This is a genomic window from Streptococcus sp. AM43-2AT (assembly GCF_003603405.1).
Lineage (GTDB): Bacteria > Bacillota > Bacilli > Lactobacillales > Streptococcaceae > Streptococcus > Streptococcus ilei.
In genome coordinates this window covers 87,150-143,139 of the sequence record NZ_QTND01000003.1, presented here as the reverse complement: position 1 = coordinate 143,139, position 55,990 = coordinate 87,150, and the positions used below count along the sequence as shown (strand labels likewise).

The 55,990-nt window shown below is 40.5% G+C and carries 63 protein-coding genes, 2 tRNA genes, 3 rRNA genes and 2 pseudogenes (2 of these 70 only partly in view); 59 read left to right on the top strand and 11 right to left on the bottom strand.

What is annotated here, in order from left to right:
* From DW930_RS07730 to DW930_RS07710, 5 genes are all read left to right on the top strand, one after another.
* On the top strand, window positions 1-151 hold the 3' portion of the coding sequence (locus DW930_RS07730; protein ID WP_123159699.1) for a site-specific integrase. 1,121 nt of this gene lie to the left of the window's left edge; 151 of the gene's 1,272 nt are visible here — the last part of the coding sequence; the start codon falls outside the window, past its left edge; its stop codon occupies window positions 149-151.
* 321 nt (window positions 152-472) lie between these two features.
* Window positions 473-667: a helix-turn-helix transcriptional regulator gene (locus DW930_RS07725; protein ID WP_123159698.1), complete on the top strand. Its 195-nt coding sequence runs from the start codon at window positions 473-475 to the stop codon at window positions 665-667.
* 13 nt (window positions 668-680) lie between these two features.
* On the top strand, window positions 681-1,223 hold the full coding sequence (locus tag DW930_RS07720) for a DUF3278 domain-containing protein (RefSeq protein WP_123159697.1): 543 nt from the start codon (window positions 681-683) through the stop codon (window positions 1,221-1,223).
* A gap of 10 nt (window positions 1,224-1,233) precedes the next feature.
* Complete coding sequence (locus tag DW930_RS07715; protein ID WP_123159696.1) at window positions 1,234-1,560, top strand: hypothetical protein; 327 nt, start codon at window positions 1,234-1,236, stop codon at window positions 1,558-1,560.
* A gap of 25 nt (window positions 1,561-1,585) precedes the next feature.
* A complete protein-coding gene (locus DW930_RS07710) occupies window positions 1,586-2,125 on the top strand; it encodes a DUF3278 domain-containing protein (RefSeq protein ID WP_123159695.1) in 540 nt (179 codons plus the stop codon).
* 51 nt (window positions 2,126-2,176) lie between these two features.
* Here the strand turns inward: DW930_RS07710 and DW930_RS10615 are convergent.
* Window positions 2,177-2,325: pseudogene (locus DW930_RS10615) on the bottom strand (C4-dicarboxylate ABC transporter); the annotation flags it as partial.
* A 369-nt stretch (window positions 2,326-2,694) separates the two neighbouring features.
* Between DW930_RS10615 and DW930_RS07700 the strand changes: the two are divergent.
* Complete coding sequence (locus DW930_RS07700; RefSeq protein WP_165851217.1) at window positions 2,695-3,393, top strand: ADP-ribosyltransferase; 699 nt, start codon at window positions 2,695-2,697, stop codon at window positions 3,391-3,393.
* 843 nt (window positions 3,394-4,236) lie between these two features.
* Here DW930_RS07700 and DW930_RS07695 read toward each other — a convergent pair.
* From DW930_RS07695 to DW930_RS07660, 6 genes are all read right to left on the bottom strand, one after another.
* Window positions 4,237-5,022 carry an ABC-2 family transporter protein gene (locus tag DW930_RS07695; RefSeq protein ID WP_003013947.1) on the bottom strand — a complete coding sequence of 262 codons (786 nt, stop codon included), beginning with the start codon at window positions 5,020-5,022 and terminating at the stop codon, window positions 4,237-4,239.
* Window position 5,023: 1 nt separating this feature from the next.
* Window positions 5,024-5,818 (bottom strand): ABC-2 family transporter protein, encoded by a 795-nt coding sequence (locus DW930_RS07690; RefSeq protein WP_003013825.1) that lies wholly within the window; start codon window positions 5,816-5,818, stop codon window positions 5,024-5,026.
* Window positions 5,815-6,801, bottom strand: coding sequence for an ATP-binding cassette domain-containing protein (locus tag DW930_RS07685; protein ID WP_003010129.1), 987 nt, complete (start codon window positions 6,799-6,801; stop codon window positions 5,815-5,817). Before DW930_RS07685 ends, DW930_RS07690 begins: the two co-directional genes overlap by 4 nt.
* Window positions 6,794-6,997, bottom strand: coding sequence for a hypothetical protein (locus DW930_RS07680; protein WP_003010127.1), 204 nt, complete (start codon window positions 6,995-6,997; stop codon window positions 6,794-6,796). The genes DW930_RS07685 and DW930_RS07680 overlap by 8 nt, the downstream gene beginning before the upstream one ends.
* A gap of 645 nt (window positions 6,998-7,642) precedes the next feature.
* Window positions 7,643-8,014: a DUF2513 domain-containing protein gene (locus tag DW930_RS07670; protein WP_243635766.1), complete on the bottom strand. Its 372-nt coding sequence runs from the start codon at window positions 8,012-8,014 to the stop codon at window positions 7,643-7,645.
* Between the two features lie 579 nt (window positions 8,015-8,593).
* Window positions 8,594-9,547 (bottom strand): WYL domain-containing protein, encoded by a 954-nt coding sequence (locus tag DW930_RS07660; protein ID WP_123159691.1) that lies wholly within the window; start codon window positions 9,545-9,547, stop codon window positions 8,594-8,596.
* A 193-nt stretch (window positions 9,548-9,740) separates the two neighbouring features.
* Here DW930_RS07660 and DW930_RS07655 point away from each other — a divergent pair, with 193 nt between their 5' ends.
* The 3 genes from DW930_RS07655 to DW930_RS07645 all read left to right on the top strand — a co-directional run bounded on the left by DW930_RS07655 (window position 9,741) and on the right by DW930_RS07645 (window position 11,962).
* Window positions 9,741-10,361, top strand: coding sequence for an exonuclease domain-containing protein (locus tag DW930_RS07655; protein WP_123159690.1), 621 nt, complete (start codon window positions 9,741-9,743; stop codon window positions 10,359-10,361).
* 108 nt (window positions 10,362-10,469) lie between these two features.
* Window positions 10,470-11,159 carry a hypothetical protein gene (locus tag DW930_RS07650; RefSeq protein ID WP_243635765.1) on the top strand — a complete coding sequence of 230 codons (690 nt, stop codon included), beginning with the start codon at window positions 10,470-10,472 and terminating at the stop codon, window positions 11,157-11,159.
* The gene (locus DW930_RS07645; protein ID WP_123159689.1) at window positions 11,156-11,962 is read left to right on the top strand and encodes a hypothetical protein; all 807 of its coding nucleotides are present in this window, start codon (window positions 11,156-11,158) and stop codon (window positions 11,960-11,962) included. Before DW930_RS07650 ends, DW930_RS07645 begins: the two co-directional genes overlap by 4 nt.
* Window positions 11,963-12,243: 281 nt before the next feature.
* Here DW930_RS07645 and DW930_RS07640 read toward each other — a convergent pair whose 3' ends face one another.
* The 3 genes from DW930_RS07640 to DW930_RS07630 form a co-directional block, all read right to left on the bottom strand.
* Window positions 12,244-12,879: an SdpI family protein gene (locus DW930_RS07640; protein WP_123159688.1), complete on the bottom strand. Its 636-nt coding sequence runs from the start codon at window positions 12,877-12,879 to the stop codon at window positions 12,244-12,246.
* Window positions 12,866-13,147: an autorepressor SdpR family transcription factor gene (locus tag DW930_RS07635; protein ID WP_123159687.1), complete on the bottom strand. Its 282-nt coding sequence runs from the start codon at window positions 13,145-13,147 to the stop codon at window positions 12,866-12,868. Before DW930_RS07635 ends, DW930_RS07640 begins: the two co-directional genes overlap by 14 nt.
* A gap of 211 nt (window positions 13,148-13,358) precedes the next feature.
* The gene (locus DW930_RS07630) at window positions 13,359-15,044 is read right to left on the bottom strand and encodes an LPXTG cell wall anchor domain-containing protein (protein ID WP_123159686.1); all 1,686 of its coding nucleotides are present in this window, start codon (window positions 15,042-15,044) and stop codon (window positions 13,359-13,361) included.
* Window positions 15,045-15,448: 404 nt separating this feature from the next.
* Between DW930_RS07630 and asnA the strand changes: the two genes are divergently transcribed.
* From asnA to DW930_RS07555, 14 genes and pseudogenes are all read left to right on the top strand, one after another.
* Window positions 15,449-16,441 carry an aspartate--ammonia ligase gene (asnA, locus tag DW930_RS07625; protein ID WP_023024964.1) on the top strand — a complete coding sequence of 331 codons (993 nt, stop codon included), beginning with the start codon at window positions 15,449-15,451 and terminating at the stop codon, window positions 16,439-16,441.
* A 191-nt stretch (window positions 16,442-16,632) separates the two neighbouring features.
* A complete protein-coding gene (gene hisS, locus DW930_RS07620; protein ID WP_120701383.1) occupies window positions 16,633-17,907 on the top strand; it encodes a histidine--tRNA ligase in 1,275 nt (424 codons plus the stop codon).
* 343 nt (window positions 17,908-18,250) lie between these two features.
* Window positions 18,251-20,032 carry an MFS transporter gene (locus DW930_RS07615; RefSeq protein WP_123159685.1) on the top strand — a complete coding sequence of 594 codons (1,782 nt, stop codon included), beginning with the start codon at window positions 18,251-18,253 and terminating at the stop codon, window positions 20,030-20,032.
* A gap of 125 nt (window positions 20,033-20,157) precedes the next feature.
* Complete coding sequence (gene nrdD, locus DW930_RS07610; protein ID WP_023024970.1) at window positions 20,158-22,368, top strand: anaerobic ribonucleoside-triphosphate reductase; 2,211 nt, start codon at window positions 20,158-20,160, stop codon at window positions 22,366-22,368.
* 12 nt (window positions 22,369-22,380) lie between these two features.
* Window positions 22,381-22,521: a hypothetical protein gene (locus DW930_RS07605; RefSeq protein WP_006595204.1), complete on the top strand. Its 141-nt coding sequence runs from the start codon at window positions 22,381-22,383 to the stop codon at window positions 22,519-22,521.
* A gap of 43 nt (window positions 22,522-22,564) precedes the next feature.
* Window positions 22,565-23,065 (top strand): GNAT family N-acetyltransferase, encoded by a 501-nt coding sequence (locus DW930_RS07600; RefSeq protein WP_023024972.1) that lies wholly within the window; start codon window positions 22,565-22,567, stop codon window positions 23,063-23,065.
* Window positions 23,066-23,069: 4 nt separating this feature from the next.
* On the top strand, window positions 23,070-23,666 hold the full coding sequence (gene nrdG, locus DW930_RS07595) for an anaerobic ribonucleoside-triphosphate reductase activating protein (protein ID WP_023024974.1): 597 nt from the start codon (window positions 23,070-23,072) through the stop codon (window positions 23,664-23,666).
* Window positions 23,667-23,860: 194 nt separating this feature from the next.
* Entirely contained in the window at window positions 23,861-25,345 is a 1,485-nt protein-coding gene (thrC, locus tag DW930_RS07590) for a threonine synthase (RefSeq protein WP_023024976.1), read from the top strand.
* A gap of 60 nt (window positions 25,346-25,405) precedes the next feature.
* Window positions 25,406-26,689, top strand: coding sequence for an MATE family efflux transporter (locus tag DW930_RS07585; protein WP_123159684.1), 1,284 nt, complete (start codon window positions 25,406-25,408; stop codon window positions 26,687-26,689).
* A 5-nt stretch (window positions 26,690-26,694) separates the two neighbouring features.
* The gene (locus tag DW930_RS07580; RefSeq protein ID WP_123159683.1) at window positions 26,695-27,318 is read left to right on the top strand and encodes an HAD-IA family hydrolase; all 624 of its coding nucleotides are present in this window, start codon (window positions 26,695-26,697) and stop codon (window positions 27,316-27,318) included.
* A 348-nt stretch (window positions 27,319-27,666) separates the two neighbouring features.
* The gene (locus DW930_RS07570; protein ID WP_042507491.1) at window positions 27,667-28,092 is read left to right on the top strand and encodes a MarR family winged helix-turn-helix transcriptional regulator; all 426 of its coding nucleotides are present in this window, start codon (window positions 27,667-27,669) and stop codon (window positions 28,090-28,092) included.
* Between the two features lie 12 nt (window positions 28,093-28,104).
* A pseudogene (locus DW930_RS07565) lies at window positions 28,105-28,467 on the top strand (DUF1304 domain-containing protein).
* A gap of 384 nt (window positions 28,468-28,851) precedes the next feature.
* Window positions 28,852-31,497, top strand: coding sequence for a DNA polymerase I (gene polA, locus DW930_RS07560; protein WP_123159682.1), 2,646 nt, complete (start codon window positions 28,852-28,854; stop codon window positions 31,495-31,497).
* 73 nt (window positions 31,498-31,570) lie between these two features.
* Window positions 31,571-32,011 (top strand): CoA-binding protein, encoded by a 441-nt coding sequence (locus DW930_RS07555; protein WP_123159681.1) that lies wholly within the window; start codon window positions 31,571-31,573, stop codon window positions 32,009-32,011.
* Between the two features lie 158 nt (window positions 32,012-32,169).
* On the opposite strand, the gene DW930_RS07550 is transcribed toward DW930_RS07555, so the two are convergent.
* Window positions 32,170-33,057, bottom strand: coding sequence for a DUF975 family protein (locus DW930_RS07550; protein ID WP_243634265.1), 888 nt, complete (start codon window positions 33,055-33,057; stop codon window positions 32,170-32,172).
* Window positions 33,058-33,208: 151 nt separating this feature from the next.
* On the opposite strand from DW930_RS07550, the gene tgt reads away from it, so the two are divergent.
* The 36 genes from tgt to DW930_RS10535 form a co-directional block, all read left to right on the top strand.
* Entirely contained in the window at window positions 33,209-34,351 is a 1,143-nt protein-coding gene (gene tgt, locus DW930_RS07545; RefSeq protein WP_023024993.1) for a tRNA guanosine(34) transglycosylase Tgt, read from the top strand.
* Between the two features lie 441 nt (window positions 34,352-34,792).
* Window positions 34,793-35,101: a 30S ribosomal protein S10 gene (rpsJ, locus tag DW930_RS07540; protein WP_003009585.1), complete on the top strand. Its 309-nt coding sequence runs from the start codon at window positions 34,793-34,795 to the stop codon at window positions 35,099-35,101.
* 83 nt (window positions 35,102-35,184) lie between these two features.
* On the top strand, window positions 35,185-35,811 hold the full coding sequence (rplC, locus tag DW930_RS07535; protein ID WP_003010846.1) for a 50S ribosomal protein L3: 627 nt from the start codon (window positions 35,185-35,187) through the stop codon (window positions 35,809-35,811).
* Window positions 35,812-35,835: 24 nt separating this feature from the next.
* Complete coding sequence (gene rplD, locus DW930_RS07530) at window positions 35,836-36,459, top strand: 50S ribosomal protein L4 (protein ID WP_003009591.1); 624 nt, start codon at window positions 35,836-35,838, stop codon at window positions 36,457-36,459.
* Window positions 36,459-36,755: a 50S ribosomal protein L23 gene (locus DW930_RS07525; RefSeq protein WP_003009593.1), complete on the top strand. Its 297-nt coding sequence runs from the start codon at window positions 36,459-36,461 to the stop codon at window positions 36,753-36,755. Before rplD ends, DW930_RS07525 begins: the two co-directional genes overlap by 1 nt.
* Window positions 36,756-36,772: 17 nt before the next feature.
* Window positions 36,773-37,606 carry a 50S ribosomal protein L2 gene (gene rplB / locus DW930_RS07520; RefSeq protein WP_123159679.1) on the top strand — a complete coding sequence of 278 codons (834 nt, stop codon included), beginning with the start codon at window positions 36,773-36,775 and terminating at the stop codon, window positions 37,604-37,606.
* A gap of 102 nt (window positions 37,607-37,708) precedes the next feature.
* A complete protein-coding gene (gene rpsS / locus DW930_RS07515) occupies window positions 37,709-37,990 on the top strand; it encodes a 30S ribosomal protein S19 (protein ID WP_000533766.1) in 282 nt (93 codons plus the stop codon).
* Between the two features lie 11 nt (window positions 37,991-38,001).
* Complete coding sequence (gene rplV / locus DW930_RS07510; protein ID WP_006595188.1) at window positions 38,002-38,346, top strand: 50S ribosomal protein L22; 345 nt, start codon at window positions 38,002-38,004, stop codon at window positions 38,344-38,346.
* A gap of 12 nt (window positions 38,347-38,358) precedes the next feature.
* Complete coding sequence (gene rpsC / locus DW930_RS07505) at window positions 38,359-39,012, top strand: 30S ribosomal protein S3 (RefSeq protein ID WP_006595187.1); 654 nt, start codon at window positions 38,359-38,361, stop codon at window positions 39,010-39,012.
* A 3-nt stretch (window positions 39,013-39,015) separates the two neighbouring features.
* A complete protein-coding gene (gene rplP / locus DW930_RS07500) occupies window positions 39,016-39,429 on the top strand; it encodes a 50S ribosomal protein L16 (RefSeq protein WP_023024998.1) in 414 nt (137 codons plus the stop codon).
* A 9-nt stretch (window positions 39,430-39,438) separates the two neighbouring features.
* Entirely contained in the window at window positions 39,439-39,645 is a 207-nt protein-coding gene (gene rpmC / locus DW930_RS07495; RefSeq protein WP_003002350.1) for a 50S ribosomal protein L29, read from the top strand.
* 23 nt (window positions 39,646-39,668) lie between these two features.
* Window positions 39,669-39,929: a 30S ribosomal protein S17 gene (gene rpsQ, locus DW930_RS07490; protein ID WP_000440801.1), complete on the top strand. Its 261-nt coding sequence runs from the start codon at window positions 39,669-39,671 to the stop codon at window positions 39,927-39,929.
* 25 nt (window positions 39,930-39,954) lie between these two features.
* Window positions 39,955-40,323, top strand: coding sequence for a 50S ribosomal protein L14 (rplN, locus tag DW930_RS07485; protein WP_123159678.1), 369 nt, complete (start codon window positions 39,955-39,957; stop codon window positions 40,321-40,323).
* A 76-nt stretch (window positions 40,324-40,399) separates the two neighbouring features.
* Window positions 40,400-40,705 carry a 50S ribosomal protein L24 gene (gene rplX, locus DW930_RS07480; RefSeq protein WP_006595185.1) on the top strand — a complete coding sequence of 102 codons (306 nt, stop codon included), beginning with the start codon at window positions 40,400-40,402 and terminating at the stop codon, window positions 40,703-40,705.
* Between the two features lie 23 nt (window positions 40,706-40,728).
* Window positions 40,729-41,271: a 50S ribosomal protein L5 gene (gene rplE, locus DW930_RS07475; RefSeq protein ID WP_006595184.1), complete on the top strand. Its 543-nt coding sequence runs from the start codon at window positions 40,729-40,731 to the stop codon at window positions 41,269-41,271.
* Window positions 41,272-41,288: 17 nt separating this feature from the next.
* Complete coding sequence (locus DW930_RS07470) at window positions 41,289-41,474, top strand: type Z 30S ribosomal protein S14 (RefSeq protein WP_001085699.1); 186 nt, start codon at window positions 41,289-41,291, stop codon at window positions 41,472-41,474.
* Window positions 41,475-41,654: 180 nt separating this feature from the next.
* The gene (rpsH, locus tag DW930_RS07465) at window positions 41,655-42,053 is read left to right on the top strand and encodes a 30S ribosomal protein S8 (RefSeq protein WP_006595183.1); all 399 of its coding nucleotides are present in this window, start codon (window positions 41,655-41,657) and stop codon (window positions 42,051-42,053) included.
* 187 nt (window positions 42,054-42,240) lie between these two features.
* On the top strand, window positions 42,241-42,777 hold the full coding sequence (rplF, locus tag DW930_RS07460) for a 50S ribosomal protein L6 (protein WP_023025004.1): 537 nt from the start codon (window positions 42,241-42,243) through the stop codon (window positions 42,775-42,777).
* A gap of 83 nt (window positions 42,778-42,860) precedes the next feature.
* A complete protein-coding gene (gene rplR / locus DW930_RS07455; protein ID WP_003010871.1) occupies window positions 42,861-43,217 on the top strand; it encodes a 50S ribosomal protein L18 in 357 nt (118 codons plus the stop codon).
* 17 nt (window positions 43,218-43,234) lie between these two features.
* Window positions 43,235-43,729 (top strand): 30S ribosomal protein S5, encoded by a 495-nt coding sequence (gene rpsE / locus DW930_RS07450; protein WP_023025005.1) that lies wholly within the window; start codon window positions 43,235-43,237, stop codon window positions 43,727-43,729.
* A gap of 14 nt (window positions 43,730-43,743) precedes the next feature.
* Window positions 43,744-43,926, top strand: a complete 183-nt coding sequence (gene rpmD / locus DW930_RS07445; protein WP_002894509.1) for a 50S ribosomal protein L30 — start codon at window positions 43,744-43,746, stop codon at window positions 43,924-43,926.
* A 145-nt stretch (window positions 43,927-44,071) separates the two neighbouring features.
* Window positions 44,072-44,512, top strand: a complete 441-nt coding sequence (gene rplO / locus DW930_RS07440) for a 50S ribosomal protein L15 (protein ID WP_006595181.1) — start codon at window positions 44,072-44,074, stop codon at window positions 44,510-44,512.
* 12 nt (window positions 44,513-44,524) lie between these two features.
* Window positions 44,525-45,832, top strand: coding sequence for a preprotein translocase subunit SecY (gene secY / locus DW930_RS07435; RefSeq protein WP_023025007.1), 1,308 nt, complete (start codon window positions 44,525-44,527; stop codon window positions 45,830-45,832).
* 96 nt (window positions 45,833-45,928) lie between these two features.
* The gene (locus DW930_RS07430) at window positions 45,929-46,567 is read left to right on the top strand and encodes an adenylate kinase (RefSeq protein WP_006597039.1); all 639 of its coding nucleotides are present in this window, start codon (window positions 45,929-45,931) and stop codon (window positions 46,565-46,567) included.
* Window positions 46,568-46,683: 116 nt separating this feature from the next.
* Window positions 46,684-46,902 carry a translation initiation factor IF-1 gene (infA, locus tag DW930_RS07425; protein WP_001029883.1) on the top strand — a complete coding sequence of 73 codons (219 nt, stop codon included), beginning with the start codon at window positions 46,684-46,686 and terminating at the stop codon, window positions 46,900-46,902.
* A gap of 23 nt (window positions 46,903-46,925) precedes the next feature.
* Window positions 46,926-47,042 (top strand): 50S ribosomal protein L36, encoded by a 117-nt coding sequence (gene rpmJ, locus DW930_RS07420; RefSeq protein WP_001808836.1) that lies wholly within the window; start codon window positions 46,926-46,928, stop codon window positions 47,040-47,042.
* Between the two features lie 17 nt (window positions 47,043-47,059).
* Window positions 47,060-47,425: a 30S ribosomal protein S13 gene (rpsM, locus tag DW930_RS07415; protein WP_003009631.1), complete on the top strand. Its 366-nt coding sequence runs from the start codon at window positions 47,060-47,062 to the stop codon at window positions 47,423-47,425.
* Window positions 47,426-47,451: 26 nt separating this feature from the next.
* Entirely contained in the window at window positions 47,452-47,835 is a 384-nt protein-coding gene (rpsK, locus tag DW930_RS07410; RefSeq protein ID WP_001118385.1) for a 30S ribosomal protein S11, read from the top strand.
* 45 nt (window positions 47,836-47,880) lie between these two features.
* Window positions 47,881-48,819 (top strand): DNA-directed RNA polymerase subunit alpha, encoded by a 939-nt coding sequence (locus tag DW930_RS07405; protein WP_006595177.1) that lies wholly within the window; start codon window positions 47,881-47,883, stop codon window positions 48,817-48,819.
* Between the two features lie 11 nt (window positions 48,820-48,830).
* Entirely contained in the window at window positions 48,831-49,217 is a 387-nt protein-coding gene (gene rplQ, locus DW930_RS07400; protein WP_006595176.1) for a 50S ribosomal protein L17, read from the top strand.
* A gap of 197 nt (window positions 49,218-49,414) precedes the next feature.
* Window positions 49,415-50,716, top strand: a complete 1,302-nt coding sequence (locus tag DW930_RS07395) for a glutamate-cysteine ligase family protein (protein WP_123159677.1) — start codon at window positions 49,415-49,417, stop codon at window positions 50,714-50,716.
* A 247-nt stretch (window positions 50,717-50,963) separates the two neighbouring features.
* Window positions 50,964-52,512, top strand: a 16S ribosomal RNA gene (locus DW930_RS07390).
* Between the two features lie 53 nt (window positions 52,513-52,565).
* A tRNA-Ala gene (locus tag DW930_RS07385) sits at window positions 52,566-52,638 on the top strand.
* Window positions 52,639-52,767: 129 nt separating this feature from the next.
* Window positions 52,768-55,670 (top strand): 23S ribosomal RNA (locus DW930_RS07380).
* Window positions 55,671-55,750: 80 nt separating this feature from the next.
* Window positions 55,751-55,866 (top strand): 5S ribosomal RNA (rrf, locus tag DW930_RS07375).
* Together the 16S, 23S and 5S rRNA genes with 2 tRNA genes alongside form the textbook arrangement of a ribosomal RNA operon.
* A 43-nt stretch (window positions 55,867-55,909) precedes the next feature.
* Window positions 55,910-55,990: transfer RNA gene (locus DW930_RS10535), tRNA-Ser, on the top strand (it continues 58 nt past the right edge of the window).

Below are 55,990 nucleotides of genomic sequence, written 5' to 3'. Positions count from 1 at the left end.
TGGAGCAAATTGGAAAGAACTACAAGAACGTATGGGGCACAGATCTATTTCAACCACAATGGATATCTACGCAGAATTAGATCCTAACCGAAAGAATGAAGCAGTCGATATTTTAATGGAACGACTTTCACAAATAAAAGGTAAAAACTAACAGTCATTTAAAACTCTACCTTTTTTCATAAACAGTCATAAAGTCTGCTAAAATAAGCTTTTTAAATGTATAAGTTGATTTTTTCCGAAGTGAAATAGGGATTCAAAACGAATCAATACTTAAGAAAAACGCTGATTTTGTACTGATCCCAAAAAGTTAGACCGAAAAAATCTAACTCTTGGGCTTCAGTTCAATTATAGCTGAGGGATTTTTTGCTTTAGAAAGAAATATTTAAAATGATGTCAAAAATAGTTGACATTTCATTTTCGAAAGAATATACTATAGTCAAATATATGCGACATAAATTAAAAAGGAAGAAGCATGAATCGTGTAAAAGAATTCCGTAAGGAACTGGGAAAGTCCCAACTCGAACTCGCAAAGGATATCGGTGTCTCGAGGCAAACCATCAACATGATTGAAAACGACAAGTACAATCCTACCCTGGAACTCTGTCTCAATCTCGCTCGAAGCCTCCAGACTGACCTCAACAGTCTCTTTTGGGAAGATGAATTTTAAAAAAGGAGAAAAAATGAAAAAAGAAACCTTCACTGAAAAACTGATCAAACGCACATATGGTATTTCTGGACCTCTTGACGAACACAAACGACGTGAAGCTGATCGTATCGGTAATCAGGTCTTTATCGTCCTCTTTTACCTGATGATATTTGGCAATTTCATTCCACTTGTTCTTGCCAATAAATATCCAGAAATAGTTGCTATTGGTTATCCTCTGGTGATATTTGGGATTTCCATGATAACCGCTTTCTATGTGCTTTCTCAAATCAAGAAAACAGGTATCACAGCCATCGATCCTGATATGTTGAACAAAAAAGAAAAGAAACAGTTACGTTATCCTGGTCTGAAAGCAGGTCTAATATATGGGCTAATCATGTTGTTTGGAATCCCACTTCTTAATGTCTTGACGGATGATAGTAAGAGTTATCTTAGTTCTCTGTTAAATACAAGACATTTTGTGACAACTATCGTAGTAGCTTTATTCTTCGGAGTGACCATGCAGAGCGGTGTCGCTCTCCGCATTCAAAAAGCCAAAAAAGATCAAGATGACGATTAGGAGGAAGCTTATGAAATCGTTAGTAACTTTACTTACCTATCATCTTTTATTTGCTTCTCTACTCACCTACATTATTGTTTCAGGAAGCTTGCCAATCTACGATATAGTCCTCCTTCCAGTCTTTCTTCCGGCACTCAACAAAGGACTGACTTATCTAAAGATAGACTCCCAGAAAACTCGCATACTTAACTTAGCACTATGCTTTATGATTATATCCTTACCACAATTGACGGTCATTTCAAGCAATTGGAAATATTATTTACTATTAACTATTGCTAGCCTTTCTTCTATCATTTATCTTTATTATCTCTATCAATTCGTAAAAGAAACAAAGTAACATTGTCATTCAGGAGAAATTATCCATGAAAAAAGAAGACTTAACAACTCGCTTACTTCGAAATCTCTTTCATATACAAGGGCCCTTTGATGAATGCCGTCAAGAGGTTATCTACAAGGCTTGCGCCCGTTCCATGGTCCAAATCTTTTACTCTTCCTTCTTTCTCTTCCTATTCTATATTTTGTTCGGACGCTTTATAGAAATTGTTCGAACGGTTATGCCCCACCTCTATTTTGGGCTCATTCTTTTCATGACCATAAAAACCCAAAGAGCCGTCAAAGAACTTCATCTTGAAAAGGATGACAAATCAGAAATCATCTACAAAACCTACAGCAAACACCAAATAAAAGTTCGTAGTTGGTTGGTATTTATAAGTATTGAGATTGGCTTATTTGCTCTGTTGCTCTTTCATAAACTCTTCGTTCAGCAGATGCCCCTTTCAACTTTCTTGGAAAAAATCATCCAAACAGAGATAATGATTCCCTTACTGGTATTTGGTCTTAGTATTGGAGCCGTCTTTGGGACTATGACTTATTGTTTTTTATCCGAACATGAAGATCAGTAGGAGAGAGCAGAACAAATTGATTGTATATGTTATCGATAGAATCTCTCTGGCCTAGGGATTTAAATACCGCATATATTCTACTAATGCATAGAAAAGGATTGTTAAGCAAAGCAATGTCTTTAGCCAAATGAGAAGGTTTAAGACCGGAAACTGCAGATTGCCTTGGCTATTTTCAATGAAGTAGTTGTCATGATTGTTGGAAGTTTTGTCCTTGTTTTCTGAGTGCATGGATCTGAACCTTATCCTCCTCTGTTAATTTCATAACAAAAAAGCCCCAACAGTTAGATTTTTTCTGTCTAACTGTTGGGGTGCAGTTCATTTAAAGTGTTTTTTCTTTATTTAAATTTCAAAGTAGTGCAATAAAAATCAACCGAAGCATTTTAGGCTAGGAAGTTAAGTGATTCTGTGGGAAACTGAGTCATAAGAATAAATCTCTTTCTAGAAATGTTCAGCAACTCTATTATAACGGCTCTATTTCTTTTTTTATTGACACAACTTATTTTACGCTACCGTGAAATGATTATTAATATAATTATATAAAATTTAAAAATATGGTGAGGTATTATTGCATGAAAAAATATTTTAATAAAATTTGGAATTATTTTTGGATTCACTACATCTTAAATAAACCGATACAATACTCTGGTCTAAAAGGCAATAAGATGGATTATGAGTCATGGGATGAAATTGCACCATATAAGGGCAAAATTTCTAAAACCTCTTATGAAAATATGAGTGACAAAGAACGTGAGAAATATACTGAGAGAGTTAAAGAATTCGCTCATAGATATATAAATGTATCTCCAAAGAAGTATGTTCCAAATAGTAACAACAAATATACTCCAGAGTATTCAATCTGTCATTTCTCAGAAGCATTAAATAAAGATTTAAGAAAAGATTTACGAAATGAAGAAGCTTGTGAATATAGTAATGCAATTAAAAAATATAGTTTAATGAATGATATAGTTGTGTATAGAGGTATAGATGATTCAGTTCTGAATCAAACTAAAGAAGTAGCTCTGTTTATTAATGACGTTGATATGTATGAAAAGGGGTTTTTGCATACATCGCTCACAAAAGCAACCATTCAAAAAACGGAACGTATTTTGAGAATTTTATTGCCAAAGGGGACATGTGCCTTCTATGCTGGAAATGTGAATGGAGAGATTGAGTCTTTCCAGGAAGTAGTGGTTCAACGTGGAGCAAAGTTAAGAATTCTTGGAGAAGATGAGATTTATATTAATTGTCTTTTAATTGATACAGAATGATTATTTTAATTTGATCTAAAGAGATTTCAATAGTAGATTATTTTCACACTTACCGTTAGAAGCAATTCACCACTTTTTATGATGTCATCCGATTTTTTAGAGTTCTTAAGTTTAGGAAGTGTGTTTAGAGCTGTTTTAGTACAATTTAAAGACTTGCTAATATATTTATATTTTAAACTAAGTAATAAGAAAGATTGTAAAGGTTTATAGTCAGTTAAAATTTAAAAATAATTTCTGTACTAATAAATTTTAAGTAAAGCCTGAGTCTCTACCTTTTTCTCTACCTATTTTTCAAAAACAGTAAAGAATGCCGATATAATAAGCTTTATAAAGGGACTATTTAACTTTTACAGAGGTGAAATAGGGGTTCACTACACGTCAATAGATGTTAGAAACCTTGATTTTAAGCGATTCTTGAAATTCTAAATTTCACTACATTGCAATATAAATCAACCGAATCACTACCTTTTTCACTACCTTTTTTGAAATAAGAATAATGATTCGGATATATAAAAGAAGAGGAACTTTATTGTGAAGCTCCTCTTTTTGTTATGTGTTCTTTTTCTCACAGATCGTATGACCTGGTTTGACACAGTTGGATTTCAGGTACTTTCAGTTTAGCTTTATATCAACCATCATCAAAATCCAACTATTTTCTTATTTTAAAAAATATGAATAAGTTTGATTGAATGAGGGAATTTCTTTAAATTTTTTCTTAGCACCTATAAGTTAATAATACTATTCTTTAAATTATAGTTTATAATTATCTGATGTTTCAATGACCACAAAACAAAGTACAGCGAATCACTTCCTTTAGTCAAACATATAACTGAACAACATTGTTTATCTTCCTGCACTTTCATATTTTTTCAATCCTTTTCTAAAAATTGTACGACTGATAATAATCAAAAAAACTGTAAAAACTATTTGATAGAAAAATAGGTTCAATGTATCTTTCCCTAAAAATATTAATACTGCAGGATTGGCAATTAATAAATTGGGAACAAATAACATAGTGATCAATCTGTTAATACCTGTAAAAATATTATATGGATACTTAGAAATTCCAATATAATTCAAAAATACATCTACTTTTGAAAATTTAGTTGGGAACCAAAATGAACTAATCGTTATTAGAAACCAAATTGAATAATATATAATACAACCACACATTAAAGAAAGGATATAAAATAATATTTTTAATGAATTTAAATGTACATTTAAATTTCCATAACTTATAAAAATGATCGCAAGACCAAAAAAAGTATTCACGAATTGAACTAAATTAAATGATCTAAAAATATAGAACAACTGAGTATCAAACGGCCTCAATAAAATTTGATCCAAGTTACCACTCAAAATATCTGATTCTAAAATTCCCATACTTCTAATTAACAATCCCATCATAACTCCATCTACAATAGTGTAGGAACCTACCAAAAATAAAATTTGATAATAGTCCCAACCATTAAAAGAGTCTATGTTTAAGAAAATCAATCTAAAAAATACAATAGGTAAACCAATCCACAGTATCGACGAAAATAGACCACAAAAGAAGTCAAAATGAAAATTCATATCAGATTTAAAACCAAAATGAAGTAGCCTAAAAATTACTTTTATTCTAAACATTTTATCCTCCCACATTTGAGAAGTGCTCCACTCCTTTTCTCAATATGAATCTTGATATAATATAAAAAATGATGCACCAAATCAATTGAATACAAATAATTCTCAAATAGTCTATTAATTTATATGTATCATTACTAAACATCTGAAGCGGTTCATATACTAAGTATTTAAAAGGTAATACATCTAAAAACAGACGAAAATTATTTGAAAAAAAACTTAAAGGCAATAATATTCCTGATAAAAACTGAATTACTATTTCTTTAACAGTAAGGACAAAAAATATATTTTCTAACCAAAAAGAAAGCATACCTACACAACATGATATTAAAAACCATAGAACCATAGATAGAATAATTGCAATACTTCCTAAAATAAGAATTTCAATGGTTAATAACTCATTCTTGTAATAAACACTGGAGAATAAAATGACAGGAATGATGATAAATAATAAATGAGCAAGCCTATCTCCAAGCATTTTACAAAAATAATACTTATAAAAAGTAACAGGTTTTATTAATATGCTAAAAAAATTTCCTGAATGAACATCGTCATTGATTTCCCAATCAACTGGATAAAAAACAAAATATGAAAAAATTATAGTCCCCAAATAGTATTGAACCATTGAGGTAAAATCATATCCTGCTATATTTATCTGGTTACTCTGATATATATACGTCCATAAAAATACTGATATCATAATTTGTATACTTGCCTGTAACATTAACAATAGTACACTTGATTTATAGTTCAAAATAGATCGAAATGATATCAGAATAATAGACATTTCTTTTTTCAATTGTGCTCCTTTTTTGTAAAATAGTTTTGTAAAATAATTTCTTCTAAAGAAAGATTTGATATTTCAAAATCTTCTATATCTACAAGCTTATTGATTGATTCTAATGTCTCAAAGACAAAATCTCTAGGTATTTTTAGTATACATTCCGATTTTGTTTGAGAAATGACTACTACTCCTTTAACAGAGCATAACTCTGGTACCAAATCTAATGTCATTTTTATCTTTAAATATTTAAAATCAGAAAATTTAGATAAAATAACATCCATTGACTCCTGCAAAATAATTTTTCCTTTGTCAATGACGATTAATTCGTCACAAACAGACGAAATATCATCCATATCATGACTCGTTAAAATAATAGTAGTATGACATTCTTCATTCATTTTCTTTAAAAATGTTCTGATATCTTTTTTAGACTGTATATCTAACCCTATAGTAGGCTCGTCTAAAAATAATATTTCCGGACTTGTTAAAGATGCCGCGATAAACTCCATTTTCATTTTTTGTCCAAGAGAGAGGGTCCGGACCTGCTGGTAAAGCTGATCTTTTACATTCAACAAATTGCTTAATTCCTGAATTCGTTCTTGTAAAATCGCCGGTTCTACCTCATATAAAGTACCAATCAATTGAAAATAATCCATAGCCGAAACATCTTGAAATAACTGTAATTTATTTCCTACTACTATTGAAATTTTTTTTCTAAAATTTATACTTCTTTTAAATGGAATTTCTCCATTCACTTCTAATTTTCCGGAACTAGGATAAAGAGTCCCAGTCAACATTTTAATCGTTGTGGATTTACCAGCTCCATTACTCCCAATAAAGCCAACTATACTCCCTCTCTTAATCGTAAAACTAATATCTTGAACAGCTCGAATCGTTATTTGATTACGTTTCAAAAATCTCTTGATAAATGGGAGTCTTGAATCAAAATTATAAAAATTTTTAGATAAATTCTGAGCATTAATAACTATTTCACTCATATATCTCTCCTTTCGATAAAATATATTTACTTGTACTTTTTCCATACTTTACCAAAATGCTAAAGATTGAGCTAAAATCTTCGGGATGGGTAAAATAATATTTGTCTTTAAAAAGTTTCTCAAAACCTTCAAGGCGATTATTGAAATCATTAAATTTTGTATTGTCTAGCTGGTTGAATGTCTCTTTAATATCCATAAACTTTCTCCGTGATTCTTTATTTCACTTTATAAATAGAAGAGTGTCTATATATTTATAGATCCTCAAGAACTTGCATTTTATCAAGTATAAGTAGAATAGTATGTAAGGGTTTACATATTCATATTATATGATTATGTAAGGAATCCGTCAATTTTCCACATTATTATATGACAAAATGTATTTTTTAAAAATGCAAAAATCTATGAGCAAGATATTTGACTTCCTTTTTTAAAGTATATATACTTATATTAACCTTAGAAAAGAAAAAATGTTTGAACAGATATTCAATAATAATTACTTTTTTTAAAATTAAAATTCGAACTTTAAATTTTTATCTTTTTTATATTATTGAGTAACCTAAATTGCCCAATTTGTAAAATTTAGCTAGACAAAAAAAGACATCCAAGAGAAATTTCTTAAATGTCTGTAAACGTTGATATAAGCGTGTTGATTAACGTTTTGATAATTGTGATGCTTTACGAGCTTTCTTAAAACCTGGTTTGGAAAGTATGGGTTTCAGTTGGACTAAAAACAGCGTAATTCCAAGGCTTTTCAGGACAATATCTATTGATTAATTTCAAAAAATTTATATAAATTTTATTGAATGAGGGGAAATACAATGATATTACTTAAAAAGTTGACCTAAGAAAACATATTTTTGATTTGATCGTTAATTAAGTTAGTTGCTACACTTTTGATTATCTCTAAAGTCATAGGTAGAGCATTTTCTTTGATCTTATTTTTTGTCCGATTCCACATAGTATTTTCTCTTATTTTATCCAGAAAATCATGTCCCGCCCAAGTCAATGAACCTACACTAAAAGTATAAATTCTATCATCTCCATATGTAGGTGCAAAGCTATCTAAGAGGCCTGCATCAGCCAGTATTTTACAATGATAGGCAACTGTATCAAGATCAAATCCATCAATATTTAGATTATATAGCGACGTTAATCTATACTCTGCCTCAATCTTAAATAAAATCAATCGACATAAATCCATATTTCTTTCCATGGTGCTACCTCAACGCTGTACTTTTTCATATTTACAGTATATTATAGAAAGAAATAAAGATCCATCCTTAAAATACAATGTAAGAAAAAATTTTCCGAAAAATTCGTATTTTTCCGAAAGTTGAGAATTTGAAATGATGAATAGGAAGTTAAGTAATTCTGTAGTAAATTGAGTCATAGGAATACATCTCTTTCTAGTAATATTTCGCAACTCTACTATAACGGATTTATTACTTTTTGTGTTTACACAACTTATCTTACACTAACACATGATTCTTTAATGAAAACAAACAAATACTATGAAGAGCTATACACTATGCAAACCTCCTTATATTACAAAGAATTAAACTAACTTTGAATGGCTATCAATATAAGATCGTATGTTTAGCTACAATCTGATCTATTTTCATGAGAACAAGCAAAAACAACCGGAAAAGAAACAGTTCCCAACTACTTCTTCCCTGGTTGTTTTTTTAATCATACTAACATCACAAAATTCAGACTAAATATAAGATAAACTTTTCTAAAAACAGAACCGGTTAACTCTTTTAAAAAAATATAATATATATTAATCATTAATTCACTTTCCATACTGATCTAACATGTTGTTGATTGTTTGCCTTAAATCATCTACTAATTTTTGAGGTTTAGTGATCACCAAACTATCTCCCTGACTTAGTAGCCACCTTTTCAGACCTGGAGTATATTGGGTTTCAACCTCCATAAATGTCTGATTTTCTTCTTGACTTAAAATTTTTGTATTAGGAAATTGATCCAGAACAATAGAGGGATCATTATTAAACTTGAGCCTGATTTTTATGAGAGGCCCTGAGAATGCATCAACTTTCACGTTTCTTACATCTCCATCACGAAATTTATTGCGATGGGGTATATTTGGTTTTTTGCTATCGTATAATTTCCATGTTTTGATGCGATCAATTTTAAACGTTGTATATGTTTCATGCTTAAGGTGATATGCAACTAAATAGAAATAGTGAAAATCATAATACATTGAGACTGGGAATACGACGTGCTTTTTTACAACATCCGTATAGGGATTTTTATATTCTAATTCAATTACTTGTTCATAAACAATCTGTTCTGAGAGCTCCCATGTTTTAACTATACGATCTTGCTTGTCAGAGATCGGTTCGTAATTTAATTTTTCGCTAGCTATAACTGATTCGACTAATTTTTTATCATCTATTGAGAGTGTGTTTAATAAACTATTTATCACTCTATTAAATTCATTTTTATTTAAGGCTCTGTTTTCTAACAATATTTTAGATAAAAACAGTACTTCTTGCTTTTCTATAGTTGATGGTCGATCTATTGAATATTTTTTTATATCTCTATTGTAAGCAAGATTACCTAAGATACTTGAATGAACAGACACAAAATATCTCAAAAATGATAAATCTCTTTGTATTGTCCGTTCATTAACTTCAAATTCATCTGCTAGTGATTTCTTTTGTAATTTCTCTCCAAAAAATAAACGTAAAAATATATTAAGAATTCTTTCTTGATCATTCATATTAATTACCCCGCATATCAAGAAAATTATAACATATTAACAAACTAAATGAAACTTGTTATTTACAATGTTCACAATTAAAAATGACAAATACTGTCTATCTATTCTGATATAATTAATACATAGTAAGTTTTATGTCTATCATTTTTTGAAAATCAATTAATATTTTACCTTTATTTGAGGAGTTTATATCATGGAAGAAATGCAAATTGTTTATCAAGAACAACATCAATCTTTTGAATCTGTATCTTATATTGTATTCGATATAGCAACAACTGGATTAAACGTTACTAAAGATGAACTTATTCAAATTAGCGCCGTAAAAATTGACAAGGGAGAGAAAATTGATAGTTTCAATGAGTATATTGCTCCTTTGCAGCCTCTCAGTGATTTTATAAAAGAAATTACTAATATTACAGATGAAGACATAATGAATGCAAAATCATTACCAGAAGTACTACAAAACTTTCTAGATTTCATTCAAGACAGTGTACTTATTGCTCACAATATAATGTTTGAAATGAAGTTTCTTCAAGCAAATCTTGAAAAGTATCATTTTCCACCATTAAAAAACACTTATATCGATTCTCTGGAACTTGCTCGCCGTATCTATCCAGATAGAAAAAAGTATGGACTTGTGGCACTGATTAAAGATTTTTTGAACAGTGAAGACTATAGTGGCCAAGGTTGTTTGGCAGATGTAAACGCGCTTTGCGAACTATTTCCTATTATGTTAAGAGAAACTCTTACCAAATATAATGTTAAAGAAATTGGCCAACTAAATGATTTACCCGTAAAAAATCTATCTATATAAGAGAGATAATTTAAGAGCCTTTTGTCTGATGGTTTTGGTACACATTATACAATATCAATACCTGTACTGGGTAAATAATATATTTTCTTTAGAAGGGAATATACTACTATGAAAAAACAAACCATTATTTATTGTTATAGGATGACCCATGATTACGGTATAAATCCTTGTGTTTTTACTGAAAATTATGATGAAACTCCTCGGCTTCTAACTGAGGGTGGTTGTATGCTTCAATTAAGGAGAAACATTAAGAAGAACTGGGCTGATAAAATTAATAATAAGGAAGTGGATGCATACATAATGGCAATAGCTGGCCATTCGAGAGATGGTCAACAGTGGAAAGATGACCAAGGCACCTTTATTACCCCCAAATACAATCATTTAATTTTTGTGGCTAAAATTAGTGAAATTATGACTATGGGAGAATATTTAAGATCTCCAAATTCAGAAAATCGAAGAGATTCTTATACTTATCAATGGATGATTGAACATGATGGATTGCATAATACTCGTTTTATGAATGAGGCGGTTATTCTCGCAGACCGTTTTAGATATTTTGGAAAATCTCCTCTGGAAATACCGAAGGAAATTCTTTCCTTTTTTCCTATGGGAAGCCGAGCTAGACTAACTGGCAAACCATTTCCACGATGGAATGCAAAAAATGGTTTTTATAACTCAAATGATCGGTATACAGATACACTAGAGCTTGCAAATTTCGCTGAGAATTTACTAGGATCACAAAATAAAATTATTGATTTACCATACCATCCATTCTACATAAAAGGAAAAAAACCATGAAAATTATTTTATCTAGAAAAGGGTTTGATTCGTCTAATGGAGGGATTCCAAGCCCAATCTTACCTGACGGAACCTTATTATCATTACCAATACCTGGGAAGTTTGATAACTTATCTTTTGATGATTTAAACTATAACGGAGTTAGTTTCTCAAATATTTTAAGACAATTGAGAGGAAAAGAAGATAAGACTAATCATTATAACTGCCATCTTGACCCTGATATAAGAGAAGGTCTGAGAAATGTGCCTGTCTCTGACTGGAAACCTGCATTTGGGCAGATTAATAGTTCGCAAGGTTTACTACGAAACCAAAATGTTGCGGTTGGGGATCTCTTTCTATATTTTGGCTGGTTTAGACAAACTGAAGGAGATATTCAGAACGGAACACTGCATTTTAAAAAAGGTTCACCTGATTTAAATATTATTTATGGTTATTTGCAAATTGGTGATCTAACAAATAATCAAGAAATATTGAAAGAAAGTTATTCCTTTCATCCTCACTCTAACAATCATCTAATCAATGCTCAATCAAATATGTTATATATACCAAGTGATAAATTAGCATTTTCGTCTAATTATAAAGGTTATGGAACATTTGATTTTGATGAGAAACGAGTGTTAACAATGAGAGGAAAAAGCCGAAGTGTTTGGAAAGAAATTCCTGCATTAATGCCTGAAAATTTATGTGGCAATCATAAAAATTCTGCTAAAAACGAGGGAATACAATATTCTGGAATATGGCAGGAAAAAGTATTAGTGGAGAATAAAATCTCAACTGATTGGGCAAAAAGTCTATTTTCGTAATCGGAAGGTAAATTAAAGCATATTATAGGCATTCCTAATATACCAACGCTAGTATAATCATTACATATATTAGATGACAAAGAATCATCCAATTTAACACTCCAGCAAGAGGAAACACCTACCAAACTGTTGACTCGAATTGCTGCTAATATTTTTAACGTTCAATAAAACTTTTTAAGAGCGTATTTTTAGCCGCAATTTGATCTATTTTCATGAGAACAAGCAAAAACAACCGGAAAAGAAACAGTTCCAACTCCTTCTTCTCTAGTTGTTTTTTTACACTAACGATTTTTCCGACTTAGTTGATAAGAGTACATCACAGGGATAAAAACAATGGTGAGGATGACAATCCCCATTACATAAGGGACAGCGAACTGCAGGCCAGCTTCAAGTAGAAGGATCAATCCTCCAATCACCCACAGTTTTCCTGCCAAGCGATGGGTTTTGTACCAATTTTCTTCGCTCTGTAAGGTCCAAGGGAGGCGGATTCCAACCGTATGATTCACTTTTAGCTTAGGCATATAATTGCCCATTATGACAAAGATGAGCCCTAGTAAAGCAGAAACAAAAATAGAAGGATTGGTCGTAGAGCCTAGCGCCTTACTATAGATGAGATAGGAGATACTTAAGGAGACGATTGGAGTCAACCAGTAGATCACTTTTCCCATTTTCTCATTCATAGTTTGATTCTTAGGATCGCGTGCAGTCACGAAAATCACAAATAGATGCACCAAGAGAAGGAAAAGAGGAAGACCAAAAACGACCAGTGGTTTTGATTGAAAGTTATCGGCCTGATCAACAACATTAAAGTGAATGGGGATTTGGTTAGGTAATTGTGACCAAATCATTACCCCCAAAAGTATGGGGAAAAGGATCACAATAGAAGTTAATAGTAATAGTTTTTTATTCATTTTCATCAGTAGAATCTCCTTTCAAATCAACGAGCCAGACCATTAAATCCTCCAAGACAGAAGTATTGAGTTCATAGTAGATAAAATTTTTCTCTTTTTCCTCTCGAATCAAATCAGCCTGCTTGAGGATGCTTAAATGATGGGAAATGGTCGCTCCTGCTACATCAAAGTGGCCAGCGATATCACCAGCAGATAATTTCCCTTCTTTTAGCAACTCCAAAATACTTCTTCTTATCGGATTTGATAAAGCTTTAAATGTTTGCGCAAAATTCATTCTTTATCTCCTTCAATCTATTTAGATATCTTTCGAAATAGATTATATAACTTCACTATCATTTTGTCAACTCTATTTAGAAAAAAATCTAAATAGCTCTAAATCTAATTTCCTTACGATCTGCTAGGCAGATGCTGTTTCCAGTAGGAATGTCGTTTTAGAAGACAAGAAAACCTCTAGCCATTAGCTAGAGGTTGCGATTTCGTCAGGTTTATTGATTTGAAAGTTTACGTTTCAATAAGATAGCACCTGATAGAACAACTGCTCCTAGGACAATGAATCCAGTAGCTGCGACGTCACCTGTACTTGGGAGAACTTTCTTACGACCTTTACCTTTGCCATCACCGGGACCTTCAGTTGTTGAAGATGACGGAGTTGGAGGTGGAGTAGGAGTAGTCGTTGAAGTTGTAGTCGGTTCTTCGCTTGTAGTCGTTGTAGTGGTTGTTTCACCTGTTGTGGTTGTAGTGGTTGTAGCTTCTTTGGTTGTGGTCGTAGTTGAAGTTGTAGTCGGTTCTTCAGTTGTAGTCGTAGTTGAAGATGTAGTCGGCTCTTCAGTCGTCGTAGTCGTTGTAGTCGTAGTCGTGGTCGTAGTAGTGGTTGTGGTTGTTTCTTCCTTCGGATTGACGATTGTCTTGGTTACTGAGTGATCGGCTCCGAAATCTTCAGCATTGACTTCTGTATCCGCAGATTTGATGCTGTACCCTGCCGGTGCTTCTGTTTCAGTTAAGATATATTTATCTTTTAACAAGGCGTTGACTGTAATGTTCCCGTTTTCGTCGGTTACATACTCACCGATGACTTGGTTGTTTGCCTGGCGTACGACCTTAAATTTTGCTCCTTGGAGGGGTTGGTTGGCATCATCTACTTTGTGGATATTGATGGTAAATACATAACCGACGCCAGAGCCACCAGCGATTTGCACAGCTGCAGCATTGGTTACTTGTTTCACCTCTGTATTTTTACCTTTTAAGATCGCATCGTTTTTTAGGAGTTCACCATCTACAGGCTCGTAGTTGAGCTTAACATCATAAGCAATACGGTATTGGTCGTTTTCAGTGATGTCGCCTAAGTCAATTACAAAGGATTGACCGTCTTCACTGATAGTCACCTTGTGTTGGTCAGTGACATCTGTTCGGTTGCTAAATTGCCACTCACCTTCAACAAAGGCAAAGGTCCCTTTCAGCACCTTGATGCTACCTGGTACATAAGAAGCGTTAGTAAATTTCATATGGTCTTCGATGGTAACGCTATTAATATTTTCTTTGGTTCGGTTGACAGAAATGGTATAAGATACCGTTTTGTGATCTTCGGAATTGACCCAGCTCGTCTTTGTCAAGACTTTGGGATTCCCGTCTCCAACTCCTTTGAAGGTCACCTTTCCGCCGATTTTTAGTTCGTTGTTAATGGTGATTTCAATCGGGATTTCTCCTTTTTCAGGGTGCTTCTTGAAATCAATCCGTGCATAGAAGAAGAAGGAGCCGTTTGTGTCAGAGTGTTTTTCAACATAATCTGTGTAGGTGAGGGAAATCGATTTTTTTGCAGCATCTACGGTTGCATGAGCGATGATCTCGTTGGTATTAACATCTCGAATCTCGAAGTTATCCGAAGTAATCATTAAAGCATCTGGAACCGTCACGACCGTAGTATCCCCTGCCTTGACATTTTTTCCGGCCAAATCGTAGGTGGCATTAATTCGGAAAGTTGCCCATTGTTCTAACTCCCAAGTGAGATCTCCGCCCTCGTTATTGGTGACGTTGACACTGGTAATCGTGTCCGCAAATTTTCCTGTTATCGAGACGGTTGGTGTTTCAGCAGATGATTTATTCAAACCTAAAGTGAATAGGGTGGCTAGTAGACAAAGAACGAATGGAAAAATCCAAAATTTCTTTTTATCCATAATTTTCTTCCTTTTTCATAAAATGGGTGTTTAATAAACAATCCTACTCTTAGTTCAAATAAGACTATCAGTAGGTTTCCAAAAGATGGAGTCGATATTAAACTACACGGTGTTGCGACAGGTTACTAGGTTGTTCGTTACGAAGTTGTTAAGAATAAAGCCCTCCCTTTGTTAAAAAAATCACAAGATTATCTTCTTAGGTAAATTGTAGCACAAAAAGCACCTTATTTCAACAGTATAACTTTGATTGTTAAAATAAAAATGAGTATAAAATAGATGGGTTAATTAGCTGAAAGGAGACAATCTTTAGAACGGCTGGCAAACAGCTCTTTTCGAAGCGGTAACTATTGATTTTTCTCTAAAAAAGGGTATAATCAAAATCAAACTATTTAAAGGGAGTCTCTATGAAGAAGAGTTTTATTCACCAGCAAGAAGAAATTTCATTCGTAAAAACTACGTTTACCCAGTATTTGAAAGACAAGCTAGAAGTTGTCGAAGTCCAAGGACCTATCTTGAGTAAGGTGGGAGACGGGATGCAGGATAACCTATCTGGAGTGGAAAACCCTGTCTCTGTAAAGGTCTTGCAAATTCCCAACGAGACCTATGAAGTGGTTCATTCCCTTGCGAAATGGAAACGCCATACCTTAGCGCGGTTTGGATTCGGGGAAGGGGAAGGTCTCTTTGTCCATATGAAGGCCCTTCGTCCGGATGAAGATTCCTTGGATGCGACCCACTCAGTTTATGTCGACCAATGGGACTGGGAGAAGGTTATTCCAAATGGTAACCGCAACCTCGCTTACTTGAAAGAAACAGTTGAAAAGATCTACAAGGCCATTCGTTTGACGGAGTTGGCTGTTGAAGCTCGCTATGATATTGAGTCTATCTTACCTAAACAAATCACCTTTATCCATACAGAAGAGTTGGTAGAGCGTTACCCTGAACTGACACCAAAAGAACGGGAAAATGCCATCACCAAAGAATATGGAGCAGTCTTTTTGATTGGGATTGGTGGCGTCTTGTCAGATGGCAAACCACACGATGGACGGGCGCCGGACTATGACGACTGGACAACGGAGACCGAAAATGGCTACAAGGGCTTAAATGGGGATATCCTTGTTTGGAATGATAACCTTGGTGCGGCTTTCGAATTGTCTTCTATGGGGATCCGGGTTGATGAGGACACCCTCAAACGCCAGGTTGCTATTACAGGAGATCAAGATCGTTTGGAACTGGAGTGGCATCGTGCGCTTTTGAATGGCCTGTTTCCACTAACTATCGGAGGCGGGATTGGTCAATCGCGGATGGCTATGTTCTTGCTTCGTAAGAAACATATCGGAGAAGTCCAAACCAGCGTCTGGCCACAGGAAGTTCGCGAACAATATGAAAATATCTTATAAGATAGTTGCAAGTAAAGCAACGAAAGAAATAGAGCCTTGCATTTGATGCGGGCTCTATTTTTATGGGACTGGAGAAGCTAGGTTTTTCTCTTCCTAATGGGCTTGTGGGATGATTTTATCGCTTGAGCACTGTCACGAACTAGAAATTATGATAGAATAAATAGTACAAAGCAAGCAAAGGAGTGGTGTCTATGAAATTACAAAAACCAAAAGGAACCCAAGATATCCTGCCACAGGAGTCCGCTAAGTGGCAATATGTAGAAGGATTTGCTCGCGAAACCTTTAAAAAATACAATTATGCTGAGATCCGTACACCGATATTTGAGCATTACGAGGTAATTAGTCGTTCTGTTGGGGATACAACGGATATCGTGACCAAGGAGATGTACGACTTCTATGATAAGGGAGATCGTCACATTACTTTGCGTCCAGAAGGGACAGCACCGGTGGTCCGCTCCTATGTTGAAAATAAACTATTTGCACCAGAGGTTCAAAAGCCAAGCAAGGTCTATTATATCGGTCCCATGTTCCGCTATGAGCGCCCTCAAGCTGGCCGTTTGCGTCAATTCCACCAGATTGGAGTAGAGTGTTTTGGATCTAGCAATCCTGCAACGGATGTCGAGACAATTGCCATGGCTGACCAATTCTTCAAAGAGATTGGCATTGAAAATGTCGTCCTCCACTTGAATACCCTTGGTAGCACAGCCAGTCGGACGGCTTATCGTCAAGCTTTGATCGACTACCTCCTTCCGATGAAGGACCAACTTTCAAAGGATAGCCAACGCCGTTTAGAGGAAAATCCGCTCCGCGTTTTGGATTCAAAAGAAAAAGAAGATAAACAAGCGGTTGAGAATGCTCCATCTATCCTAGACTACTTGGACGAAGAAAGCCAGGCACACTTTGATGCCGTGCGGGCTATGCTAGATGGACTAGGAATTGACTATGTCATCGATACCAATATGGTTCGTGGCCTAGACTACTACAACCACACCATTTTCGAATTCGTGACAGAAGTAGATGGAAATGAATTGACCGTTTGTGCGGGAGGTCGTTACGATGGCTTGGTAGAATATTTTGGTGGACCAGCCACTCCAGGATTCGGTTTCGGGATGGGACTTGAACGTCTGTTGTTGGTTCTTGATAAACAAGGAGTTGAACTTCCTGTAGAGGCATCGTTAGATGTCTATGTAGCTGTCCTGGGTTCAGAAGCAGAAGTGGCCAGCTTGGAATTGGTTCAGGCTCTTCGTCGTCAAGGCTTTATCGCAGAACGTGATTACCTAGGACGTAAGTTGAAGGCTCAGTTCAAGTCAGCTGACGTCTTTGGGGCAAAAACCATCATTGCCTTAGGTGGTAGCGAGGTTGAAAGTGGCCAAATCACCGTCAAAAATAACCAGACTCGTCAGGAAGTGACCACTTCCATCGAAGAAGTAAAAAACGATTTTCAGACTATCTTGAATCAACTTTAAAAAGAAAAGACGGATGCCGAGAAGGTATCGGTCTCAGATTGAAGAAAAAGAATTCTTAGAATCTTTCCTTAGGTTCAAAACTCCCGAATGCTTGAGACACCACTGTTTCAAGCATTTTTCTCACGGCGGAAAGTTTCAGAGATTCTTAGATGACTCAAAGTAATAGGAGTCATTTTTTTGAACAATTATCTAGCTATTTTAAGTGAAAAAAAGTCTGTCTTTTTGTGTGTCATCTATTTTCTCTTTGTGGAGAAAGCTGACAGCTGGGTCCATTTTTGATATACTAGTAGGGCATGCATGTGCCCTTTAGCACTTGCAATTCTAGTAAAGGAAAAAACAAGGTATGAGTGAAAAAGAAAAAGAATCGCATAAACTTGGCTTAAGTGTCGGGTCCAATTTTCAAGATACTCAAGAGCTACGAAAGGTATTGGAGCAATCGATTAGCCGGGAAGAAGAAGTTTTGACTGCTAGTCAACCGGTGGAATCAGATCAGAACCAGGAAGAGAGACAGGTTAATGGAGAAGGGGTCGAAACAGAAGCTTCGACCGAAACTCTAAGTCGTTTATCACGATCTGGTCATAGTCGTAAAGAGAAGCTTGAAGCGAGGTCAAGAGACCAAGAGGATGTAGAAGAGTCGTTAGAAAACCAAGAAGATGAAAAGCCCTTGGGGCGCTATGCCATTAAGCGACCAGTTCCCTTGTCACTACCAATTGCTTTAAGTGTCCTACTTGGGATGGTCCATGTAGCTCTTCCTTTTATCAACTTAGTTGCGACTAACCAACAAACCCAGGACTTATATGCCGGTTGGGCGATTTCTCAAGGTCAAGTTCCTTATGGTCATTTCTTTGGGGTCAATGGTTTGCTCTACTATGGGCTCAGTGGTTTAGGAAGTTTGGTAGGAGGTCAAGTTCTCTTGGTGGCCTTCCAGATTTTAGCCTACTTTTTTGCTGGGACGAGCCTGTATCGGATGGTCAGAAGCTTGGTTGCAAGTGAAAAAATTGCAGGACAAGTTCAGCTACTCTTCTACCTTCTTGCTGGAGTGCTTGGCTTTGGTGGGAACTATGCTGTCTTTTATGCCCTTCCCTTCTTGTTTGGCTCTATGAATTTCATCCTTGCTTATCTAGAAGGTGAGAAAACGGACGAATCCTTTGTCGCCTATGGTGCAGGAGCCTGTTTGGCCTTTATGATTGTGCCATGGCTGAGTGTGATTTTTTATCTGCTTGCTTTTCTCGGATTGACAGCCTATCATGTGAAGCAAAAGAAATTAGCCCACGGCTTCTATCAATTCCTTGCTGCCCTCTTGGGATTCTCTCTTGTTTTCTATCCCTTGGGCTACATTACTGTGTGGAACGGCTCATTTGGGTATGCGATCCATCAGACCTTGTATAGTCTCCGCTCCCTCCAGTTTGATGCCGGGCATCTATTTGCCAACCTAGTTTATTACTGTTTATTGCTGTTGACGCTTGGTTTCGCTTCAGCTTTCGTCATGTCCTTCCGAAAAGTGTCGACAAGTGGTCAACGTGTGATTCGGTTTATGAGTTGGTTCGGTCTTCTGCTAGTTGTTGCAGTTGTGGTTGGGACACCAGAGCAAGGGGCCTATCAGTTCCTTAGCCTGTTACCTTTTGGTCTCCCCTTGTTAGCCCTTTGGTTTGCCGGGGATGAGTCTACTTACCAGCGCCGGAAGATGAAGAATAATTCTATCTGGGACCTTTATTTCTCCAGTCAAGCCTTCCTACCGATTTTGGCAATGGCTTATTTAGTGGGCTATCCAGTTGTGAATCAATTGGTTCTCCAAAGCAATCTAGCTAGTGACCGAAGTGCAATCGCTCAGTATATCAAGAGTCATAGCGATTCTAAAGATACGATCTATGCTTGGGATCAGACGGCTCATCTCTATCAAGAAAGTGGCCGTTTAGCAGCTTCAGCCCTCCTAACCCCAACTGCCTATATGGGGCCGAAGGAAAATCGAACCAATCTAATCAATCAGATTAAGCAAGCTAAGCCGAAGTTTATTGTGGTCAATAAAGACCTAGATGTAACGTCTGCTCTGCAAAAAGTTCTAACCAAAAATTACGAAAAAGTGAACCAGAAGGGTTCGCAGTACACCTTGTACCGATATAAATAGACTATCAATATCTTGTGGTTTTGAAATGAAATAACATTTTTTGCCACAAGATATTGATTTTTTATTTTTGAGTGATATAATATGGGGTGAATTCTATTTGTATTAAAAAGAAAGTGGGCGAGAGTATGATAACGTTACGAGAAGAGCATATCCAAAGTCTCCCCCAACTCTTTGTGGAAAAGAGAGATGGGCGGAAGGTCAAGTTTGATGTCGATAAAATTTACCGTGCTTTGGTCAAGGCGACAGAAGAAGTGACAGGCCTCACTCCGGCCCTGGAAGCGAAATTAGAAACCGTAACAGACCGGATCGTGGCTGAAGTTTTGGAACGCTTCCCTCGTGGCGTGAAAATTTACGAGATTCAAAATGTCGTCGAGCACGAGTTATTACAAGCCAATGAGTATGCGATTGCTGAGAGCTATATTACTTATCGGACCCAGCGGGATTTTGAGCGCTCAAAAGCGACGGATATCAATTTTACCATCGGCAAACTCCTCAATAAGGACCAAGCAGTGGTGAATGAAAACGCCAATAAGGACAGCGATGTTTTCAACACCCAGCGTGATCTGACTGCGGGGATTGTCGGAAAATCTATTGGTCTCAAAATGTTACCCAAGCACGTGGCCAATGCCCACCAAAAAGGGGATATCCACTACCATGATTTGGATTATAGCCCTTATACTCCAATGACTAACTGTTGCTTGATCGATTTTGAAGGTATGTTAAAGAATGGCTTTAAGATTGGGAATGCAGAAGTAGAAAGTCCTAAATCCATCCAAACTGCAACGGCTCAAATCTCGCAAATTATTGCCAATGTGGCCTCTAGCCAGTATGGTGGTTGCTCGGCAGACCGGATCGATGAAGTTTTGGCCCCTTATGCAGAAAAGAATTATAAGAAGCACTTGAAGGATGCTGAGGAGTGGGTTCTCCCTGAAAAACGCGAGGACTATGCTTGGCAAAAAACGAAAAAAGATATCTATGATGCCATGCAATCGCTGGAATACGAGATCAATACCCTCTTTACCTCCAATGGACAAACTCCCTTCACCTCGCTAGGCTTCGGTCTCGGAACCAATCGTTTCGAACGGGAAATTCAAAAGGCCATTCTGGAAATTCGAATTAAGGGACTCGGTTCAGAACACCGGACCGCTATTTTTCCGAAGTTGATTTTCACCTTGAAGAGAGGCCTCAACTTAGAGCCGGGGAGTCCCAATTATGACATCAAACAGTTGGCCTTGGAATGTGCAACCAAACGCATGTATCCGGATGTCCTCTCATATGATAAGATTGTCGAATTGACGGGCTCCTTCAAGGTACCCATGGGCTGTCGTTCTTTCCTTCAAGGGTGGAAGGATGAAAATGGTGTCGAAGTCAATTCTGGCCGGATGAATCTGGGAGTTGTGACGGTTAATTTGCCCCGGATTGCCTTGGAATCTGGCGGAGACAAGGAAAAGTTCTGGGAAATCTTTAATGAGCGGATGAACATCGCGGAAGATGCTTTGGTCTATCGGGTAGAGCGGACCAAGGAAGCAACCCCAGCTAATGCACCGATTCTTTATCAATATGGCGCTTTTGGGAAACGCTTGGGCAAATACGACCAGGTAGACCAACTTTTCCGCAACCGTAGAGCGACGATTTCACTCGGCTATATTGGATTGTATGAAGTGGCGACGGTCTTTTATGGGCCTAATTGGGAAGAAAATCCAGAAGCCAAACAATTTACAATCGAGATTATTAAGGATATGAAGAAACGGGTCGAAGAATGGTCCGATCAGTATGACTACCACTTCTCCATCTATTCGACACCGTCAGAAAGCTTGACAGACCGCTTCTGTCGCTTGGACACGGAGAAATTTGGGAAGGTTCCGGATATCACAGACAAGGAATATTACACCAATAGTTTCCACTACGATGTCCGCAAGAACCCAACCCCGTTTGAGAAATTGGACTTTGAAAAAGTCTATCCAGAAGCTGGAGCGACGGGTGGCTTTATCCACTATTGTGAGTACCCAGTTCTCCAACAAAATCCAAAAGCCCTTGAAGCGGTTTGGGATTATGCCTATGACAGGGTCGGTTATCTCGGAACCAATACGCCAATCGACCGTTGCTACAAGTGTGATTTCGAAGGGGACTTCGCGCCAACCGAACGTGGTTTTACTTGCCCAAACTGTGGCAATAGTGACCCCAAGACAGTGGATGTCGTCAAACGGACCTGTGGCTATCTAGGAAATCCTCAAGCTCGCCCCATGGTCAATGGCCGCCATAAGGAAATCGCTGCGCGGGTTAAACACATGAACGGGTCTACTATCAAATCAGCTGGACACCAAGTGAAAGATTAGAAAAGGAAGATTATGGGAAAATACCAATTAGACGATAAGGGCAAGGCTCAGGTACAACGATTCCACGAAAAACATTCGACAGGCGGAATCAATAAAAAAGACCGGGTAGCCAGCCTGAGAGAGCAATTTTTAAAGAAAGCTAAGAAAAAATAAAAGTGAGAGTTTGCTCTCGCTTTTCTCGTATGGGGAGGTAAAGATGGAATTACGCAGACCAACTCTAGCAGATAAAGAAACTGTATTAGACATGATGACAGAGTTTGAAGAGACCCAATCAGCCCATGACGGTGGATTTTGGGATGCTGAAGCTTTTGTTTATGAAGACTGGTTGAAAAGCAACCGTGATATGGAAATGGGGCTAGGGATCCCTGATGGTTGGGTGCCTGCTGTTCAGTTAGTCGCTTTTGCTAGAGACGGTCAAGCGGTTGGCTTTCTCAACCTCCGATTGCGTCTGAGTGACTATCTCCTAGAGGAGGGTGGGCATATTGGTTATTCCATCCGTCCCTCTGAACAGGGCAAGGGCTATGCCAAGGAAGCTCTCCGTCAAGGTCTTCAAGTAGCTAAGGAGAAGAACATCCATCTTGCTCTGGTGACCTGCAGTATTGACAATCCGGCTAGTCGAGCTGTTATCTTAGCTAACGGTGGCCAGTTGGAGGATGTTCGAAATGGAACGGAGCGTTATTGGATAGAGGTGGAGTAGAAGGATGACATGGAATACACCAAAACCAGGCGAATGGAAAAGCGAGGAACTGAGTCAAGGTCGGATTATCGATTACAAGGCCTTTAACTTTGTCGATGGCGAAGGCGTGCGCAACTCCATTTATGTGGCAGGATGCATGTTTCACTGCGAGGGCTGTTACAATGTAGCCACCTGGTCTTTCAATGCAGGAATTCCCTACACCAAAGAGTTGGAAGAGCAGATCATGGAGGATTTGGCCCAACCCTATGTTCAGGGCTTGACCCTGCTTGGGGGTGAACCTTTTCTCAACACTGGCATCCTGCTGCCCTTGGTCAAGCGGGTGAAAAGAGAACTCCCTGACAAAGATATCTGGTCTTGGACCGGTTACACCTGGGAAGAAATGATGCTGGAGACACCGGACAAACTGGAGCTACTTTCTCTGATTGATATTCTGGTGGATGGTCGCTATGATAAGAGCAAGCGCAACCTGATGTTGCAGTTCCGAGGCTCTTCTAACCAGCGGATCATCGATGTCCAACAGTCCCTCAAAGAAGGAAAAGTCGTCATCTGGGACAAGCTCAATGATGGCAAGGAATCCTATGAACAAGTGAAAAGAGAGTAGCGAGAGTCGGGGGGCAGATAAATCGATGAAGAGAGGTTTTCGTTGATTTTCAGTTTGCAAGAAGGGAGCTCTTTTTCAGACAATTTCATTCTCACTGATAAAATTCAGAAGAATTCATGGTATAATGGAATAGATTGTACAAAAGCTAGAACAGTCTAGCCCGTACAGTGAAGGAACAGAATGAGGAAATTTACATGACATTAGTTTATCAATCAACGCGTGATGCGAAAAATACTGTTACAGCCAGCCAGGCGATTTTGCAAGGTTTGGCTACTGATGGTGGCTTGTTCACTCCAGTGAGCTATCCAAAGGTGGACTTGGACTTTGACATATTAAAAGACGCTTCTTACCAAGAAGTTGCGAAACTGGTCTTGTCAGCCTTCTTGGATGACTTTACAGCAGAAGAGTTAGACTACTGTATCACCAATGCCTATGACAGCAAGTTTGATACACCAGCTATTGCCCCTCTTGTTAAGCTGGATGGCCAGTACAACTTGGAATTGTTCCACGGTTCAACCATCGCCTTTAAAGATATGGCCTTGTCTATCTTGCCATACTTTATGACAACTGCTGCCAAGAAGCACGGCTTGGAAAACAAGATTGTCATCTTGACAGCGACATCTGGAGATACTGGAAAAGCTGCTATGGCAGGTTTTGCGGATGTTCCAGGTACTGAGATTATCGTCTTTTATCCAAAGGACGGTGTCAGCAAGGTACAAGAGTTGCAAATGACCACACAAACTGGGGACAATACCCATGTGATCGCTATTGATGGAAACTTTGACGATGCCCAGACCAATGTGAAACACATGTTCAATGATGTAGCCCTTCGTGAGAAATTGGCAGCTAACAAGCTTCAGTTCTCATCAGCTAACTCTATGAATATCGGTCGTTTGGTCCCACAGATTGTCTATTATGTTTATGCCTACGCTCAGCTTGTTAAAACTGGTGAGATTAAGGCTGGTGACAAGGTTAACTTCACCGTACCGACAGGAAACTTCGGTAATATCTTGGCTGCCTTTTATGCTAAACAAATCGGCCTACCAGTTGGCAAGTTGATCTGTGCTTCAAATGATAACAATGTCTTGACAGACTTCTTTAAAACTCGTGTCTATGACAAGAAGCGTGAGTTTAAGGTAACTACCAGCCCATCTATGGATATCTTAGTCTCTTCAAACTTGGAGCGCTTGATTTTCCATCTTTTGGGGAATGATGCAGTTAAGACAGCTGAACTTATGAGTGCCTTGAACACCCAAGGTCAGTATGAGTTGACTGATTTTGATGCAGAAATTTTTGATCTCTTTGCAGCTGAATATGCGACTGAAGCAGAAACAGCTGCAGAAATCAAACGTGTTTACGAATCAGATTCTTATATTGAGGATCCTCATACAGCAGTTGCCTCAGCCGTATTTAAAAAATACCAAGAAGCGACAGGCGATGCGGCTAAGACCGTGATTGCATCAACTGCTAGTCCGTACAAGTTCCCAGTAGTTGCAGTAGAAGCTGTAACTGGAAAATCAGGACTTAGCGACTTTGAAGCCTTGGCACAGTTGCATGAGATTTCAGGTGTTGCCTTGCCACCAGCAGTGGATGGTCTTGAAACAGCTCCAGTTCGTCACAAGACAACGGTTGCAGCAGCAGAGATGCAGTCTGCAGTAGAAACTTATCTAGGACTTTAAAAGAGAGGAAGTAAACTCGGTTGGGAAACTAACTGAGTTTCTTTTCATCAGGAGGAAAGTGTGTCTCGTCAACAACAAGTAGATCGACAAGTTTTAAGGATTGCCCTTCCAGCCATCGGAGAAAATTTTCTCCAAATGCTCATGGGGATGGTAGATAGCTACTTGGTCGCTCAGTTGGGTTTAGTAGCCGTATCGGGTGTATCCGTTGCAGGTAATATCATCACGATTTACCAAGCTATTTTTATCGCCCTTGGAGCAGCGGTCGTGAGCCTCTTGTCCAAAAGTATGGGGCAAAAAGATCAGAAGGCCATAGCTCATCAAGCTACTGAATCTATCAAAGTAACAGTCTTATTAAGTCTTGTTTTAGGGGCTTTATCCCTCTGCTTTGGCAAGGAATTGATTGCCCTCTTGGGGGTTGAAACAGCGGTTGCAGCAGCTGGGGGCCTCTATCTAGCCCTAGTTGGAGGGAGCATCCTGTTTTTGGGCCTCATGACAACTTTTGGAGCCCTAGTCCGTGTGGCCCACAACCCGCGGACACCTATGTATGTCAGTTTGTTGACCAATGTGCTGAATGCTTTGTTATCTGGCATCTTGATGTTTGTTTTTAGGCTGGGCATCACTGGGGCTGCCTTAGGAACGGTTCTCTCTCGCCTGTTAGGGAGCTACTTGCTCTGGCGTCAAGTTCAACTTCCCTTGGCTCCTTTTCGTTGGGGCTTGGATCGAGACTTGCTCTCCCTTGCCTTGCCTGCTGCTGGTGAACGCCTCATGATGCGAGCAGGGGATATTGTTATTATTGCCATGGTGGCTGTTTTTGGGACCAGAGCGGTAGCTGGGAATGCCATTGGGGAAGTCTTAACCCAGTTCAACTATATGCCGGCTTTTGGGATTGCGACAGCGACAGTCATGTTGGTCGCCAAAAGTTTGGGACAGAATGATTGGCAAGGTATCAAGCAAATCACCAATCGCAGTTTCTGGCTCTCCTTTCTCTCCATGTTTCCTCTCGCCCTGACTATCTTCTTATTTGGAAGTCCTTTAACAGCCCTTTACACCATGGATCCAGGGGCCCTTGCTGCCTCCTTGTCTGTCATTTTGTTTTCCTTACTCGGGACACCTTTGACAGCTGGGACCGTCATCTATACGGCAGTTTGGCAAGGTCTGGGGAATGCCCGCCTTCCTTTTTATGCAACCACGATCGGTATGTGGGTGATACGGATTGGCTCTGGTTATCTGATGGGGGTTGTCCTTGGATGGGGCTTACCAGGTATTTGGGCAGGTACCCTCTTGGACAATGGATTTCGCTGGTTTTTCTTAAAAACACTCTATCATCGAAAATGGAAGGAATAAGACCTATGACACGAGCTTTTATTTGGGATTTGGATGGGACGCTTTTAGACTCTTATGAAGCTATTTTGGATGGAATTGCTGAAACTTATGCCCATTACTCTATAGACTTTGACCGGGAAGCGGTCTATGCCTTTATTCTCAATCAGTCTGTCCAAGCTCTTCTTGAAGAAGTGGCTAGAGAACATGACTTGGATGCAGAAGAGATGAATCGCTATCGCGCTTCTAGTCTGCGTGAGAAAAATGCCCAGGTCCATCTAATGCCAGGAGCTAGAGACATTTTAGCTTGGGCGAAAGAGGAAGGGATTGTTCAATTCGTCTATACCCACAAGGGGAAGAACGCCTACCCAATTCTGGAAGATTTAGGGATTCTATCCTATTTCCAAGAGGTCGTTACAACAGACAATGGCTTTAGGAGAAAGCCAGATCCAGAAGGAGTCGATTACCTAGTGGACAAGTACCAGCTGGATCGGAATGAAACGTATTATATTGGTGATCGAACCTTGGATGTTGATTTGGCAGACAATGCAGGAATCGGGAGTATTAATTTTTTGGATTACAAACCGGATGTGAATCATACGATTCATCGTTTGGATGAGATTCGTCTCTATTTTAAACAAGAAAAAAGTTAACTTATTTAACAAAGCAAGACATCTTTGTTGCTGAAATAGCGCTATGAAAAGAATCCGTAAACAATTTGTTTTGAAAATGAAACAATTCCTTAAGAAATCTTTAAGATAAATCCGATATAATAAAACCATAAACAAAGACCTCCTAACTTTGTTTATGAAATCCTAAAACTTTTCTTTTTCATAATAATCTCCCTAAAAGGCCACCAAATCCGGTGGTCTTTTACTTTGTTCTTATTAGGAAGAGATAATTTCGTTTGAGGGGAGCAAATTTCTTGCCTCGACTTTTTTTAAATGATATACTTGACAAGTCAATTATTGATAAATCAACAAATAGATCGGAGAGAAGGAATGGCAGAAATGCATGATTTGCTTTATCGGTTGAAGCTAGCTGATCAGTCTTCGACCCAATTATTTGAAAAGCAATTGGGAATTAGTCTGACCCGTTATCAGATGCTTCAGTTCTTATTAGCAGAAGCTCCGTGTAGCCAAGCGGCCCTTCAGGAGAAACTAGCGATTGACCCTGCAGCCTTAACCCGCCACTTCAAGGTCTTAGAGGCTGGGGGCTATGTTACTCGTAGTCGCAATCCAGAAAATCAACGAGAGGTTGTGGTGGAACTGAAGGAGCTTGCCAGAGATCGGTTGTTGGTCCATCCTCCAGCGCATCATCTACAGGTAAAAACCCAGATGGATCAGATTCTCTCTGAACAAGAGCGGAATCAGTTGAATGACTTACTCGAAAAGTTGGTATCTGGCCTCGAACAAATGACACTTTAAAAGGAGAATGATATGTCTGTTTTAACCATTGTTTTTGCAAGCTTTGCTGCTTTCGAACATTTTTATATTTTTTATCTAGAGAGTGTGGCAACCCACTCGGCATCGACTAGCCGTGTCTTTAATATGGATTAGGAAGAATTGACTCGTCCATCTGTGACGGTCCTCTTCAAAAACCAAGGCATTTATAATGCTCTGATTGGTGTCTTTCTCCTCTATGGCCTCTTTATAGCTAAAAATAGTGAAATTGTCGCGATCTTTCTGTTCTTTATTATTGGTGTAGCAGCTTATGGTGCTGTGACTTCTAATAAAAAAATTATCTTGACTCAGGGTGGGCCAGCGATAGTCGCCTTAGCCAGCTTTCTTCTGCTTGGTTAACTGTCAACTTTTTCGGAAGTGAGAGAGTTTTTTCATTCCTTCTCTTGGGTCTACGATGATAAAGACTTCATCTTCAGCTACCGGTCTGCAGGAAACACCAACCACGCCTTCCGCACTCAACTTTTAGTTTTCTTGAAGCTTTCTATAAGAAATCGTTTAGGTTTCTCTTGTATACTGTACTCATCCAATAAGAAATGAGGTACAGAAAATGAAAATCTCAGTAAATTATCCAAAACGTTTTAAGAAAATGCCACAACAAGGTTCTTGTTACGGTGAGTAGACGCTTCTCCTCATTTTTCATAAGAAACTCCTAAAGAAGACTCTACCCGAAAGGGTAGAGTTTTTATGTACCAGAGACCTTGTGATTCGTGGTATAATAGGCCTATGGAAAAAAAGAATAAATTACTACTCATCGACGGCTCTTCCGTCGCTTTTCGTGCCTTTTTCGCACTTTATAATCAAATCGATCGCTTTAAAAATGCCAATGGGTTGCATACCAATGCGGTCTATGGCTTTAATCTCATGTTGAGCCATCTCTTGGAGCGCATCCAACCAACCCATGTTCTCGTCGCCTTTGATGCAGGAAAGACCACCTTCCGGACGGAGATGTATGCCGACTACAAGGGCGGGCGGGCAAAGACACCAGATGAATTCCGCGAGCAGTTCCCTTTCATTCGCGAGCAATTAGACCATCTGGGAATTCGCCATTATGAGCTGGCCCAGTATGAAGCGGATGACATTATTGGAACGCTAGATAAGATGGCAGAAGCTACCTCGGTACCCTTTGAAGTCACTATTGTCTCTGGGGACAAGGACTTGATCCAGCTAACGGATGACAATACGGTCGTTGAAATCTCTAAAAAAGGAGTGGCAGAGTTTGAAGAATTCACTCCAGCCTATCTGAAAGAAAAGATGGGATTGACACCAGAGCAATTTATCGACCTCAAGGCCTTGATGGGAGATAAGTCGGATAATATCCCAGGTGTTACCAAGATTGGAGAAAAGACCGGGATCAAACTACTCCTAGAGTACGGGTCTCTTGATGGCATTTACGAGCATATTGACGAGATGAAGCCTTCTAAAATGAAGGAAAATCTCATCAACGACAAGGAGCAGGCTTACCTGTCCAAGACCCTTGCGACCATCGATACCAATGCACCTATTGAGATTGGCCTGGACGATATCACCTATACAGGTCCCCATCTTGAAAATCTGGCTAAGTTTTATGAGGAGATGGGCTTCAAGCAACTTCGTCAGGCCTTGGATTTAGGCGGAGAAGAAGCTGCTCCCGTAGCCATTAACTACACGGAGGTGGAGCAGGTCACCTCGGATATGCTCACAGAAGATAGTTTCTTCCATTTTGAGATCTTTGGAGACAATTACCATACAGAACCCATCATTGGTTTTGCATGGGGGACAAAAGGTCAGCTCTACGCTAGCACAGACAGTAGTCTTTTACAAACACCAATTTTTAAAGAATTTCTTGAAAAAACGCCTCTTAAGGTCTATGACTTCAAGCGGGCCAAGGTCTTGCTCAGCCACTTGGGCATTACCCTGCAAAAGCCGGCTTTTGATAGTCGGTTGGCCAAGTATCTCTTATCGACCGTAGAGGACAATGAAATTTCAACGATTGCGAGCCTCTATAGCCAGATTGCGCTACCGATCGACGAAGTTGTTTATGGCAAGGGGGCCAAAAAAGCCATTCCAGAAAAGGCGGTCTTATTAGAGCATTTGGCACGAAAAGTCGCTGTTCTACTAGATACGGAAGAGCCCATGATGGAGCAGTTGCAAGCCCATGACCAACTAGATTTGCTCTATGATATGGAGCAACCACTAGCAGCTGTTTTGGCCAAGATGGAAATCGCGGGGATCAAGGTAGAACGCCAAACCCTCCAAAACATGCAGGTGGAAAACGAAGCAGTCTTGGAGCGCTTGACCCAAGAAATCTACGAGTTAGCAGGAGAAGAGTTCAATATCAATTCTCCAAAACAATTGGGGGTCATCCTCTTTGAAAAATTAGAACTCCCTCTTGAATATACCAAAAAGACCAAAACTGGTTATTCGACTGCTGTTGATGTCTTGGAACGCCTGGCTCCAATTGCACCGATTGTGTCTAAGATTCTCGAATACCGCCAGATTGCTAAGATTCAGTCGACCTATGTCATCGGGCTTCAAGACTGGATTTTGGAAGATGGGAAAATCCACACCCGCTATGTACAGGATTTGACGCAGACAGGCCGTTTGTCTAGTGTGGATCCCAACCTGCAAAACATCCCTGTCCGTTTGGAACAAGGTCGTCTTATTCGTAAGGCTTTTGTTCCAGAAGACGAAAACAGTGTCTTGCTCAGCTCGGACTATTCACAAATCGAATTGCGCGTCTTGGCCCATATTTCAGGAGATGAGCATTTGATTGATGCCTTTCAGCATGGGGCAGATATCCATACATCAACCGCTATGCGGGTCTTCAATATTGAAAAACCAGAAGATGTGACAGCAAATGACCGTCGCAATGCCAAGGCAGTAAACTTTGGCGTGGTTTATGGAATTTCCGATTTTGGACTGTCTAACAACCTAGGGATCAGTCGAAAAGAAGCTAAAGCTTACATTGAGACCTACTTTGAACGCTATCCTGGCATCAAGGATTATATGGAAAGAGTGGTGCGGGAAGCGCGTGATAAGGGCTATGTAGAAACCCTCTTCAAGCGTCGTCGGGAAATTCCAGATATCAACTCTCGCAACTTCAATATTCGAGGATTTGCGGAAAGGACAGCCATCAACTCACCAATCCAAGGATCGGCAGCAGACATCTTGAAAATTGCTATGATCCACTTGGATGAAGCGCTAGAAGCAGGGGCCTACAAGACCAAGATGCTTCTTCAGGTCCACGATGAAATCGTTCTGCAAGTACCAAGTAATGAACTTGCAGCGATCAAAGAACTCGTCAAAGAGACCATGGAATCCGCTATTGAGCTTGCGGTACCACTGGAAGCCGATGAGAATGCAGGCAAAACATGGTATGAGGCCAAATAAGATTGAGGTTGGAAAAGCACGTCTAGTGCTATCCAAATTGTTATAGCAAGAAATAGATAAAAAGGAGATTCATATGGCTTATTCTTTTCGCAATCCTAGTGATGGCGTTATCAAACATTACCTAGAAACCAGCAAGATTATCGCCGTAGTCGGACTATCTGACCGTGAGGATACGACCAGCCATCGTGTCAGCAAGGAGATGCAAGAGCGGGGCTATCGGATTATTCCCATCAATCCTCGTGCTGCAGGAGGCCAGATCCTTGGAGAAACGGTGTATGCTAGCTTGCAGGAAATTCCTTTCCCAGTAGATATTGTAGATATATACCGTCGCAGTGAATTTTTACCAGATGTTGCGCGTGATTTTATTGAGACGGATGCCAAGATCTTCTGGGCCCAATTGGAGCTGGAAAATCAAGAAGCAGAAGAAATCCTTCGTGGAGCTGGACGAGAAGATATTGTCATGAACCGCTGTATCAAACGTGAGCATACTCGTTTGGTCTTGGGAGAAGAATAGTCTTTGATTCATCTCAGAACCTCGTCTATTTCATCCAGTGATGAAGATGACACAAGGGGTAAAATAAATGAGGAATGATTTCCTTTTAGAGAATAAAGAACCCACCTAGTGCTTTGGAGAATGGCTCCAATCGAAGGTGGGTTCTCTTGTTTTCTTTGTTAATCGAGTGGGTTAGACTTAGGTAGATCCGGCGCCTTTTGCTGAAAGCGACTGTCCGCCTGCATCCGTTTTTGAAGGAGGGTATGGTAAAAGACAATTTGGCAACTGGTTGCATAAGGTTTGACATAAAAATTAGCAATTCCCAAAGTGAAAAAAGATAGAAGTTGCCAACCGATCAGACTCAAATCAAGAACAAGGCGGTGGCTCTTAAAACCTTTCATCTCTTCCTTGCTTTGACGGAGGATAGACATGGGACCGTCATAGGTTCCTGTCATCAGTCGACTATACAGGATCAACTCGACCAAACTATACTGATAATAAAAAGGGAGGAAGAGCAGGAGGCCAACCAGAGCCATTAAGAGCCCAGTTGTCATTGTTGGCGCTAACTTGAGAATCGCTTGAACTTCTGGAGTATCCGCTCTAAGGGGAGAGGTAGAGGAGAGGGATTCATTGATAGTGAGAACTTGATAGCTGACCACTGTTAAGAGGAGCTGACTCCCATAGAGGAGACTCCCCCACAAAGATAGGATAACTTGCTTAATGAATAGCGTCAAAAATGCTGGTGTAAAATATTGGCTCTGAAAGATGGTGAAGAGAGCAAAGTTCTTTTCTCCCTTGCTAGAGGCAGACATTAAAAAGCGAAAGGTGGCTCCTAAATAGAGGAAAGAAAGGATAAATCCAATGATGGCAGGGAAAATCTGTCGGCTTAGAAGAAAGAGCATCCCTTCTCTGAGTTCCATGTGAGCAAGTGTTTCAGTGATGTCTGTCCCTGTCAAAATGTAACTTGCAAGAATTGTCAGGAAAGTTGGCAAGGCGAAGTAGGAGAAGACCATAGGGTGTTGCAATTGCAGTTGCCGGGCTTGAGCGCGAACCAATTTGATATTCATAATGTCCTCTTTCATGGTAGTAGTACCCTTTATTATAACACAAGTCCGTGACAGAGCTGGTAAAATTTGGTACAATCGTACAGGTGCTCACAGGAGAACCTGTGACAGGAATAAGAAGGCTGGGACTGTCTTTCCCAGTACGGAGGTAACCATGACAGATTCACCGATTCAATATCGCTTGATCAAAAAAGAAAAGCATACAGGTGCCCGCTTGGGAGAAATTATTACCCCTCACGGGACCTTTCCAACCCCAATGTTTATGCCTGTAGGGACTCAGGCAACCGTTAAGACCCAATCGCCAGAAGAGCTCAAGGAAATGGGTTCAGGAATTATCTTGGCCAACACCTACCATCTCTGGCTTCGTCCAGGGGATGACTTGGTCGCAAAAGCAGGAGGGCTGCATCAATTCATGAACTGGGACCAGCCAATTTTGACAGACAGTGGAGGTTTCCAGGTTTATTCACTAGCGGATACCCGCAATATTACTGAAGAAGGGGTAACCTTTAAAAACCACCTCAACGGCTCGAAAATGTTCCTCTCTCCAGAAAAGGCCATCTCCATCCAAAATAATCTAGGGAGTGACATCATGATGTCCTTTGATGAATGTCCTCAGTTCTATCAACCCTATGATTATGTGAAAAAATCAATCGAACGGACCAGCCGTTGGGCAGAGCGTGGTCTTAAGGCTCACCGTCGCCCTCACGATCAAGGACTTTTCGGGATTGTACAAGGGGCTGGCTTTGAAGATTTGCGCCGTCAGTCTGCCCGTGATCTGGTCAGCATGGACTTCCCAGGATATTCTATCGGTGGGTTAGCTGTTGGAGAAAGCCATGAAGAAATGAATGCGGTGCTTGATTTTACAACTCCCCTCTTGCCGGAGAACAAGCCTCGCTACCTCATGGGAGTGGGAGCTCCAGACAGTCTAATCGATGGGGTAATTCGTGGAGTGGATATGTTTGACTGTGTCTTGCCAACGCGGATTGCGCGAAATGGTACCTGCATGACCAGTCAAGGACGCCTGGTGGTGAAAAATGCGCAATTTGCTGAAGACTTTACGCCGCTAGATCACGAATGTGATTGCTACACTTGTAAGAATTACACCCGGGCCTATCTCCGCCACCTCCTCAAGGCGGATGAGACCTTTGGAATCCGCTTGACTAGCTACCACAATCTCTATTTCTTGATCAACCTCATGAAGCAGGTCCGTCAAGCGATCATGGATGACAATCTCTTAGAGTTCCGTGAGCATTTCGTCGAAAAATATGGCTATAACAAATCAGGTCGGAATTTCTAGGAAGAGCTACATATAAAGAACAAAGGCTGGAGAAAAGACTACAGCCATCTGAGAATAATAGAAACAACTGCTAGACGCAGTGGTTGATTGCTATCCTTGGAGCTTATGAAGCTCCGAAGATAACCCAATCAACTGTGAGGGAGCGAGACAGAACAAATTTGGATATAAATTTGTTCCATCTTGCTCCTTTTTTCTATATAATAGCAACTTTTTTAGTACTCTATTTCTTTCGAAAACACTTTCATTAAAAAAACGAAAAAAATCTGTTCAAATCCCTTGCATTGAGCCTTTCATTGTGTTAAACTACTATGGTGCTGTGAAAAACAGCTATTAGCTTTGATGCAAGAGGTTGCGACACGCTCGGTTGCATTGCCACGCAACGCGCGTCGGTTTTCTTGTGGAGCTAGCCTATTATCTTAAATAGACGAAAAGGAGAAAAAGATGGCAAACAAAAAAATCCGCATCCGTTTGAAAGCGTACGAACACCGTACACTTGACACAGCGGCTGCAAAAATCGTAGAATCAGCTACTCGTACAGGTGCACAAGTTGCGGGTCCAATCCCACTTCCAACTGAGCGTAGCCTCTACACAATTATTCGTGCGACTCACAAATACAAAGATTCTCGCGAACAATTCGAAATGCGTACACACAAACGTTTGATCGATATCATCAACCCAACTCAAAAAACAGTTGACGCTTTGATGAAATTGGATCTTCCAAGTGGTGTAAACGTAGAAATCAAACTTTAATCTAAAGCTTGATACCTTGAGCATAAAAAACGCTCGTTAAAAACTTTTTGAATAAAAAACTATAGAAAAGGAACTATTTTCTCATGACAAAAGGAATCTTAGGGAAAAAAGTGGGAATGACTCAAATCTTCACTGAAGCTGGCGAATTGATCCCTGTAACAGTTATTGAAGCAACTCCAAACGTTGTTCTTCAAGTTAAAACTGTTGAAACAGATGGTTACAACGCTATCCAAGTTGGTTTCGATGACAAACGCGAAGTATTGAGCAACAAACCTGCTAAAGGACATGTAGCAAAAGCTAACACGGCTCCTAAGCGCTTCATTCGTGAATTCAAAAACGTTGAAGGCTTGGAAGTTGGTGCTGAAATCACAGTTGATACTTTCGAAGCTGGAGACATTGTTGATGTAACTGGTACTTCTAAAGGTAAAGGTTTCCAAGGTGTTATCAAACGCCACGGACAATCACGTGGACCTATGGCTCACGGTTCTCGTTACCACCGTCGTCCAGGTTCTATGGGACCTGTTGCACCTAACCGCGTATTCAAAGGTAAAAACCTTGCAGGACGTATGGGTGGCGACCGCGTAACTATTCAAAACCTTGAAGTTGTACAAGTTGTTCCAGAAAAGAACGTTATCCTTATTAAAGGTAACGTACCAGGTGCTAAGAAATCTCTTATCACTATCAAGTCAGCAGTTAAAGCTGGTAAATAATAAGGAAAGGGGAATACAGTCAAAATGGCAAATGTAACATTATTCGACCAAACTGGTAAACAAGCGGGCGAAGTTGTTCTTAACGATGCGATCTTTGGCATCGAACCAAACCAAGCAGTTGTATTTGATGTAATCATCAGCCAACGTGCTAGCCTTCGTCAAGGAACTCACGCAGTTAAAAACCGCTCTGCCGTTTCAGGTGGTGGACGCAAACCATGGCGTCAAAAAGGAACTGGACGTGCTCGTCAAGGTTCTATCCGGTCTCCACAATGGCGTGGTGGTGGAATCGTCTTCGGACCAACTCCACGTAGCTATGCGTACAAACTTCCTCAAAAAGTTCGTCGCCTTGCGCTTAAATCTGTTTACTCAGAAAAAGTTGCTGAAAACAAATTTGTAGCCGTTGATTCTCTTGAATTTACAGCTCCAAAAACTGCTGAATTTGCAAAAGTTCTTGCAGCTTTGAGCATCGATTCTAAAGTCCTTGTTATTCTTGAAGAAGGAAACGAATTCGCAGCTCTTTCAGCTCGTAACCTTCCAAACGTGAAAGTTGCGACTGCTACAACTGCAAGTGTTCTTGACATCGCAAATAGTGACAAACTTCTTGTTACTCAAGCAGCTATCTCTAAAATCGAGGAGGTTCTTGCATAATGAATTTGTATGATGTTATCAAAAAACCTGTTATCACTGAAAAGTCAATGGCTCAACTTGAAGCAGGCAAATATGTATTCGAAGTTGACACTCGCGCTCACAAACTTTTAATCAAACAAGCTGTTGAAGCTGCCTTTGAAGGTGTGAAAGTTGCGAATGTGAACACTGTAAACGTAAAACCTAAAGCAAAACGCGTTGGACGTTACACTGGTTTTACTTCAAAAACTAAAAAAGCTATCATCACGCTTGCAGCTGATTCAAAAGCAATCGAGTTGTTCGCTACTGAAGCTGAATAATCTAAGGAGGAAATATCGTGGGAATTCGTGTTTATAAACCAACAACAAACGGTCGCCGTAATATGACTTCTTTGGATTTCGCTGAAATCACAACAAGCACACCAGAGAAATCTTTGCTCGTTTCATTGAAGAGCAAAGCAGGTCGTAACAACAACGGACGTATCACAGTTCGTCACCAAGGTGGTGGACACAAACGTCATTACCGTTTGATCGACTTCAAACGTAACAAAGATAACGTTGAAGCAGTTGTAAAAACAATTGAGTACGATCCAAACCGTTCTGCAAACATCGCTTTGGTACACTACACTGATGGTGTGAAAGTTTACATCATCGCTCCAAAAGGTCTTGAAGTTGGTCAACGTATCGTTTCAGGTCCAGAAGCAGATATCAAAGTCGGAAACGCTCTTCCACTTGCTAACATCCCAGTTGGTACTTTGATCCACAACATCGAATTGAAACCAGGTCGTGGTGGAGAATTGGTACGTGCTGCTGGAGCTTCTGCTCAAGTATTGGGTGCTGAAGGTAAATATGTTCTTGTTCGTCTTCAATCAGGCGAAGTTCGTATGATCCTTGGTACTTGCCGTGCTACAGTTGGTGTTGTCGGAAATGAACAACATGGACTTGTAAACCTTGGTAAAGCTGGTCGTAGCCGTTGGAAAGGTATCCGTCCAACAGTTCGTGGTTCTGTAATGAACCCGAATGATCACCCACACGGTGGTGGTGAAGGTAAAGCACCAGTTGGTCGTAAAGCGCCATCTACTCCATGGGGCAAACCTGCTCTTGGTCTTAAAACTCGTAACAAGAAAGCGAAATCTGACAAACTTATCGTACGTCGTCGCGGTGAAAAATAATTTAGAACTAGTCGCTTAAGCGCTAGATGATCCGCCAGCTCGGTAGCGCTCCTTGTGAGCGCAAGCCGCTGTGGTACTATATTTAAAGGAGAAAATATTAAAATGGGACGCAGTCTTAAAAAAGGACCTTTCGTCGATGAGCATTTGATGAAAAAAGTTGAAGCTCAAGCTAACGATGAAAAGAAAAAAGTTATCAAAACTTGGTCACGTCGTTCAACGATCTTCCCAAGTTTCATTGGTTACACTATCGCAGTTTATGATGGACGTAAACACGTACCTGTTTACATCCAAGAAGACATGGTAGGTCACAAGCTTGGTGAATTTGCACCAACTCGTACTTACAAAGGTCACGCTGCAGATGACAAGAAGACACGTAGAAAATAAGGAGAACATAAATGGCAGAAATTACTTCAGCTAAAGCAATGGCTCGTACAGTGCGTGTTTCACCTCGTAAATCACGTCTTGTTCTTGACAACATCCGTGGTAAAAGCGTAGCCGATGCAGTAGCAATCTTAAAATTCACTCCAAACAAAGCAGCTGAAATCATCTTGAAAGTGTTGAACTCAGCAGTAGCAAACGCTGAAAACAACTTTGGTTTGGAAAAAGCAAACTTGGTAGTATCTGAAGCATTCGCAAACGAAGGACCAACGATGAAACGTTTCCGTCCACGTGCGAAAGGTTCAGCTTCACCGATCAACAAACGCACAAGCCACATCACAGTGGTTGTGACAGAAAAATAAGGAGGTAACATCGTGGGTCAAAAAGTACATCCAATTGGAATGCGTGTCGGCATCATCCGTGATTGGGATGCCAAATGGTATGCTGAAAAAGAATACGCGGATTACCTTCATGAAGATCTTGCAATCCGCAAATTTATTCAAAAAGAATTGGCTGACGCAGCGGTTTCTACTATTGAAATCGAACGCGCAGTAAACAAAGTTAACGTTTCACTTCACACTGCTAAACCAGGTATGGTTATCGGTAAAGGTGGAGCAAACGTCGATGCACTTCGTGCAGCTCTTAACAAATTGACAGGTAAACAAGTTCACATCAACATCATCGAGATCAAACGTCCTGACTTGGATGCTCACCTTGTTGGTGAAGGAATTGCTCGTCAATTGGAACAACGTGTGGCTTTCCGTCGTGCTCAAAAACAAGCGATCCAACGTACTATGCGCGCTGGAGCTAAAGGAATCAAAACTCAAGTATCAGGTCGTTTGAACGGTGCAGATATCGCCCGTGCTGAAGGATACTCTGAAGGTACAGTTCCACTCCACACACTTCGCGCAGACATCGATTACGCTTGGGAAGAAGCAGATACAACTTACGGTAAACTTGGTGTTAAAGTATGGATCTACCGTGGTGAAGTTCTTCCAGCTCGTAAAGACGCTAAAGGAGGTAAATAACCAATGTTAGTACCTAAACGTGTAAAACACCGTCGCGAATTCCGTGGTAAAATGCGCGGTGAAGCAAAAGGTGGAAAAGAAGTATCATTCGGTGAATACGGTCTTCAAGCTACAACTAGCCACTGGATCACTAACCGCCAAATCGAAGCTGCTCGTATTGCCATGACTCGTTACATGAAACGTGGTGGTAAGGTTTGGATCAAGATCTTCCCACACAAATCATACACCGCTAAAGCTATCGGGGTACGTATGGGATCTGGTAAAGGGGCACCTGAAGGTTGGGTAGCACCAGTTAAACGTGGTAAAGTAATGTTTGAAGTTGCTGGTGTATCTGAAGAGATTGCTCGCGAAGCGCTTCGTCTTGCAAGCCACAAATTGCCAGTTAAATGTAAATTCGTAAAACGTGAAGCAAAATAAGGAGAGGTCATGAAACTTACAGAAGTAAAAGAATTTGTTAAAGAACTTCGTGGTCTTTCTCAAGAAGAACTCGCGAAGCGTGAAAATGAATTGAAGAAAGAATTGTTTGAACTTCGTTTCCAAGCGGCTGCTGGTCAATTGGAACAAACTGGACGTTTGAAAGAAGTGAAAAAACAAATCGCTCGTATCAAAACTGTTCAATCAGAAGCTAAATAATAGACTAGGGAAGGAGAATTTCAATGGAACGCAATAATCGTAAAGTTCTTGTTGGACGTGTTGTGTCTGACAAAATGGACAAAACAATCACAGTTGTAGTTGAAACTAAACGTAACCACCCAGTCTATGGTAAACGTATTAACTACTCTAAGAAATACAAAGCTCATGATGAAAACAATGTTGCCAAAGAAGGCGATATCGTTCGTATCATGGAAACTCGTCCGCTTTCAGCTACAAAACGCTTCCGTCTTGTAGAAGTTGTTGAAGAAGCGGTCATCATCTAATCAAACCTGAAAGGAGAAAACTGAAATGATTCAAACAGAAACTCGTTTGAAAGTCGCAGACAACAGCGGTGCTCGCGAAATCTTGACTATCAAAGTTCTTGGTGGTTCAGGACGTAAATTTGCAAACATCGGTGATGTTATTGTGGCATCTGTAAAACAAGCTACTCCTGGTGGTGCGGTTAAAAAAGGTGACGTTGTAAAAGCTGTTATCGTTCGTACTAAATCAGGTGCTCGTCGTAAAGATGGTTCATACATCAAGTTCGACGAAAATGCTGCAGTGATCATCCGTGACGACAAAACTCCTCGCGGAACTCGTATCTTCGGCCCAGTTGCTCGTGAATTGCGTGACGGTGGTTTCATGAAGATCGTATCACTTGCTCCAGAAGTACTTTAATTTAAAAATCACAAACACAGTCCCCTGGCTCAACGGCCAGGGTGCCCATTGGGCGTAAGAATAAAAGGAGAATAAAATGTTTGTAAAAACTGGCGACAAAGTTCGTGTAATTGCTGGTAAAGACAAAGGTGTTGAAGCTAAAGTCGTTGCTGCTCTTCCAAAAGTAAATAAAGTTGTTGTTGAAGGTGTAAACCTTGTTAAGAAACACCAACGTCCAAATAACGAAAACCCTCAAGGTGCTATCATTGAAAAAGAAGCTCCAATCCATGTATCAAACGTTCAAGTTTTGGACAAGAACGGAGTTGCTGGACGTGTTGGCTACAAATTCGTAGATGGCAAAAAAGTTCGTTATAACAAAAAATCAGGCGAAGTGCTTGACTAATCACGAAGGAAAGGAGAAGTATAATGGCTAATCGTTTAAAAGAAAAATACCTTAATGAAGTAGTTCCAGCTTTGACTGAACAATTTAACTACTCATCAGTTATGGCAGTGCCAAAAGTTGATAAGATCGTTTTGAACATGGGTGTTGGAGATGCTGTTTCTAACGCTAAAAACCTTGAGAAAGCTGCTGAAGAATTGGCATTGATCTCAGGTCAAAAACCACTTATCACAAAAGCTAAAAAATCAATCGCCGGCTTCCGTCTTCGTGAAGGTGTAGCGATCGGTGCGAAAGTAACTCTTCGTGGCGAACGTATGTACGAATTCTTGGACAAATTGGTTTCAGTTTCACTTCCACGTGTTCGTGACTTCCACGGTGTTCCAACAAAATCATTTGACGGACGCGGAAACTACACACTTGGTGTGAAAGAGCAATTGATCTTCCCAGAAATCAACTTTGATGATGTTGATAAAACTCGTGGTTTGGATATTGTAATCGTAACTACTGCGAACACAGACGAAGAATCACGTGCATTGCTTACTGGCCTTGGTATGCCGTTTGCAAAATAATATAGGAGGTAAAACTAATGGCTAAAAAATCTATGATTGCTAAGAACAAACGCCCAGCGAAGTTCTCTACTCAAGCATACACTCGCTGTGAACGTTGTGGACGTCCACACTCAGTTTACCGCAAGTTTAAACTTTGCCGTGTTTGCTTCCGTGAATTGGCATACAAAGGACAAATTCCTGGTGTCACTAAAGCATCTTGGTAATTCTAGCTTTCAATCCCGTCGTGAATCGTCGTTATCTGCTTTTGCCTAACTCAAGTTATGCTTGCAAGCAGATGCCTAGACTCACTTAGGAATTGAAACCGAGAAACATATTTTGAGCTTAGCTCAATCATTAACTAGCAAGTGAAAATTTCAAACTACTAGTAAGAGGAGAAATATAAAATGGTTATGACTGACCCAATCGCAGACTTCCTAACTCGTATTCGTAACGCTAACCAAGCAAAACACGAAGTACTTGAAGTACCTGCATCAAACATCAAAAAAGGGATTGCTGAAATCCTTAAACGCGAAGGTTTTGTGAAAAACGTTGAAGTGATCGAAGATGACAAACAAGGAATCATCCGCGTGTTCTTGAAATACGGAGCAAACGGTGAAAAAGTTATCACAAACTTGAAACGTGTTTCTAAACCAGGTTTGCGTGTTTACAAAAAACGTGAAGATCTTCCAAAAGTTCTTAACGGACTTGGAATTGCTATCCTTTCAACTTCTGAAGGTTTGCTTACTGATAAAGAAGCACGCCAAAAGAACGTTGGTGGAGAAGTTATCGCTTACGTTTGGTAATATTTAGCTCCCAATTTCGTTGTGACTCTTCGTTATCGTCTCTTGCCTAACTCAAAGTTATGCCTGCGAGACGATGCCTCGATTCACTTAGAAATTGAGACCTAAACATTATTTTTTAAATCAAAAAGATTTAAACCCCGTGAAAACTGGCCGTCATGGCCTGACAATTTAACAGGAGAATAAAAACATGTCACGTATTGGTAATAAAGTTATCGTGTTGCCTGCTGGTGTTGAACTCACTAACAAGGACAACGTAGTAACTGTAAAAGGACCTAAAGGAGAACTTACTCGTGAGTTCTCAAAAGATATTGAAATCCGTGTGGAAGGTACTGAAGTAACTCTTCACCGTCCAAACGATTCAAAAGAAATGAAAACCATCCATGGAACTACTCGTGCCCTTTTGAACAACATGGTTGTTGGTGTATCAGAAGGATTCAAGAAAGAACTTGAAATGCGCGGGGTTGGTTACCGTGCACAACTTCAAGGAAACAAACTTGTCTTGGCTGTTGGTAAATCTCACCCAGACGAAGTTGAAGCTCCAGAAGGAATTACTTTTGAACTTCCAAACCCAACGACTATCGTTATCAGCGGAATTTCAAAAGAAGTAGTTGGTCAAACAGCTGCTTACGTACGTAGCCTTCGTTCACCAGAACCTTACAAAGGTAAAGGGATCCGTTACGTTGGTGAATTCGTTCGCCGTAAAGAAGGTAAAACAGGTAAATAATGTTGAGTGGTTGTCTATCAACCACCCACCTATTTTCCAACTCAGTGCTTAGCACATGATTTTAAAATTAAGAGGTGAAAATTGTGATTTCGAAACCAGATAAAAATAAAATCCGTCAAAAACGCCACCGTCGCGTTCGCGGAAAACTCTCTGGAACTGCTGATCGCCCACGTTTGAACGTATTCCGTTCTAATACAGGCATCTACGCTCAAGTAATTGATGACGTAGCGGGTGTAACGCTCGCAAGCGCTTCAACTCTTGACAAAGAAGTTTCAAAAGGAACTAAAACTGAACAAGCCGTTGTTGTCGGCAAACTTGTTGCTGAACGTGCAGTTGCTAAAGGTATTTCTGAAGTGGTGTTCGACCGCGGTGGATATCTATATCACGGACGTGTTAAAGCTTTGGCTGATGCAGCTCGTGAAAACGGATTGAAATTCTAATAGGAGGACACTAGAAAATGGCATTTAAAGACAATGCAGTTGAACTTGAAGAACGTGTAGTTGCCATCAACCGTGTTACAAAAGTTGTTAAAGGTGGACGTCGTCTTCGCTTTGCAGCTCTTGTAGTTGTTGGTGACCGTAACGGACGTGTTGGTTTTGGTACAGGTAAAGCTCAAGAAGTACCAGAAGCAATCCGTAAAGCAGTAGAAGATGCTAAGAAAAACTTGATTGAAGTTCCTATGGTTGGAACAACAATTCCACACGAAGTAACATCAGTATTTGGTGGAGCTCGTGTATTGTTGAAACCAGCTGTCGAAGGGGCTGGGGTTGCTGCAGGTGGTGCAGTTCGTGCCGTTGTCGAATTGGCAGGTATTGCAGATGTAACATCTAAATCACTTGGATCAAACACTCCAATCAACATTGTTCGTGCAACTGTTGAAGGTTTGAAACAATTGAAACGTGCTGAAGAAGTTGCTGCCCTTCGTGGTATTTCAGTTTCTGACTTGGCTTAAGAAAGGAGATTCAAATGGCTCAAATTAAAATTACTTTGACTAAGTCTCCAATCGGACGCATCCCGTCACAACGTAAAACTGTTGTAGCACTTGGACTTGGCAAATTGAACAGCTCTGTTATTAAAGAAGATAACCCAGCAGTACGTGGAATGATCACTGCAGTATCTCACTTGGTAACAGTTGAAGAAGTAAAATAATCTATTTATAATAGAACAAGGTTTTCAGGGGTATGGGAAATTTCTCATCCCCTAAAACTAAATATAAGTATAGGCGAGTTTGTAGTCGGGACACCTTTTCCTGATTGCATGCGTTAGCAATTTACAAAAGAGGAGAAATTAAATAATGAAACTTCATGAATTACAACCTGCTGCAGGTTCACGTAAAGTCCGCAACCGTGTTGGTCGTGGTACTTCATCTGGTAATGGTAAAACTTCTGGCCGTGGTCAAAAAGGTCAAAAAGCTCGTAGCGGTGGCGGTGTACGTCTTGGTTTTGAAGGTGGACAAACTCCATTGTTCCGTCGTCTTCCAAAACGTGGATTTACAAACATCAACGCTAAAGAATATGCTATTGTAAACCTTGATCAGTTGAACGTCTTCGAAGATGGTGCTGAAGTAACACCAGTTGTACTTGTTGAAGCAGGTATTGTAAAAGCTGAAAAATCAGGGATTAAAATTCTTGGTAACGGGGAATTGACTAAGAAATTGTCTGTTAAGGCAGCTAAATTCTCTAAATCAGCTGAAGAAGCTATCACTGCTAAAGGTGGTTCAGTAGAAGTCATCTAAGAGGGGTGACCTATGTTCTTTAAATTATTAAAAGATGCATTTAAGGTAAAACAAGTAAGATCAAAAATTTTATTTACCATTTTTATCATACTTGTTTTTCGAATCGGAACCACGATTACGGTTCCTGGTGTGAATGCGAAAATCCTTAACAACTTACAAGATGTTTCCTTCTTGAATATGATGAGCTTGGTGTCAGGGAATGCCATGAGAAACTTCTCTGTCTTTGCCCTAGGGGTGAGTCCTTACATCACGGCTTCCATCGTTGTTCAGCTCCTTCAAATGGACTTGCTTCCAAAGTTTGTTGAGTGGGGGAAACAAGGAGAAGTTGGACGGAGAAAGTTGAATCAGGCAACACGTTATATCGCTTTGGTTCTAGCTTTCGTTCAATCCATTGGAATTACAGCTACTTTCCACACCTTGTCACAGGCTAAATTAGTGTCGACACCAAACGTTGAAACCTACATCTTAATTGGTGCAATTTTAACGACAGGTTCGATGATTGTGACCTGGTTAGGAGAACAGATTTCAGACAAAGGATACGGAAACGGTGTTTCTATGATTATCTTTGCGGGGATTGTTTCTTCAATTCCAGAGATGATCAAAGGTGTTTATGAAGATTCATTTGTTAACGTTCGTTCTGGACAATTGACTAATTCACTAATTTTCGTAGGTCTGTTAATCTTAGCGGTATTAGTGATTATTTACTTCACAACCTTTGTGGAACAAGCTCAGTATAAAATTCCAATCCAATACACAAAGATTGCACAAGGAGCACCATCTAGCTCATATCTTCCATTGAAGGTAAACCCAGCTGGAGTTATTCCTGTCATCTTTGCTAGTTCGATCACGGCTGCACCGGCAGCAATTTTCCAGGTCATTAGTGCCATGGGTTACAATGCTGGATGGGTTCGAACAGCACAATCTATGTTAGCAACCAATACACCTACTGGTGTAGCAATGTATGCTTTGCTAATCATTTTGTTTACTTTCTTCTACACATTTGTACAGATTAACCCAGAAAAAACTGCGGAAAATCTACAAAAGAGTGGTGCTTACATTCCAGGTGTGCGTCCTGGTAAGGGAACAGAAGACTACATGTCACGTCTTCTTAGACGTTTGGCTACGGTCGGTTCTCTATTCCTTGGATTTATCACCATTATTCCAATCCTTGCTCGGGATATCTTTGGTCTGACAGATACAGTTGCTCTCGGAGGAACTAGTCTCTTGATCATCATCTCGACTGGTATTGAGGGAATGAAACAATTAGAAGGTTACTTATTGAAACGCAAATACATTGGTTTCATGGATACAACAGAATAGAATTAGGTTGACATTGTCAACCTTCTATTTTGTTTTTGAATAAGTTTGTTAAATTGTAACAGGCTTATTTAAAAACAAAATAAGGAGCAAATGATTATGAATTTATTAATCATGGGATTGCCTGGAGCAGGTAAGGGGACGCAAGCAGCTAAAATTGTGGAACAATTTCAAGTTGCACATATCTCAACAGGGGATATGTTCCGTGCTGCAATGGCCAATCAAACCGAAATGGGTGTGTTGGCAAAATCATTCATCGATAAAGGTGAATTGGTGCCGGATGATGTAACCAACGGGATTGTAAAAGAACGTTTGGCTCAAGACGATATTAAGGAAAAAGGATTCCTTTTAGACGGTTTTCCTCGCACGATTGAACAAGCACATGCTTTGGATCAAATTTTGGTAGATCTTGGCCTTGAACTTGAGGGTGTAATCAACATCGAAGTGGATCCATCTTGCCTTCTTGAACGCTTGAGCGGTCGCATTATTCACCGTGAAACAGGTGAAACCTACCATAAAGTATTCAACCCACCAGCTGATTACAAGGAAGAAGACTATTACCAACGTGAGGACGATAAACCAGAAACGGTTAAACGCCGCTTGGATGTGAATATCGCTCAAGGTGAGCCGATTCTTGCTCATTATCGTGCAAAAGGTTTAGTCCATGATATCGAAGGAAACCAAGATATTAACGACGTCTTTAAGGATATCCAAAAAGTCTTAGAGAATTTGAAATAAAAACGTTTTAGTTGCTTGCAATAATTGATAACAAGTGATACAATAAATTAGTCTGACTTATAATTGTTACCTCTGTGCTCAGAGGAATGAATCGAAATTTATGGAGGTACTTTTGCGTGGCAAAAGACGATGTGATTGAAGTAGAAGGCAAGGTAGTTGATACCATGCCGAATGCTATGTTTACGGTTGAACTTGAAAATGGACATCAGATTTTAGCAACAGTTTCTGGTAAAATTCGTAAAAACTATATTCGTATTTTAGCGGGAGATCGTGTTACAGTGGAGATGAGTCCGTACGATTTGACACGTGGACGTATCACATACCGCTTTAAATAATCGAAAAACTTGGAGGGATAAAAATGAAAGTAAGACCATCGGTCAAACCAATTTGCGAATACTGTAAAGTAATTCGTCGTAATGGTCGTGTTATGGTAATTTGCCCAGCAAATCCAAAACACAAACAACGTCAAGGATAAGATAGAAAGGAGAAAACATGGCTCGTATTGCTGGAGTTGACATTCCAAATGACAAACGTGTAGTAATTTCATTGACTTATGTATACGGTATTGGACTTCCAACATCTAAGAAAATTCTTGCTGCTGCAGGCGTTTCTGAAGATATTCGTGTTCGTGACCTTACACCAGATCAAGAAGATGCTATCCGTCGTGAAGTTGACGCAATTAAAGTAGAAGGTGACCTTCGTCGTGAAGTGAACTTGAACATTAAACGTTTGATGGAAATCGGTTCATACCGTGGTATCCGTCACCGTCGTGGACTTCCTGTTCGTGGACAAAACACTAAAAACAATGCTCGCACTCGTAAAGGTAAAGCTGTTGCGATTGCTGGTAAGAAAAAATAAGAAAATAAAATAAGGAGGTAAAAATCTTGGCTAAACCAACACGTAAACGTCGTGTGAAAAAGAATATCGAATCAGGTATTGCTCATATTCACGCAACATTTAATAACACAATTGTTATGATTACTGATGTGCATGGTAACGCAATTGCATGGTCATCTGCAGGTGCTCTTGGTTTCAAAGGTTCTCGTAAATCTACACCATTTGCTGCACAAATGGCTTCAGAAGCTGCTGCAAAATCAGCTCAAGAACATGGTCTTAAATCAGTAGAAGTTACTGTTAAAGGTCCTGGTTCTGGTCGTGAGTCTGCTATTCGTGCTCTTGCTGCTGCTGGTCTTGAAGTTACTGCAATCCGCGATGTGACTCCTGTGCCACACAATGGTGCTCGTCCTCCAAAACGTCGCCGTGTATAATCATCAACAATTACACAGCTTTTCGTTTCAGAGGGAGTATAGCAAATGATTGAGTTTGAAAAACCAAATATAACAAAAATTGATGAAAATAAAGATTACGGTGTATTTGTAGTAGAACCACTTGAACGTGGTTATGGCACAACACTGGGGAACTCTCTTCGTCGCGTATTATTGGCTTCACTTCCAGGTGCTGCTGTTACTTCAATTAATATTGAAGGTGTATTGCACGAATTTGATACAGTTCCAGGTGTCCGCGAAGACGTTATGCAAATCATTCTTAACGTTAAAGGGATCGCTGTAAAATCTTACGTCCAAGACGAAAAGATTATTGAGCTTGATGTAGAAGGTCCTGCAGAAGTAACTGCTGGAGATATTCTTACGGATAGTGACATTGAAATTGTAAACCCTGATCATTATCTTTTTACAATCGGTGAAGGATCAAGCTTTAAAGCAACTTTGACTGTGAATAGCGGTCGTGGTTATGTTCCAGCTGATCAGAATAAAAAAGATGATGCACCAGTTGGTACACTTGCAGTAGATTCAATCTATACGCCAGTGACAAAAGTTAATTACCAAGTTGAACCAGCTCGCGTTGGTAGCAACGATGGTTTTGACAAACTAACCCTTGAAATTTTAACAAATGGAACAATTATTCCAGAAGATGCCTTAGGTTTATCTGCTCGTATTTTGACAGAGCACCTTAACCTCTTTACTAACTTAACAGAAATCGCAATTGCGACAGATGTAATGAAGGAAGTAGATACAGCATCAGATGATCGAGTATTAGAACGTACCATCGAAGAATTAGATCTTTCTGTCCGTTCATATAACTGTTTGAAACGTGCCGGTATCAACACTGTGTATGATTTAACAGAAAAATCTGAACCAGAAATGATGAAGGTTCGTAACCTTGGACGTAAGAGTCTCGAAGAAGTTAAAGTTAAGCTTGCCGATTTAGGCCTTGGGCTAAAAAACGATAAATAGAGGAGGAATACATGGCTTACCGTAAACTAGGACGCACTAGCTCACAACGTAAAGCAATGCTTCGTGATTTGACAACAGATCTTATCATCAATGAAGCAATCGTAACAACTGAAGCACGTGCAAAAGAAATCCGTAAATCAGTTGAAAAAATGATTACTTTAGGTAAACGTGGTGACTTGCATGCACGTCGTCAAGCAGCTGCTTACGTACGTAACGAAGTTGCATCACAAAACTTTGATGAAGAAACTGGTAAATATTCAGAAACAACTGCACTTCAAAAATTGTTCTCTGAACTTGCACCACGTTATGCTGAGCGCAATGGTGGATATACTCGTATCCTTAAAACTGAACCACGCCGTGGGGATGCTGCGCCAATGGCAATTATCGAATTAGTATAAAATCATCAATTTTGTTGAGTGTTATGATGTTGGAAGGACTAAACGGTTCTTCTTAGTCTAGCTCTGGTCTGCCGCTAGGATTTATCCTAGCGGTAACACTCATCATATTGAGGTAAATGGTAGACGCTTGTTTACGAAATTGCTTTAATTTAAAACAATTTCGTAAGCAGGCGTTTTTTTGATATAATAGAAGAGTTATGACAGTAAAAGAAAAATCACAAACACTTACCCAACAATTATTGGCAAAGCGTTACCTTGCCTCGCTAAAAGATAATCCAGAGCAGTACATTGGGGTTGAACTCGAATTTCCAATCGTAAATACAATGGGGAATAAAACGGATGTACTGGTTACAAAAGCTCTTTTTAAGCATCTGCAAGAAGTTGAAGACTTTATTGCGATTAAACAAGATGAAGATGGGAATCCAGTCCAGTTACAACATGAAATAAATAAAGATCAAATTGTATTCGAGTTATCCTACAATACCATTGAATTTGCGTTTGAAAAAGCTAAAACAATTCAAGAAGTTGAAAGACGTTTTAATCACTATTTAAGCATCATTCAACCATTTTTAAGAGAGAAACAACATCAAATTGAAGGACGTGGCCTTCATCCTTATTGGAGAATAAACGATAATCAACCTGTAAAAATTGATCGTTATAAAATGCTGATTCAATTCTTACAACTATCTGGACAAGATCCTAATCATCGATTCCATCATTATCCAGACTATGGAACCTTTATTTGTGGCAATCAAGTACAATTAGATGTTTCAAGAACGAATTACTTGGAAATAATTAATGCGATGAATAAGGTAGAGCCAGCAAAAGCATATCTGTTTGCTAATTCCATTTTCGATGGAGAAGACTGGGATACGAAGATCTCAAGAGATATTTTCTGGGAAGATTCCATGCATGGCTATTATCAGGAAAATGTTGGTGTGAACCCTAAAGCGTTCATAAATGAAAAGGACTTTCTAGAATATTTAGCGAAGACAGCCTTGTTTTATGTTTATCGTGAGAATGAAATCTTATATTTCGAACCTATTAGAGTAGAGGATTATCTCGCAAAAGAAAAAATAGTAGCCTATCGCTTAGATAGAACTAGACAAGAAATAAAACCGCAAGAAGAGGACCTAAAGAATCATAGAAGCTACCATTTTCAAGATTTAACAACAAGAGGAACCATCGAATATAGAAGTGTTTGTACTCAACCATTACATAAAACATTTGCACCAATTGCATTTCATGTCGGATTGCATCATAATATCAAAGAATTAAACGAGTATTTAGCTCAAAATATAGTTTTTGATTTTAGTAAAGAAAATCCGAAAGAATTAAGAAGGCAATATTCGAAAAAACAGTTAACTGAAAGTGAATTGGTGAAAATTAAACAATATTCGTTAGATCTGTTAAAAATATCAAAAAGAGGATTGATGGATCGTGGAAACCAAGAAGAGGTTTATCTCGAAGAAATCATAAAAGAGCTTGGGAAATGCTGATTTAACAGCATTTCTTTTTTTAAAATCAAAAAAACAACAAAAAATTTTAAAAAATAGAAAAAAGATATTGACAAGATTTATTGGTCGTGATATACTAATATAGTTGTCGCGCGAGAGCGACAAAGACCTTTGAAAACTGAACAAGACGAACCAATGTGCAGGGCACTATAACGGAAGTTATAGTAACTGAACAATAAAAAAACAATAAATCTGTCAGTGACAGAATGAGTTTAAGACAAACAATTATTTTAATGAGAGTTTGATCCTTGCTCAGGATGAACGCTGGCGGCGTGCCTAATACATGCAAGTAGAACGCTGAAGCTTGGTGCTTGCACCGAGCGGATGAGTTGCGAACGGGTAAGTAACGCGTAGGTAACCTGCCTGGTAGCGGGGGATAACTATTGGAAACGATAGCTAATACCGCATAACAACAGTTGTTGCATGACAGCTGTTTGAAAGGGGCAATTGCTCCACTACCAGATGGACCTGCGTTGTATTAGCTAGTTGGTGAGGTAACGGCTCACCAAGGCGACGATACATAGCCGACCTGAGAGGGTGATCGGCCACACTGGGACTGAGACACGGCCCAGACTCCTACGGGAGGCAGCAGTAGGGAATCTTCGGCAATGGGGGGAACCCTGACCGAGCAACGCCGCGTGAGTGAAGAAGGTTTTCGGATCGTAAAGCTCTGTTGTAAGAGAAGAACGAGTGTGAGAGTGGAAAGTTCACACTGTGACGGTATCTTACCAGAAAGGGACGGCTAACTACGTGCCAGCAGCCGCGGTAATACGTAGGTCCCGAGCGTTATCCGGATTTATTGGGCGTAAAGCGAGCGCAGGCGGTTAGATAAGTCTGAAGTTAAAGGCTGTGGCTTAACCATAGTACGCTTTGGAAACTGTTTAACTTGAGTGCAGAAGGGGAGAGTGGAATTCCATGTGTAGCGGTGAAATGCGTAGATATATGGAGGAACACCGGTGGCGAAAGCGGCTCTCTGGTCTGTAACTGACGCTGAGGCTCGAAAGCGTGGGGAGCAAACAGGATTAGATACCCTGGTAGTCCACGCCGTAAACGATGAGTGCTAGGTGTTGGGTCCTTTCCGGGACTCAGTGCCGCAGCTAACGCATTAAGCACTCCGCCTGGGGAGTACGACCGCAAGGTTGAAACTCAAAGGAATTGACGGGGGCCCGCACAAGCGGTGGAGCATGTGGTTTAATTCGAAGCAACGCGAAGAACCTTACCAGGTCTTGACATCCCTCTGACCGCTCTAGAGATAGAGCTTTCCTTCGGGACAGAGGTGACAGGTGGTGCATGGTTGTCGTCAGCTCGTGTCGTGAGATGTTGGGTTAAGTCCCGCAACGAGCGCAACCCCTATTGTTAGTTGCCATCATTCAGTTGGGCACTCTAGCGAGACTGCCGGTAATAAACCGGAGGAAGGTGGGGATGACGTCAAATCATCATGCCCCTTATGACCTGGGCTACACACGTGCTACAATGGCTGGTACAACGAGTCGCAAGTCGGTGACGGCAAGCTAATCTCTTAAAGCCAGTCTCAGTTCGGATTGTAGGCTGCAACTCGCCTACATGAAGTCGGAATCGCTAGTAATCGCGGATCAGCACGCCGCGGTGAATACGTTCCCGGGCCTTGTACACACCGCCCGTCACACCACGAGAGTTTGTAACACCCGAAGTCGGTGAGGTAACCTTTTAGGAGCCAGCCGCCTAAGGTGGGATAGATGATTGGGGTGAAGTCGTAACAAGGTAGCCGTATCGGAAGGTGCGGCTGGATCACCTCCTTTCTAAGGATAAGGAAACCTGCACGTTGGTCTTGTTTAGTTTTGAGAGGTCTTGTGGGGCCTTAGCTCAGCTGGGAGAGCGCCTGCTTTGCACGCAGGAGGTCAGCGGTTCGATCCCGCTAGGCTCCATTGGTGAGAGATCACCAAGGATGAACATTGAAAATTGAATATCTATATCAAATAGTAACAAGAAAATAAACCGAAAACGCTGTGAATATTTAATGAGTTTTCTAATTTTTGAAAAAATTAGGTTAATAAGGTTAAGTTAATAAGGGCGCACGGTGGATGCCTTGGCACTAGGAGCCGAAGAAGGACGTGACAAACGACGAAATGCCTCGGGGAGCTGTAAGTAAGCGCTGATCCGGGGATGTCCGAATGGGGGAACCCAGCAGGTGATACCTGTTACCCATATCTGTTAAGGATATGAGGAGGAAGACGCAGTGAACTGAAACATCTAAGTAGCTGCAGGAAGAGAAAGCAAAAGCGATTGCCTTAGTAGCGGCGAGCGAAACGGCAGGAGGGCAAACCGAAGAGTTTACTCTTCGGGGTTGTAGGACTGCAATGTGGACATAAAGATTATAGAAGAACTACCTGGGAAGGTAGGCCAAAGAGAGTAACAGCCTCGTATTTTAAATAGTCTTTATACCTAGCAGTATCCTGAGTACGGCGAGACACGTGGAATCTCGTCGGAATCTGGGAGGACCATCTCCCAACCCTAAATACTCCCTAGTGACCGATAGTGAACCAGTACCGTGAGGGAAAGGTGAAAAGCACCCCGGGAGGGGAGTGAAATAGAACCTGAAACCGTGTGCCTACAACAAGTTCGAGCCCGTTAATGGGTGAGAGCGTGCCTTTTGTAGAATGAACCGGCGAGTTACGATATGATGCGAGGTTAAGTTGAAGAGACGGAGCCGTAGGGAAACCGAGTCTGAATAGGGCGCTTTAGTATCATGTCGTAGACCCGAAACCATGTGACCTACCCATGAGCAGGTTGAAGGTGCGGTAAAACGCACTGGAGGACCGAACCAGGGCACGTTGAAAAGTGCTTGGATGACTTGTGGGTAGCGGAGAAATTCCAAACGAACTTGGAGATAGCTGGTTCTCTCCGAAATAGCTTTAGGGCTAGCGTCGACATAAAGATTCTTGGAGGTAGAGCACTGTTTGGGTGAGGGGTCCATCCCGGATTACCAATCTCAGATAAACTCCGAATGCCAATGAATTATGGTCGGCAGTCAGACTGCGAGTGCTAAGATCCGTAGTCGAAAGGGAAACAGCCCAGACCACCAGCTAAGGTCCCAAAATAATTGTTAAGTGGAAAAGGATGTGGGGTTGCACAGACAACTAGGATGTTAGCTTAGAAGCAGCTATTCATTCAAAGAGTGCGTAATAGCTCACTAGTCGAGTGACCCTGCGCCGAAAATGTACCGGGGCTAAAACAATTTACCGAAGCTGTGGATACCTTTAATGGTATGGTAGGAGAGCGTTCTATGTGTGAAGAAGGTATACCGTGAGGAGTGCTGGAACGCATAGAAGTGAGAATGCCGGTATGAGTAGCGAAAGACAGGTGAGAATCCTGTCCACCGTAAGACTAAGGTTTCCAGGGGAAGGCTCGTCCGCCCTGGGTTAGTCGGGACCTAAGGAGAGACCGAAAGGTGTATCCGATGGACAACAGGTTGATATTCCTGTACTAGAGTATGTAGTGATGGAGGGACGCAGTAGGCTAACTAAAGCGTGCGATTGGAAGTGCACGTCTAAGCAGTGAGGTGTGAATTGAGTTAAATGCTTAGTTCTATAACATTGAGCTGTGATGGGGAGCGAAGTTTAGTAGCGAAGTTAGTGATGTCACACTGCCAAGAAAAGCTTCTAGCGTTTAAACATACTCTACCCGTACCGCAAACCGACACAGGTAGTCGAGGCGAGTAGCCTCAGGTGAGCGAGAGAACTCTCGTTAAGGAACTCGGCAAAATGACCCCGTAACTTCGGGAGAAGGGGTGCTGACTTTATGTCAGCCGCAGTGAATAGGCCCAAGCAACTGTTTATCAAAAACACAGCTCTCTGCTAAATCGTAAGATGATGTATAGGGGGTGACGCCTGCCCGGTGCTGGAAGGTTAAGAGGAGTGCTTAGCGGTAACGCGAAGGTATGAATTGAAGCCCCAGTAAACGGCGGCCGTAACTATAACGGTCCTAAGGTAGCGAAATTCCTTGTCGGGTAAGTTCCGACCCGCACGAAAGGCGTAATGATTTGGGCACTGTCTCAACGAGAGACTCGGTGAAATTTTAGTACCTGTGAAGATGCAGGTTACCCGCGACAGGACGGAAAGACCCCATGGAGCTTTACTGCAGTTTGATATTGAGTGTCTGTGCCACATGTACAGGATAGGTAGGAGCCATAGAGATCGGGACGCCAGTTTCGATGGAGGCGTTGTTGGGATACTACCCTTGTGTTATGGCCACTCTAACCCGGATAGGTGATCCCTATCGGAGACAGTGTCTGACGGGCAGTTTGACTGGGGCGGTCGCCTCCTAAAAGGTAACGGAGGCGCCCAAAGGTTCCCTCAGAATGGTTGGAAATCATTCGCAGAGTGTAAAGGTATAAGGGAGCTTGACTGCGAGAGCTACAACTCGAGCAGGGACGAAAGTCGGGCTTAGTGATCCGGTGGTTCCGTATGGAAGGGCCATCGCTCAACGGATAAAAGCTACCCTGGGGATAACAGGCTTATCTCCCCCAAGAGTTCACATCGACGGGGAGGTTTGGCACCTCGATGTCGGCTCGTCGCATCCTGGGGCTGTAGTCGGTCCCAAGGGTTGGGCTGTTCGCCCATTAAAGCGGCACGCGAGCTGGGTTCAGAACGTCGTGAGACAGTTCGGTCCCTATCCGTCGCGGGCGTAGGAAATTTGAGAGGATCTGCTCCTAGTACGAGAGGACCAGAGTGGACTTACCGCTGGTGTACCAGTTGTCTCGCCAGAGGCATCGCTGGGTAGCTATGTAGGGAAGGGATAAACGCTGAAAGCATCTAAGTGTGAAACCCACCTCAAGATGAGATTTCCCATAACTATATGTTAGTAAGAGCCCTGAGAGAAGATCAGGTAGATAGGTTAGGAGTGGAAGTTGTGTGAGCAATGGAGCGGACTAATACTAATAGCTCGAGGACTTATCCAAAAAGTAACTGAGGATATTTACAGCCGTTTAGATTTTTGTTAGAATATAGGTATTCAATTTTGAATGTTCATCATTCAGAGTTAAGTGACGATAGCCTAGGAGATACACCTGTACCCATGCCGAACACAGAAGTTAAGCCCTAGAACGCCGGAAGTAGTTGGGGGTTGCCCCCTGTGAGATATGGTAGTCGCTTAGCAAGATTGAGTCTAGAGAGATCTAGGCTCATTTGGGAGTTTAGCTCAGCTAAGGAGAACGAAAGTTCGACTTTGTCGAAACTGACGCAAGTCAGTGCACGACAGGGAACCAGTGAGCTAGACCAC

What these genes read in the sequence shown, in the direction of transcription:
- DW930_RS07725 (WP_123159698.1), top strand. Translation starts at nt 473, where the DNA reads ATGAATCGTGTAAAAGAATTCCGTAAGGAACTGGGAAAGTCCCAACTC.
- DW930_RS07720 (WP_123159697.1), top strand. Translation starts at nt 681, where the DNA reads ATGAAAAAAGAAACCTTCACTGAAAAACTGATCAAACGCACATATGGT.
- DW930_RS07715 (WP_123159696.1), top strand. Translation starts at nt 1,234, where the DNA reads ATGAAATCGTTAGTAACTTTACTTACCTATCATCTTTTATTTGCTTCT.
- DW930_RS07710 (WP_123159695.1), top strand. Translation starts at nt 1,586, where the DNA reads ATGAAAAAAGAAGACTTAACAACTCGCTTACTTCGAAATCTCTTTCAT.
- DW930_RS07700 (WP_165851217.1), top strand. Translation starts at nt 2,695, where the DNA reads ATGAAAAAATATTTTAATAAAATTTGGAATTATTTTTGGATTCACTAC.
- DW930_RS07695 (WP_003013947.1), bottom strand. Translation starts at nt 5,022, where the DNA reads ATGTTTAGAATAAAAGTAATTTTTAGGCTACTTCATTTTGGTTTTAAA.
- DW930_RS07685 (WP_003010129.1), bottom strand. Translation starts at nt 6,801, where the DNA reads ATGAGTGAAATAGTTATTAATGCTCAGAATTTATCTAAAAATTTTTAT.
- DW930_RS07680 (WP_003010127.1), bottom strand. Translation starts at nt 6,997, where the DNA reads ATGGATATTAAAGAGACATTCAACCAGCTAGACAATACAAAATTTAAT.
- DW930_RS07670 (WP_243635766.1), bottom strand. Translation starts at nt 8,014, where the DNA reads ATGGAAAGAAATATGGATTTATGTCGATTGATTTTATTTAAGATTGAG.
- DW930_RS07660 (WP_123159691.1), bottom strand. Translation starts at nt 9,547, where the DNA reads ATGAATGATCAAGAAAGAATTCTTAATATATTTTTACGTTTATTTTTT.
- DW930_RS07655 (WP_123159690.1), top strand. Translation starts at nt 9,741, where the DNA reads ATGGAAGAAATGCAAATTGTTTATCAAGAACAACATCAATCTTTTGAA.
- DW930_RS07650 (WP_243635765.1), top strand. Translation starts at nt 10,470, where the DNA reads ATGAAAAAACAAACCATTATTTATTGTTATAGGATGACCCATGATTAC.
- DW930_RS07645 (WP_123159689.1), top strand. Translation starts at nt 11,156, where the DNA reads ATGAAAATTATTTTATCTAGAAAAGGGTTTGATTCGTCTAATGGAGGG.
- DW930_RS07640 (WP_123159688.1), bottom strand. Translation starts at nt 12,879, where the DNA reads ATGAAAATGAATAAAAAACTATTACTATTAACTTCTATTGTGATCCTT.
- DW930_RS07635 (WP_123159687.1), bottom strand. Translation starts at nt 13,147, where the DNA reads ATGAATTTTGCGCAAACATTTAAAGCTTTATCAAATCCGATAAGAAGA.
- DW930_RS07630 (WP_123159686.1), bottom strand. Translation starts at nt 15,044, where the DNA reads ATGGATAAAAAGAAATTTTGGATTTTTCCATTCGTTCTTTGTCTACTA.
- asnA (WP_023024964.1), top strand. Translation starts at nt 15,449, where the DNA reads ATGAAGAAGAGTTTTATTCACCAGCAAGAAGAAATTTCATTCGTAAAA.
- hisS (WP_120701383.1), top strand. Translation starts at nt 16,633, where the DNA reads ATGAAATTACAAAAACCAAAAGGAACCCAAGATATCCTGCCACAGGAG.
- DW930_RS07615 (WP_123159685.1), top strand. Translation starts at nt 18,251, where the DNA reads ATGAGTGAAAAAGAAAAAGAATCGCATAAACTTGGCTTAAGTGTCGGG.
- nrdD (WP_023024970.1), top strand. Translation starts at nt 20,158, where the DNA reads ATGATAACGTTACGAGAAGAGCATATCCAAAGTCTCCCCCAACTCTTT.
- DW930_RS07605 (WP_006595204.1), top strand. Translation starts at nt 22,381, where the DNA reads ATGGGAAAATACCAATTAGACGATAAGGGCAAGGCTCAGGTACAACGA.
- DW930_RS07600 (WP_023024972.1), top strand. Translation starts at nt 22,565, where the DNA reads ATGGAATTACGCAGACCAACTCTAGCAGATAAAGAAACTGTATTAGAC.
- nrdG (WP_023024974.1), top strand. Translation starts at nt 23,070, where the DNA reads ATGACATGGAATACACCAAAACCAGGCGAATGGAAAAGCGAGGAACTG.
- thrC (WP_023024976.1), top strand. Translation starts at nt 23,861, where the DNA reads ATGACATTAGTTTATCAATCAACGCGTGATGCGAAAAATACTGTTACA.
- DW930_RS07580 (WP_123159683.1), top strand. Translation starts at nt 26,695, where the DNA reads ATGACACGAGCTTTTATTTGGGATTTGGATGGGACGCTTTTAGACTCT.
- DW930_RS07570 (WP_042507491.1), top strand. Translation starts at nt 27,667, where the DNA reads ATGGCAGAAATGCATGATTTGCTTTATCGGTTGAAGCTAGCTGATCAG.
- polA (WP_123159682.1), top strand. Translation starts at nt 28,852, where the DNA reads ATGGAAAAAAAGAATAAATTACTACTCATCGACGGCTCTTCCGTCGCT.
- DW930_RS07555 (WP_123159681.1), top strand. Translation starts at nt 31,571, where the DNA reads ATGGCTTATTCTTTTCGCAATCCTAGTGATGGCGTTATCAAACATTAC.
- DW930_RS07550 (WP_243634265.1), bottom strand. Translation starts at nt 33,057, where the DNA reads ATGAATATCAAATTGGTTCGCGCTCAAGCCCGGCAACTGCAATTGCAA.
- tgt (WP_023024993.1), top strand. Translation starts at nt 33,209, where the DNA reads ATGACAGATTCACCGATTCAATATCGCTTGATCAAAAAAGAAAAGCAT.
- rpsJ (WP_003009585.1), top strand. Translation starts at nt 34,793, where the DNA reads ATGGCAAACAAAAAAATCCGCATCCGTTTGAAAGCGTACGAACACCGT.
- rplC (WP_003010846.1), top strand. Translation starts at nt 35,185, where the DNA reads ATGACAAAAGGAATCTTAGGGAAAAAAGTGGGAATGACTCAAATCTTC.
- rplD (WP_003009591.1), top strand. Translation starts at nt 35,836, where the DNA reads ATGGCAAATGTAACATTATTCGACCAAACTGGTAAACAAGCGGGCGAA.
- DW930_RS07525 (WP_003009593.1), top strand. Translation starts at nt 36,459, where the DNA reads ATGAATTTGTATGATGTTATCAAAAAACCTGTTATCACTGAAAAGTCA.
- rpsS (WP_000533766.1), top strand. Translation starts at nt 37,709, where the DNA reads ATGGGACGCAGTCTTAAAAAAGGACCTTTCGTCGATGAGCATTTGATG.
- rplV (WP_006595188.1), top strand. Translation starts at nt 38,002, where the DNA reads ATGGCAGAAATTACTTCAGCTAAAGCAATGGCTCGTACAGTGCGTGTT.
- rplP (WP_023024998.1), top strand. Translation starts at nt 39,016, where the DNA reads ATGTTAGTACCTAAACGTGTAAAACACCGTCGCGAATTCCGTGGTAAA.
- rpmC (WP_003002350.1), top strand. Translation starts at nt 39,439, where the DNA reads ATGAAACTTACAGAAGTAAAAGAATTTGTTAAAGAACTTCGTGGTCTT.
- rpsQ (WP_000440801.1), top strand. Translation starts at nt 39,669, where the DNA reads ATGGAACGCAATAATCGTAAAGTTCTTGTTGGACGTGTTGTGTCTGAC.
- rplN (WP_123159678.1), top strand. Translation starts at nt 39,955, where the DNA reads ATGATTCAAACAGAAACTCGTTTGAAAGTCGCAGACAACAGCGGTGCT.
- rplX (WP_006595185.1), top strand. Translation starts at nt 40,400, where the DNA reads ATGTTTGTAAAAACTGGCGACAAAGTTCGTGTAATTGCTGGTAAAGAC.
- rplE (WP_006595184.1), top strand. Translation starts at nt 40,729, where the DNA reads ATGGCTAATCGTTTAAAAGAAAAATACCTTAATGAAGTAGTTCCAGCT.
- DW930_RS07470 (WP_001085699.1), top strand. Translation starts at nt 41,289, where the DNA reads ATGGCTAAAAAATCTATGATTGCTAAGAACAAACGCCCAGCGAAGTTC.
- rpsH (WP_006595183.1), top strand. Translation starts at nt 41,655, where the DNA reads ATGGTTATGACTGACCCAATCGCAGACTTCCTAACTCGTATTCGTAAC.
- rplF (WP_023025004.1), top strand. Translation starts at nt 42,241, where the DNA reads ATGTCACGTATTGGTAATAAAGTTATCGTGTTGCCTGCTGGTGTTGAA.
- rpsE (WP_023025005.1), top strand. Translation starts at nt 43,235, where the DNA reads ATGGCATTTAAAGACAATGCAGTTGAACTTGAAGAACGTGTAGTTGCC.
- rpmD (WP_002894509.1), top strand. Translation starts at nt 43,744, where the DNA reads ATGGCTCAAATTAAAATTACTTTGACTAAGTCTCCAATCGGACGCATC.
- rplO (WP_006595181.1), top strand. Translation starts at nt 44,072, where the DNA reads ATGAAACTTCATGAATTACAACCTGCTGCAGGTTCACGTAAAGTCCGC.
- secY (WP_023025007.1), top strand. Translation starts at nt 44,525, where the DNA reads ATGTTCTTTAAATTATTAAAAGATGCATTTAAGGTAAAACAAGTAAGA.
- DW930_RS07430 (WP_006597039.1), top strand. Translation starts at nt 45,929, where the DNA reads ATGAATTTATTAATCATGGGATTGCCTGGAGCAGGTAAGGGGACGCAA.
- rpmJ (WP_001808836.1), top strand. Translation starts at nt 46,926, where the DNA reads ATGAAAGTAAGACCATCGGTCAAACCAATTTGCGAATACTGTAAAGTA.
- rpsM (WP_003009631.1), top strand. Translation starts at nt 47,060, where the DNA reads ATGGCTCGTATTGCTGGAGTTGACATTCCAAATGACAAACGTGTAGTA.
- DW930_RS07405 (WP_006595177.1), top strand. Translation starts at nt 47,881, where the DNA reads ATGATTGAGTTTGAAAAACCAAATATAACAAAAATTGATGAAAATAAA.
- rplQ (WP_006595176.1), top strand. Translation starts at nt 48,831, where the DNA reads ATGGCTTACCGTAAACTAGGACGCACTAGCTCACAACGTAAAGCAATG.
- DW930_RS07395 (WP_123159677.1), top strand. Translation starts at nt 49,415, where the DNA reads ATGACAGTAAAAGAAAAATCACAAACACTTACCCAACAATTATTGGCA.